Origin of the sequence: Moraxella cuniculi DSM 21768, assembly GCF_900156515.1 — a bacterium.
GTDB classification, from domain to species: Bacteria; Pseudomonadota; Gammaproteobacteria; order Pseudomonadales; family Moraxellaceae; genus Moraxella; species Moraxella cuniculi.
This window is the reverse complement of record NZ_FTNU01000008.1, coordinates 1-57,671: the sequence shown is the minus strand read 5'-3', so window position 1 is coordinate 57,671 and position 57,671 is coordinate 1. Positions and strand designations below refer to the sequence as shown.

The 57,671-nt window shown below is 44.3% G+C and carries 50 protein-coding genes and 1 tRNA gene (1 of these 51 running past the window's edge); 30 read left to right on the top strand and 21 right to left on the bottom strand.

The window, feature by feature from the left end:
- The 3 genes in view from BW928_RS05955 to cysG are tightly spaced (at most 35 nt apart) and all read left to right on the top strand, a layout consistent with a single transcriptional unit that may run on beyond the window.
- A protein-coding gene (locus tag BW928_RS05955) for a nitrite/sulfite reductase (RefSeq protein WP_076555325.1) crosses the window boundary here: on the top strand, positions 1-140 show its 3' end. 1,537 nt of this gene lie to the left of the window's left edge; only the last 140 of its 1,677 coding nucleotides appear in the window; its start codon lies beyond the left edge, outside the window; the stop codon is at positions 138-140.
- Positions 141-155: 15 nt separating this feature from the next.
- Positions 156-536 (top strand): DUF934 domain-containing protein, encoded by a 381-nt coding sequence (locus tag BW928_RS05950; protein WP_076555324.1) that lies wholly within the window; start codon positions 156-158, stop codon positions 534-536.
- A gap of 35 nt (positions 537-571) precedes the next feature.
- Complete coding sequence (cysG, locus tag BW928_RS05945) at positions 572-1,930, top strand: siroheme synthase CysG (protein WP_076555323.1); 1,359 nt, start codon at positions 572-574, stop codon at positions 1,928-1,930.
- A 339-nt stretch (positions 1,931-2,269) separates the two neighbouring features.
- Here the strand turns inward: cysG and BW928_RS05940 are convergent, their stop codons facing one another.
- The gene (locus tag BW928_RS05940) at positions 2,270-3,346 is read right to left on the bottom strand and encodes a DUF475 domain-containing protein (RefSeq protein ID WP_076555322.1); all 1,077 of its coding nucleotides are present in this window, start codon (positions 3,344-3,346) and stop codon (positions 2,270-2,272) included.
- A 217-nt stretch (positions 3,347-3,563) separates the two neighbouring features.
- On the opposite strand from BW928_RS05940, the gene BW928_RS05935 reads away from it, so the two are divergent.
- A tRNA-Leu gene (locus BW928_RS05935) sits at positions 3,564-3,648 on the top strand.
- 83 nt (positions 3,649-3,731) lie between these two features.
- On the opposite strand, the gene BW928_RS05930 is transcribed toward BW928_RS05935, so the two are convergent.
- The 7 genes from BW928_RS05930 to glnE all read right to left on the bottom strand — a co-directional run bounded on the left by BW928_RS05930 (position 3,732) and on the right by glnE (position 10,682).
- Complete coding sequence (locus tag BW928_RS05930; protein WP_076555358.1) at positions 3,732-3,914, bottom strand: oxidoreductase-like domain-containing protein; 183 nt, start codon at positions 3,912-3,914, stop codon at positions 3,732-3,734.
- Between the two features lie 85 nt (positions 3,915-3,999).
- A complete protein-coding gene (locus BW928_RS05925; protein ID WP_076555321.1) occupies positions 4,000-4,932 on the bottom strand; it encodes a branched-chain amino acid transaminase in 933 nt (310 codons plus the stop codon).
- A gap of 212 nt (positions 4,933-5,144) precedes the next feature.
- Positions 5,145-5,807, bottom strand: a complete 663-nt coding sequence (locus tag BW928_RS05920; protein ID WP_076555320.1) for a C39 family peptidase — start codon at positions 5,805-5,807, stop codon at positions 5,145-5,147.
- Complete coding sequence (locus BW928_RS05915) at positions 5,807-6,736, bottom strand: outer membrane beta-barrel protein (protein ID WP_076555319.1); 930 nt, start codon at positions 6,734-6,736, stop codon at positions 5,807-5,809. Before BW928_RS05915 ends, BW928_RS05920 begins: the two co-directional genes overlap by 1 nt.
- A gap of 359 nt (positions 6,737-7,095) precedes the next feature.
- On the bottom strand, positions 7,096-7,230 hold the full coding sequence (locus BW928_RS12090; protein WP_259741473.1) for a hypothetical protein: 135 nt from the start codon (positions 7,228-7,230) through the stop codon (positions 7,096-7,098).
- 189 nt (positions 7,231-7,419) lie between these two features.
- Positions 7,420-7,686: a hypothetical protein gene (locus BW928_RS05905; RefSeq protein WP_076555317.1), complete on the bottom strand. Its 267-nt coding sequence runs from the start codon at positions 7,684-7,686 to the stop codon at positions 7,420-7,422.
- Positions 7,687-7,859: 173 nt separating this feature from the next.
- Entirely contained in the window at positions 7,860-10,682 is a 2,823-nt protein-coding gene (gene glnE / locus BW928_RS05900; protein ID WP_076555316.1) for a bifunctional [glutamate--ammonia ligase]-adenylyl-L-tyrosine phosphorylase/[glutamate--ammonia-ligase] adenylyltransferase, read from the bottom strand.
- Between the two features lie 161 nt (positions 10,683-10,843).
- On the opposite strand from glnE, the gene BW928_RS05895 reads away from it, so the two are divergent.
- Genes BW928_RS05895 through BW928_RS05880 form a run of 4 tightly spaced genes read left to right on the top strand, consistent with a single transcriptional unit; the run spans position 10,844 to position 13,308 of the window.
- Entirely contained in the window at positions 10,844-11,230 is a 387-nt protein-coding gene (locus BW928_RS05895) for a DsrE family protein (RefSeq protein ID WP_076555315.1), read from the top strand.
- 22 nt (positions 11,231-11,252) lie between these two features.
- The gene (locus tag BW928_RS05890) at positions 11,253-11,558 is read left to right on the top strand and encodes a hypothetical protein (RefSeq protein ID WP_076555314.1); all 306 of its coding nucleotides are present in this window, start codon (positions 11,253-11,255) and stop codon (positions 11,556-11,558) included.
- A gap of 10 nt (positions 11,559-11,568) precedes the next feature.
- Positions 11,569-11,901 (top strand): TusE/DsrC/DsvC family sulfur relay protein, encoded by a 333-nt coding sequence (locus tag BW928_RS05885; RefSeq protein ID WP_076555313.1) that lies wholly within the window; start codon positions 11,569-11,571, stop codon positions 11,899-11,901.
- Positions 11,902-11,922: 21 nt separating this feature from the next.
- A complete protein-coding gene (locus tag BW928_RS05880) occupies positions 11,923-13,308 on the top strand; it encodes a GTPase/DUF3482 domain-containing protein (RefSeq protein WP_076555312.1) in 1,386 nt (461 codons plus the stop codon).
- Positions 13,309-13,506: 198 nt separating this feature from the next.
- Here BW928_RS05880 and BW928_RS05875 read toward each other — a convergent pair whose 3' ends face one another.
- The 5 genes from BW928_RS05875 to BW928_RS05855 all read right to left on the bottom strand — a co-directional run bounded on the left by BW928_RS05875 (position 13,507) and on the right by BW928_RS05855 (position 20,013).
- Positions 13,507-14,811 carry an ABC1 kinase family protein gene (locus BW928_RS05875; RefSeq protein WP_076555311.1) on the bottom strand — a complete coding sequence of 435 codons (1,305 nt, stop codon included), beginning with the start codon at positions 14,809-14,811 and terminating at the stop codon, positions 13,507-13,509.
- A 175-nt stretch (positions 14,812-14,986) separates the two neighbouring features.
- Positions 14,987-16,009: a mechanosensitive ion channel family protein gene (locus BW928_RS05870; RefSeq protein WP_311195267.1), complete on the bottom strand. Its 1,023-nt coding sequence runs from the start codon at positions 16,007-16,009 to the stop codon at positions 14,987-14,989.
- Positions 16,010-16,083: 74 nt separating this feature from the next.
- Positions 16,084-16,938 carry an SDR family oxidoreductase gene (locus tag BW928_RS05865; protein WP_076555309.1) on the bottom strand — a complete coding sequence of 285 codons (855 nt, stop codon included), beginning with the start codon at positions 16,936-16,938 and terminating at the stop codon, positions 16,084-16,086.
- Between the two features lie 76 nt (positions 16,939-17,014).
- Positions 17,015-17,986 (bottom strand): protease SohB, encoded by a 972-nt coding sequence (gene sohB / locus BW928_RS05860; protein ID WP_076555308.1) that lies wholly within the window; start codon positions 17,984-17,986, stop codon positions 17,015-17,017.
- A 149-nt stretch (positions 17,987-18,135) separates the two neighbouring features.
- Complete coding sequence (locus tag BW928_RS05855) at positions 18,136-20,013, bottom strand: potassium/proton antiporter (RefSeq protein WP_076555307.1); 1,878 nt, start codon at positions 20,011-20,013, stop codon at positions 18,136-18,138.
- A 445-nt stretch (positions 20,014-20,458) separates the two neighbouring features.
- On the opposite strand from BW928_RS05855, the gene aspS reads away from it, so the two are divergent.
- From aspS to msbA, 4 genes are read left to right on the top strand one after another with little or no spacing between them, the layout of a single operon-like run.
- Positions 20,459-22,255: an aspartate--tRNA ligase gene (gene aspS, locus BW928_RS05850; protein ID WP_076555306.1), complete on the top strand. Its 1,797-nt coding sequence runs from the start codon at positions 20,459-20,461 to the stop codon at positions 22,253-22,255.
- Between the two features lie 5 nt (positions 22,256-22,260).
- A complete protein-coding gene (locus tag BW928_RS05845) occupies positions 22,261-23,202 on the top strand; it encodes a lysophospholipid acyltransferase family protein (protein ID WP_076555305.1) in 942 nt (313 codons plus the stop codon).
- Positions 23,189-23,938: a glycosyltransferase gene (locus BW928_RS05840; RefSeq protein ID WP_076555304.1), complete on the top strand. Its 750-nt coding sequence runs from the start codon at positions 23,189-23,191 to the stop codon at positions 23,936-23,938. Before BW928_RS05845 ends, BW928_RS05840 begins: the two co-directional genes overlap by 14 nt.
- A 33-nt stretch (positions 23,939-23,971) precedes the next feature.
- Positions 23,972-25,822, top strand: coding sequence for a lipid A export permease/ATP-binding protein MsbA (gene msbA / locus BW928_RS05835; protein WP_076555303.1), 1,851 nt, complete (start codon positions 23,972-23,974; stop codon positions 25,820-25,822).
- 79 nt (positions 25,823-25,901) lie between these two features.
- Here the strand turns inward: msbA and BW928_RS05830 are convergent, their stop codons facing one another.
- On the bottom strand, positions 25,902-26,108 hold the full coding sequence (locus tag BW928_RS05830) for a cold-shock protein (RefSeq protein ID WP_076555302.1): 207 nt from the start codon (positions 26,106-26,108) through the stop codon (positions 25,902-25,904).
- Between the two features lie 357 nt (positions 26,109-26,465).
- Here BW928_RS05830 and aroQ point away from each other — a divergent pair, with 357 nt between their 5' ends.
- Complete coding sequence (gene aroQ, locus BW928_RS05825; RefSeq protein WP_076555357.1) at positions 26,466-26,924, top strand: type II 3-dehydroquinate dehydratase; 459 nt, start codon at positions 26,466-26,468, stop codon at positions 26,922-26,924.
- Between the two features lie 84 nt (positions 26,925-27,008).
- Positions 27,009-28,199 carry an ornithine--oxo-acid transaminase gene (locus BW928_RS05820; RefSeq protein ID WP_076555301.1) on the top strand — a complete coding sequence of 397 codons (1,191 nt, stop codon included), beginning with the start codon at positions 27,009-27,011 and terminating at the stop codon, positions 28,197-28,199.
- A gap of 62 nt (positions 28,200-28,261) precedes the next feature.
- Here the strand turns inward: BW928_RS05820 and ttcA are convergent, their stop codons facing one another.
- From ttcA to ppsA, 4 genes are all read right to left on the bottom strand, one after another.
- The gene (gene ttcA, locus BW928_RS05815; protein WP_076555300.1) at positions 28,262-29,362 is read right to left on the bottom strand and encodes a tRNA 2-thiocytidine(32) synthetase TtcA; all 1,101 of its coding nucleotides are present in this window, start codon (positions 29,360-29,362) and stop codon (positions 28,262-28,264) included.
- Positions 29,359-32,043, bottom strand: coding sequence for a bifunctional 23S rRNA (guanine(2069)-N(7))-methyltransferase RlmK/23S rRNA (guanine(2445)-N(2))-methyltransferase RlmL (gene rlmKL / locus BW928_RS05810; RefSeq protein WP_078310455.1), 2,685 nt, complete (start codon positions 32,041-32,043; stop codon positions 29,359-29,361). Before rlmKL ends, ttcA begins: the two co-directional genes overlap by 4 nt.
- Positions 32,044-32,167: 124 nt before the next feature.
- Complete coding sequence (locus BW928_RS05805; protein WP_076555299.1) at positions 32,168-33,292, bottom strand: mechanosensitive ion channel family protein; 1,125 nt, start codon at positions 33,290-33,292, stop codon at positions 32,168-32,170.
- Positions 33,293-33,401: 109 nt separating this feature from the next.
- A complete protein-coding gene (ppsA, locus tag BW928_RS05800) occupies positions 33,402-35,780 on the bottom strand; it encodes a phosphoenolpyruvate synthase (protein WP_076555298.1) in 2,379 nt (792 codons plus the stop codon).
- Between the two features lie 423 nt (positions 35,781-36,203).
- On the opposite strand from ppsA, the gene ppsR reads away from it, so the two are divergent.
- The gene (gene ppsR, locus BW928_RS05795) at positions 36,204-37,058 is read left to right on the top strand and encodes a posphoenolpyruvate synthetase regulatory kinase/phosphorylase PpsR (RefSeq protein WP_076555297.1); all 855 of its coding nucleotides are present in this window, start codon (positions 36,204-36,206) and stop codon (positions 37,056-37,058) included.
- Positions 37,059-37,140: 82 nt separating this feature from the next.
- A complete protein-coding gene (sthA, locus tag BW928_RS05790) occupies positions 37,141-38,694 on the top strand; it encodes a Si-specific NAD(P)(+) transhydrogenase (RefSeq protein WP_078310458.1) in 1,554 nt (517 codons plus the stop codon).
- A 107-nt stretch (positions 38,695-38,801) separates the two neighbouring features.
- On the opposite strand, the gene BW928_RS05785 is transcribed toward sthA, so the two are convergent.
- The gene (locus BW928_RS05785; protein ID WP_076555296.1) at positions 38,802-41,420 is read right to left on the bottom strand and encodes a heavy metal translocating P-type ATPase; all 2,619 of its coding nucleotides are present in this window, start codon (positions 41,418-41,420) and stop codon (positions 38,802-38,804) included.
- 142 nt (positions 41,421-41,562) lie between these two features.
- Between BW928_RS05785 and mrcB the strand changes: the two genes are divergently transcribed.
- From mrcB to purH, 4 genes are all read left to right on the top strand, one after another.
- A complete protein-coding gene (mrcB, locus tag BW928_RS05780; RefSeq protein WP_078310460.1) occupies positions 41,563-43,986 on the top strand; it encodes a penicillin-binding protein 1B in 2,424 nt (807 codons plus the stop codon).
- Between the two features lie 120 nt (positions 43,987-44,106).
- Positions 44,107-45,030 (top strand): 50S ribosomal protein L11 methyltransferase, encoded by a 924-nt coding sequence (prmA, locus tag BW928_RS05775; RefSeq protein WP_076555295.1) that lies wholly within the window; start codon positions 44,107-44,109, stop codon positions 45,028-45,030.
- A 171-nt stretch (positions 45,031-45,201) separates the two neighbouring features.
- On the top strand, positions 45,202-45,450 hold the full coding sequence (locus BW928_RS05770) for a helix-turn-helix domain-containing protein (protein ID WP_076555294.1): 249 nt from the start codon (positions 45,202-45,204) through the stop codon (positions 45,448-45,450).
- Between the two features lie 317 nt (positions 45,451-45,767).
- The gene (gene purH / locus BW928_RS05765) at positions 45,768-47,369 is read left to right on the top strand and encodes a bifunctional phosphoribosylaminoimidazolecarboxamide formyltransferase/IMP cyclohydrolase (RefSeq protein ID WP_076555293.1); all 1,602 of its coding nucleotides are present in this window, start codon (positions 45,768-45,770) and stop codon (positions 47,367-47,369) included.
- 154 nt (positions 47,370-47,523) lie between these two features.
- Here the strand turns inward: purH and BW928_RS05760 are convergent, their stop codons facing one another.
- Complete coding sequence (locus tag BW928_RS05760; RefSeq protein WP_076555292.1) at positions 47,524-49,389, bottom strand: SurA N-terminal domain-containing protein; 1,866 nt, start codon at positions 49,387-49,389, stop codon at positions 47,524-47,526.
- A gap of 180 nt (positions 49,390-49,569) precedes the next feature.
- Positions 49,570-49,842: a non-specific DNA-binding protein Hbs gene (gene hbs / locus BW928_RS05755; protein ID WP_076555291.1), complete on the bottom strand. Its 273-nt coding sequence runs from the start codon at positions 49,840-49,842 to the stop codon at positions 49,570-49,572.
- Positions 49,843-50,094: 252 nt separating this feature from the next.
- Between hbs and BW928_RS05750 the strand changes: the two genes are divergently transcribed.
- From BW928_RS05750 to BW928_RS05705, 10 genes are all read left to right on the top strand, one after another.
- Complete coding sequence (locus BW928_RS05750) at positions 50,095-50,361, top strand: hypothetical protein (protein WP_143821546.1); 267 nt, start codon at positions 50,095-50,097, stop codon at positions 50,359-50,361.
- Between the two features lie 24 nt (positions 50,362-50,385).
- Positions 50,386-51,087 carry a hypothetical protein gene (locus BW928_RS05745; RefSeq protein WP_227516559.1) on the top strand — a complete coding sequence of 234 codons (702 nt, stop codon included), beginning with the start codon at positions 50,386-50,388 and terminating at the stop codon, positions 51,085-51,087.
- Positions 51,088-51,285: 198 nt separating this feature from the next.
- On the top strand, positions 51,286-51,792 hold the full coding sequence (locus BW928_RS05740; protein WP_076555289.1) for an Rrf2 family transcriptional regulator: 507 nt from the start codon (positions 51,286-51,288) through the stop codon (positions 51,790-51,792).
- On the top strand, positions 51,789-53,012 hold the full coding sequence (locus BW928_RS05735) for an IscS subfamily cysteine desulfurase (protein ID WP_076555288.1): 1,224 nt from the start codon (positions 51,789-51,791) through the stop codon (positions 53,010-53,012). Before BW928_RS05740 ends, BW928_RS05735 begins: the two co-directional genes overlap by 4 nt.
- A gap of 336 nt (positions 53,013-53,348) precedes the next feature.
- Positions 53,349-53,732: a Fe-S cluster assembly scaffold IscU gene (gene iscU / locus BW928_RS05730; RefSeq protein WP_076555287.1), complete on the top strand. Its 384-nt coding sequence runs from the start codon at positions 53,349-53,351 to the stop codon at positions 53,730-53,732.
- A gap of 51 nt (positions 53,733-53,783) precedes the next feature.
- Entirely contained in the window at positions 53,784-54,104 is a 321-nt protein-coding gene (iscA, locus tag BW928_RS05725; protein ID WP_076555286.1) for an iron-sulfur cluster assembly protein IscA, read from the top strand.
- 71 nt (positions 54,105-54,175) lie between these two features.
- On the top strand, positions 54,176-54,700 hold the full coding sequence (gene hscB / locus BW928_RS05720) for a Fe-S protein assembly co-chaperone HscB (RefSeq protein ID WP_076555285.1): 525 nt from the start codon (positions 54,176-54,178) through the stop codon (positions 54,698-54,700).
- Positions 54,701-54,736: 36 nt separating this feature from the next.
- Positions 54,737-56,596 (top strand): Fe-S protein assembly chaperone HscA, encoded by a 1,860-nt coding sequence (gene hscA / locus BW928_RS05715; RefSeq protein ID WP_076555284.1) that lies wholly within the window; start codon positions 54,737-54,739, stop codon positions 56,594-56,596.
- A gap of 27 nt (positions 56,597-56,623) precedes the next feature.
- On the top strand, positions 56,624-56,962 hold the full coding sequence (gene fdx, locus BW928_RS05710; protein WP_076555283.1) for an ISC system 2Fe-2S type ferredoxin: 339 nt from the start codon (positions 56,624-56,626) through the stop codon (positions 56,960-56,962).
- A 416-nt stretch (positions 56,963-57,378) separates the two neighbouring features.
- Positions 57,379-57,671, top strand: a 293-nt coding sequence (locus tag BW928_RS05705) for an ESPR domain-containing protein (RefSeq protein ID WP_144295805.1), incomplete at its 3' end; no start/stop codon positions are given.

Here is a 57,671-nt window from a genome sequence, read left to right as displayed (position 1 = left end):
ATGAAGTTGCCAGCACCATCGCCACCATCGTCAATGTCTACAAAAACGAACGCATTGAAAGCGATGATCATATCGAAAGTTTCGCTCAAGCTGTTGAAAGACTGGGCATTGCACCGTTTAAAGCTGCCGTTTATAACTAAACCACAAGGACTATCATGGATCTTATTAAAGTTTATGCCGATGCTCGCACCCAGACTGTCGATGATTATAACAGCGAACACGCCCTAACCGCCGATAATACGCTTGAGGATACTACGGCTGCCATCGGCGAGCAATCGGTGCTGGTTTTTCATGTCAGCAACTTTGCCGATGGGCGAGTATTTAGCCTAATTCGCCATGCCAGACATCAAAGTTTTGCTGGAGAGGTGATTGTTGCAGGGGATTTTGCACTTGATCAGGCAAATTACTTTGTCAAATCAGGAGCAACTGCATTTTTGGTAACTCAAGATAAAGTCGCCACTTTGTGCAAAACCTTGCAGGATTTGGCAACGGGCTATGATGGCGAATCAGTCAGCAGATTGCCATTATTTAGTTAATACTCTGTTAAATTTTTAAAATAATCAAGCCTTGTATGAATACTCTGCCACTGTTTTTTAAGCTAAAAAATAAAACCGTCCTAATTATTGGCGGTGGTGATGTTGCCTATCGCAAGGCATTGCTTATGAATCAGGCTGACGCCAAACTCATCGTTATTGCCAAAAATTTTAATGAAGAGTTTTTAAATTTTTTAAACGAAAAACACCATCAAGCCATCAAAAAATCTTTTGATGATAATGACATCAGCCAGCACAATCCCGCCTTAGTCATCTGTGCCACCGATGATAATGCAGTCAATCAAGCTGTCCATGCCGCCGCCAAGGCTCATGGTGTCGCTATTAATGTTGTTGATACGCCCAAATTGTGCGATTTTATTTTCCCAGCCATCATTGATAGAAATCCTGTGGTCATCGGCATTTCAAGCAATGGCACAGCACCTGTGCTGGCACGGCTGATTCGTGCCAAAATTGAAAGCACCCTACCAAGCTATCTAGGGAAACTTGCCAAAAAAGCAGGTGATTTTCGCGAAACCATCAAAAACACCCTACCAACCATCACCGAGCGGCGTTATTTTTGGGAGTCAATTTTTCAGCGTGGCTTGAATGATGAACACATTGATAGCCTGCCTGACGAGCTAAATCGCTTTATCAATCAAGGCAAAAAATCTGGCGAGGTTTATATTGTTGGTGCAGGTGCAGGCAACCCTGACCTACTCACTTTCAAGGCTCTACGCTTGATGCAGCAGGCAGATATTGTACTGTATGATGCACTGGTTAGCCCAGAGATTTTGGCACTGTGTCGCCGTGATAGCCAAAAAATCTTTGTCGGCAAAAAACGCAAAGACCATGCAAAAACCCAAGAAGAAATCAACAACCTGCTTATCACTTATGCCAAGCGGGGTCACCGCGTCTTGCGGCTAAAAGGTGGCGATCCGCTGATTTTTGGGCGAGGTGGCGAGGAAATGCTTGCCTGCCGTGATGCTGGCATTGACTGCCAAATTGTCAGTGGTATTACCGCAGCCTTGGCGGCTGGTAGCTATGCTGGCATTCCGCTTACCCATCGTGGCGTTGCAACTTCGGTACGATTTTTGACAGGTTGTTACCAGTCCGATGCCAGTTTTGATGGGTTAAAAAGCACCTACCACCCTGACGAAACTTTGGTCTTTTATATGGGTCTGCACGCTCTTGAAAAAATCAGCGAAAGCCTAATTGCCTCAGGTCTGCCAAGCAGCACACCAGTCGCCATCGTCTGCCATGCCAGCCTGCCCACCCAAGAGGTTGTCATCGGCACATTGTCAGATATTGTCGCCAAAAAAGACGCAGCCAAACTAAACGCACCTGCCATCATCATTGTCGGTCAAGTGGTTCGTTTTGCAGCAGCCAGTCTGCACTGATGATGTTGCATTTCGGCGATATTTAAACGATTCAATATTATCATATCTTTTGATCATGCCAAATCATGCAAGATTGACGCCATCACTGACCAAAATGATTTGCTTGGCTACTTTGGCGAAATTTATGCCAAATTTTAAAAATAACAGTTTTCTGATGCCAACAATACCGCCAGCCAGTTACCAACCATCACATTTTTAGCCTGTTAATCTATATTTTTACAATCTGTCTTTATTGTAATTTTAATAAAAGCTGATTATTCATCAAAGCCAAATAAACAACCAGCAAACAAAAACCACACCAAGCTCATAGAGCTGATGTGGTTTTGGGTAATGATTGAGCTACTTATTGGCGTGCCGTTTATTATAAGCAATAGAATTAAACACTGACCAAACAATCAAAGTAACGCCAATTAAGCCTGTGATAATCTCTGGCACCGACACCTTGACCGATAGCAGCATAATCACCGCCAATGCACCGATGGCATAATGTGCCCCATGTTCCAGATAGACAAATTCGCTAAGCGTGCCTTTTTCAACCAAATAAATCGTCATCGAACGCACAAACATCGCACCAATGGCAAGCCCCAGCATGATGATGATAACATCATTGGTGATGGCAAAAGCACCAATCACCCCATCAAAACTAAACGATGCGTCCAATACCTCAAGATACAAAAACCCTGCCACGCCGCCTTTTAGGATAACTGGCGACACACCTGCGGTATTGGTGATGACATTGCCCTTGGTATCATACACCACTTCGTCATCATGGCTCTCGCCTTCTAGCAAAGCCGACAAAACGCTCACGCCCAGATATACCAAAATCCCCCAAATGCCAGCGGTCAAAATCGCAGCCTGTTTTGTTTCTTCGACCAATCCGACTGCCACCATTAATACCGCCAACGCCACAAAAACACTCATGGCATCAACCTTGCTAAATCTAACTAAGCGAGATTCCAGCCAGCCAAACCAATGAATGTCCTTGTCACTAAACATGAACTTCAAAAACACGAGCAACAAAAACATACCGCCAAAAACGGAAATTTCCTCATGATGAGCGTTTAGATGTTCGGCATATTTACTTGGGTTGTTTAATGCCAAATCCACCACCTCAATCATGCCCAGATTTGCCGTTACTGCAACGATGACAATTGGGAAAACCAGTCGCATACCAAAGACTGCAATCAAAATCCCAACCGTCAAAAAGATTTTTTTCCAAAATTCATTCCAGCCTTTTAAAATAGAGGCATTGACCACCGCATTGTCAAATGACAACGACACCTCCATAATTGCCAAAATTGCCGTAATGCCCAACGCCATCAACATGGCAGATACACCGCCCTGACTATAGCCCCACCATGCCGCTATCACAAAGCACACGGCGGTAAAAATAATATCAAATAAAAAATGTCGCATATTTATTCCAAGAAAAAACCCATCAACACCAAGCTGATGGGCATAAATCAACCGAAAATTCCACCATTATACCTCTTTTGGCTCATTTGGGCAATTAATAATCTTGCCAAACCCCACCCTCCAAAGAATCAGCGAACAAAATTAAAAAAATGATAAAATTCACAAAAAACACTTGCCAAATTCCAAAAATACGCTATAATAGCACCCACAAAACACTGGGGACGTGGCGAAATTGGTAGACGCACTGGATTTAGGTTCCAGCGCCGCGAGGTGTGAGAGTTCGAGTCTCTCCGTCCCCACCATATATTAACCTTGTCAGATGACAAGGTTTTTTTATATCGCTACAATCTCAAGCACATCGGATTTTTATACAAGCAATCAGCGATTAAGCATTCATATCACCTTCTGCCAAAAATTTATGCAGGCGTGCCTGCTGCTCGTCATAGGCTTGTTTTTGCTGACGATAAATTTCATACACACAAAATTCACCGCAGCCACTATCACAGCATTCAAACTCTGCTGGATAATCGGGCAGCTTGAGCAATGGCTCGCCAAATTTATCAGTCATCAGCACTTCCTTTGATACAGATTTATTGCCAAATGCACGCATGAAACAAAAGCGTTTAGTTGCCCAAACGCTTTTGCAAAATCAATTACTCATCAACAAAACTTAGCCAATGTTTGTATTTGTCGTTGCGACCTTGCACCACATCAAAATACAAACTTTGTAATTGTTCGGTCAGCTCGCCACGACCACCCTTACCGATAATGCGGTCATCATATTCACGAATCGGTGTAACTTCGGCTGCGGTGCCAGTCATGAATATTTCATCTGCCAAATAAAACTCATCACGAGTAATGCGACGCTCAATCACCTTAATACCCAAATCCTGTGCAAACTCAATGATGGTGCGGCGAGTGATGCCGTCCAATGCCCCTCCTGCCAAATCAGGGGTGTGCAATTCACCATTTTTTACCAAAAATAGGTTCTCGCCAGAGCCTTGGCAGACATAGCCTTGTGGGTCCATCAAGATGGCTTCATCATAGCCATTGCGTGTTACTTCTTGATTGGCAAGGATAGACACGGGATAGTTGCTGGCAGCTTTGGCTTTGCACATGGTAACATTTGGGTGGTGATGGGTGTAGCTTGAGGTTTTGACACGAATGCCGTTTTTGATGCCCTCTTCGCCCAAATACGCTCCCCAATGCCACGCTGCTACCGCTGCATGAATGGTATTGTCTTTGGCAGCGATGCCCAGTTTTTCAGAACCAACCCAAATCAAAGGGCGAATATATGCCGACGCCAACCCATTTAGCCGAACAACATCTTTTTGGGCTTGTACCAGCTCATCAAAGCTGTAGCGAACATTAAGCTGAAAGATTTTTGCTGAATTTAGCAGGCGTTCGGTATGTTCTTGTAGGCGAAAAATTGCCGTGCGACCATCGGGAGTTTGGTAAGCACGCACGCCCTCAAATACCGCCAAACCATAATGCAAACTGTGGGTCAGCACATGAACTTTGGCATCTGGTTGCTCAACCAATGCCCCATCAAGCCACATTTTGCCTTGTTGTGTTGCCATGCTCATAAGTTACTCCATAATTGATAACTAAAAATTGTGATATTGTTGATGATTATAACAGATGGCAATGAAATAATAAATAATTAAGTCAATCATTTGATTTTGTTCCAGCTTGGGCGTTGTTTGTGCATTAGCCCCATTTGACAATCACTAAAGGTTTAACTCAATCAGCATCTTATTTGATAAAGAAAAACGCTGCCGACTTGTTAGTCCGTATATTATAAAAAATTTCTAAATAAATAAGTAGTCTCTTTTAATAAAGATTGGGTTTGGGTAATGGTGGTAAAATTGACATTGCTTAGTTGTTTTTGTTTGTCTGTTGTTGGCAGTATCAGCAGCACTTTGCCTTTGGTGTTGTTGTCTTTGCTGGTGTTATCGGCAGCAAGCCACATTTTTTCAAATTGTTTTTTGGTTAATATTCTATTGCCCATACTTGAATCCGCCAAATAAACATGAGTGCTGTCAATCGCTCGCACCACGCTAAAATGGTCGCTTCTTTTGTGATTAAGATAGACAATGGCAGGGATTTTGATTTGGGAAAGTGTCTCATAATCCATCAAAAGCCCACGCCCAACAAAGCCGTATTTTTCGCTAACCTGTGCCAAATCCAAAAAAGATGACATCATGTTATCCAATGCCATATCTTCCAAAATTTGAGCTTCTGTTGTCGGCTGATTATAAAAGTAAGTTAAAATGGTAGACAAAGAAGATGCCCCACAAGAATAGTCCAAGTCTTGTTTGGTGATGTTGGCATCTCGCCTGTCCTTAAAGGTGGTATGGCTTGAAAAAATTTGGGCGGAATAAGGACTGTTTATTGTACTGGCATAACCAACTTGCCCAAATGCAACAAAAGCCATGCCCAAAATTTGACAATATTTCATTATTTATTTGATTGGCGGTATTTTTCTGACAAAGGCGGTGGCAATGCCCCAAGTTTGGTTGTAATGCCCAGTGATAGCGTGCTATTATTACCACCTGAAATATTGGTGCGTACATTGGCGGTCAAATTACTTCTGGCTGATAAAGCATACGCCATGCCAAGATTTAACGAGGTCTGTGTTTGGTTGTGTGATATTTGCCCCATATCTTCAAAGTTATCGGCTTTTTTGTATTGTATGCCCACGCCACCAGTCAGTGTGATATCAGGATTAACAGCGAAACCAACAACTCCATTTATCGCCAGTACATCGCCCAAATCAACCGCTGTGTTATGCAATGTTTTGCGATTGCCATTGTATTGATAAGAGCCTGTCAAGCTCAATACAATCGGATCATTGATGGTATAAACCGTGCCACCCACCAGAACCGATGAGCCTGATTTTGATCGCAAACCTTGGGTGTTATCATAGGCAGAAATTTCGGCAAATAATAGGCTGTCGGGGAATTTTTTGTTATCCTTAAAGCTGTATTGCATGCCAAGATAAATGTCTTGCAAAAAACGATTGTTGCTCTGATTGGGCTTTTGGTCTATGGTATAACGCTCTGCGGTATGCACAAAATTGCCTCGCACCCCCACCTCCCAAGAATCACTGATGCCATAACGCAAACCTGCACCCACAATCAACATATCGGTATTGCTGTTATTTTCTGCCGCTGGTGCTGGCAAGATAATAACACGCCCATTACCCAAGTCCGCCATGCCATAAGTCTGCGGAGCCAGACTGGTTTGGCTTTGGTTATAATAACTAAGCGATGTATCTAATTTAAAACGGTTTTTGTCCGTTGTTAAATCCTCTACCGTAAGGGGCAGGTCGGCATGGGCAATTGTTGATACTGTCGCAAAGATAGGCATTAGGTATTTTAACTTCATCAGGCTTGCTCTTAAACTATTTTTTGACAATCAAAGGGAATAACAAACAATCTATTTGGTATGAAAATATCTTATAAATCAAGATAAGACATAAAAATCCTAAAGAAATAATGTATAATTTCAAATACAAGCTAATTAATAAGCAAATCAGCAATAATGCTGTCAAACCAATGGAAAAATAAGCAGCAGTCTGAAGTGGCGTTTGACAAACAGGGCATCGTCCTGAAAAACCTATAACATCTATACACTTATCACGGCAGTGTGGGCATATTTTATAAATATATGGCATAAAGGTCTCATATTTGATAATCAAAGGGAATAGCAAATAATGAATTGATAAAAGTCATTATTTATCATGTTTAAAAAACCAATAATGAAATTGAGTTTAAAATTTTATATAAATTTTTAACATTTGCTACTTTGGGTAGAAATTTTAGCCAGCCGATTACCATTTCCGCCATAAATCCCATATAGCCAATAACCATATCAGACATAAAATTTACTCTTAAGACAAATAGTAAAAAACAAATACCAAGCCATCAATATCGGTTGCATCTTTATCAAATTTTAGTTCCTACTGATGGTGTATTTATCATGGCAAACACACCAAAGAATAATATGCCCATATTTAAAAACTTTATTATTTGAAATATTTACAATCACAAAATCCCATTAGTATCATCTTATTGACGGGACAAAAAACCAACCATTTTATAAAAAATAATACTGACAAAAAATAAATAGACAAAATAACAACCCAAATAAGTAAACGCCACCTCATCGCTAAATTCATTGGTAAAATCAACAATAGATGCCGAACACAACGATAGCACAATCGTTGATACCAACAAAAACAGTCGTTCAAGCCATGGTTTTTTGGCAATGGCAGGGATATTTTTTATCCAACATATAAACAGCCCAAGTGTAGCAATTATATATATTGTTATCATAAAAGACGCCCAAAAAGCATTACCAACAAATCCCAACAATGCTTTTTCTTTATTGTTAATTAATGAATTTTAAGTATTTTCCAGTAATTACAGCAGCAAATAAATTAAACCCTCCAGCCTAAAACCGCCTGAAAAACACTAAAAATATAACAAGCCTAAGTTATAAAGACCGCTTACTGTGCCTCATCACCAAGCTGTTCAAGCCACATTGTACGCACAAACTGCCGCAGCTGCCCAAACTGATCATCACTCACCACAGCTGGCTGTTCGGACAATGCCATCTCATGCGTTTTTTTGCGTAATTGCAGATACGCATCGGTAAGCTGTTTACAATCTTCGCTTGCCAAGATGCCTGTCGTCTGAGCCGCCTCAAAGATACGCACATTATCCGACCATCTGGCAAGCTCGGCATAATCACGGGCATATCGCAGCACCAAGTATTGTGCCAAAAACTCAATATCCACCAATCCGCCAGAATCCTGCTTTAGGTGAAACTGGTGCTTGCCATCTGTATGATTGCCAGACTTAGAACCTAGGTGCGTCTGCATTTTTTGCCGCATTTGGATAACATCAAGGCGAATTTGGGCAACATCTCGCCTCGTTGTCAATACCTGCTTGCGAATGCGATCAAACTCCGCAAGCACACTGTCATCACCAACCAAGCCTCTGGCACGCACGAGAGCTTGATGCTCCCACGACCATGCTTTTTGGGTTTGGTACATTTCAAATGCCCAAGTTGAAATCACCGCCACGCCTGCATTGCCAGATGGTCTTAGGCGAGTGTCAATTTCATAAGCACGGCCATCGCGGGTCTGTGTGGCAAGATAGGTGATGATTTTTTGGATAAGTCGTGCGGCAAATTTCATGCCACTGATTGGCTTTTCGCCATCGGTTTCGCCCAGCTCATCAATGCGATGCAAAAATACCAAATCCAAATCTGACGCATAGCTCATCTCAAGCCCGCCCAGCTTGCCATAGCCAATGATGGCAAAACCGCAATTATCCACTGTGGCTCGCTCGCCGTTTTGTAGCAATGGCAATCCGTGCTTTTTGGACAGCTCATCATAAGCACGATACAACGCCGAATGCAGCACCACCTCGGCAATAAAAGTCAAGCTGTCCGAGACTTTCATAATGTGTCGCAAGCCCAAAATATCCGCCGTCGCCACCGCCAATACCTGGGTTTTTTTAAAAAAGCGAATGGCATTTAGATAACTTTCATCATCAAACGGCTCAACACGCAGCAGACTTTGTCGCAAAATATTCCCAAGCTCCGCCCTATCAGGCAGGTGCAGATACCGCTTTTGCAAAAAAGTATCAAGCAGCACAGGATAATGTGCCAGCTCACGGGCAATCCACGAACTTTGTCCCAGCATTGGAATCAGTCGCATGGTTGCGTTGGGATTTTCGCTTAGCATCACCAAATAAATCGAACGCCGACAAATCCCCTCAAGCAAATCAATCAATCGTGGCAATGCCTGCATCACCGCTGACACGCCCTGCCTTTTGGCATGAAGCAAAACAGCGTGCAGGATAATCGGATATGCCTGATTTAGCCGCTCTTTGGATACCTCATCAAGTGTGGCAACCAACTTTGAGTTCATAAAATCTGCCAAAATCGCATTCGCCTCATCACCCAAAGTATCCTGAAGCGACTCATAAATCTGTGCAATGTCTAGACTTTCTTGCTTGGGGGATTGTCTGTCTGTTACCATACGCCCAAACGGTCGGCTGACATTTTGCCGATGGGCATCAAGCACCGAACGAAATGCAGCCACCGACTCAAAACCCAAGCAAGTTGCAATCGCGGCAAGCTCATCAGCACCACTTGGCAACTGCTGGGTTTGTTGGTCGTGGCGTGCTTGGATAGCATGCTCTAAGCGACGCAAAAAACGATATGCCGCCGCCAGCTGCTCGCCCTCTTGCTCCTCAATATAGCCAAGCTCAATCAATTTTGCCAAGCAAGGCAAGCAGGCAGAATTCTCCGCAAGAGCAACATGATGTCCGCCATAAATCAAAGCAAATGCCTGCACAATGAACTCAATATCACGAATGCCACCCACGCCCAGCTTGACATTGTCCAAATCCTGCCTTTGGGTCTGCTGATTGACAATCATCGCCTTCATTTCACGCAAAGCACTAAATGCACTATAATCTATATAATACCGATGGACAAAATTTTTGATAATCTGTTGTAAATTATACGAAAAATCTGCACCAATCTCATTGACCACCCTTGCTTTTAACCATGCAAACCGCTCCCATGTCCGCCCATGTTGGTTAAAATACTTGGCAAGTGCTGTCGTGTGCAGCACCAGCGGCGAGCCATCTCCCCACGGTCTTAGCCGCATATCCACCCGAAATACAAAGCCATGCTCGGTGTTTTCGCCAAGCAGTTTAATCACCCCTCGTCCAAGGTCTTTCATGAATTTGTGCGTGTCAATGCTCTTGGTACCATCGGTCTCACCATTGGCAATATGCACAAATACCAAATCAATATCGCTCGACAAATTCAGCTCGCCTGCCCCCAATTTGCCCATGGCGATAATGGCAAATTCATCAGCGATGGTTTTGTTTTTTTGTTTAATTTGTGGCGTGCCGTAGCGTTTTGTTAATTTATTATAAACAAAATCTTTCGAAAATTGAATGCAAGCATCGGCAAAATCTGACAGCTCCTGCATGAGTCTATCAAGCTCAATCAATGATAATGCGTCCTGCCAAATCCATTTGAGCATCAACAGCTGCCGAAGTTGCCGCAGCCCTGCCATCACCATCGGCTCATCAATGCTGTTCAGATAATAAGTCGTCCCCAAGCCCACAAAACGACGCACCAAAGCATCAAAGTCAGACCGCACAAGCGGCAGGGATAAATCATACTCAGCCAAAAATCTCTGGGCGACAGTTGTTTGCTTTTGATAAATTTGCCATGCAAAGGGGCTGGCAAGTTTTAGCCCATCAAGCTGTCTTTGATTTGGCACAAATGCACTCAACGCCATAAATCCTCGCAAAATCACCCAAAGTTAGATAATTGATATTATTTAAAAACAAGTCCAGATTTGCCAAACCAGCAATCATAACCCAAAGAAATTTTTAACAATGGGCTTATTTTACCCTATCTTTTGGGCTATAATAAGTCTTTATTTAAAAAAGTATCACCATGAGCCACAAGACCCTTTTGTTGATTACTTGCTCGCCGCACAGCAAGCAGGCAAATCTCGCCCTAACAGACGCCACCCAAAGACTTAAGCGTGGCGAGTGCGTTTTGGTATTTTTTTATGGTGATGGTGCTTATGTTGCCAATCGCTTGGCGTGGCAGACTGCCGATGTACCAAGCATTGCACAGGGCTGGATAGCTCTTGCCAAATCGCACACGCTCACACTGCCTGTATGTGTCAGCACCGCTTTGGCTCGTGGCATCACCGACAAAAATAATGCCACACGTCATCAGCTCGATGGTGATAATTTACTTAGTCCATTTTATTTAACTGGGCTGTCTGAGCTTGTATTGATGATTGATGATGACACCACTGTGATTCAGTATTAAGTTAATTAGCCCACAGATAACCATGCAAAAATTTTTGATTCATATCAATACCGACAGTGAACTCATCGCCTATGAAGCCATCTCGTTGGGACTGACTTTGGCAACTTTTGACCATCTGGTGCAATTTGTGCTTGGTGAGCAATCATTGACCTTGCTAACTGATGCCACCACGCGGATTTATGGCATGATTCAGTCGCTTGAGCTGTATGACATAGCACCTGCCCTGCACCAGTTTGCTGATGATATTATCATTGATGAGCCAGTCCGCCAAGCACTTAAGTTTGGCACGGCAAATGCTCAAGATTATGATATATGCCTTAATTTTTAGTTTATTATTTATGAATAAATTACCCCACGATACCCCACGCCTTGACCATGATGGACATCTACAAAACCATCTGGACTGGACCCCTGCCATCGCTCAACAATTGGCAAACACGCTGGATTTGCAACTAAGCGATGAGCATTATCAAATTTTGCAGCAAGTACGCCACTTTTTTGAGACTTATCATCATAGCCCTGCCACGCGAGCCTTAATCAAGCATTTGACCGCAACCCTGCCTGAGTTGCAACTTAGCAACCAAAAACTACAGCAGCTATTTAACACAGGTTTGGTTGCTCGTCATATCAATCGCATCGCAGGTCTGCCAAAACCCCCCAACTGCCTCTAGTACACATTTCTAGGTTAAGCCATGTCTGTTCATCACACAACCACCCAGTCAAGCAAAATTTGCGTCATCGGACACACCAATGTCGGCAAAACCTCGCTCATGCGAACCTTGTTGCGAGACAGTGATTTTGGCGAAGTAAAAAACAGCTCTGCCACCACACGCCATGTCAGTGCGGTGCAGATACTTGGCAACCACCAAGAGCCACTGGTTGTGTTGTATGACACGCCTGGGCTTGAGGATGCAGCAGGCGTGATGGATTTTTTGCAGCTGTATACCGATGGGCGAGCTGATGGCGTTGAACGACTGATGGCGTTTTTGGCAGCGGTGGATAATCAAGATGATAGGCTGCAAGCGGATTATAGCCAAGAAGCCAAAGTCATCAGAAGTTTATTATCCTCTGATGTTGCCCTATATGTCATCGATGCCAGAGAGCCTGTCTTGAGCAAATATAAAGATGAGCTGGCTATTTTGGCAAACTCTGGCGTGCCTATTTTGCCAGTATTTAACTTCACCAGTGCTGCCAATCAACCAAACGCATGGCGTGAAATGCTTGGCAGGCGAGCCTTGCATATCAGCAGCAGCTTTGATACTGTGGCGTTTGATTTTGACAACGAAATGGCACTATGGTCAAACCTTAGCCTACTGCTACAGCATGATGTCAATATTACCACACTCAAACAACAGCGGCATGACAATTGGCAAGAATTGCTGGAGCAAGGCAGTCTGCTCATTGCGGATTTTTTGATTAATGTTGCTGCTTTTAGCAAAAAAATTGACGAACGCAGCGACCCAAAACCTGTGCTTAGTGCCATGCAAAATGCCGTACGACAAGCAGAACAAATCCTACAACAACAGCTGCTGGCATTGTACCGATTTTATCAAGATACGCTCAATGATGACAGCCCTGCCATCACAGGCGAGGTGCAGGATATTTTTGACAGTCAATTATTGGCTCAGTATGGCATACGCACCGCAGGTGGCAGTCTGGCAGGCATGATTATCGGTGCTGGCATTGATGTGGCGACGCTGGGGACAAGTCTTGGGCTGGGTACTGCCATTGGCGGCGTGCTTGGTGGTTTGTTGCCAAACAGCAATACCTTAAAAGACAAAGCCCTAGGCATTCAGACGCTCAATATCGATGATGCCACTTTGACCCTGCTGGCAGCTCGTAGCCAAAGCCTGCACTATGTACTTAGGCATCGCGGACACGCCAGCATAGATGCCATCGACAACAAGCAACATGCCCTGCCTTGGCAAAGTAACGCACTGCCTGCCAGCCTAAAAAAAGCCCGCACACAGCCAAATTACAGCAGTCTTCATGATAATTATCACGACAAAGCACCGCTGCGTCGTGATTTGGCAGACGATCTTGCCGAAGTGCTGCTGGATCATTATCAAAAATTATAAATATTATCTAATTAATAAAATTATCATACTTGAAAAATTTACCACCTTATCAAGCACATCAGCCAGATGGTTAAGTTTCACCATCTGGTGTTTTTTATTGAACAATATCAACATAGCGATTGTCAGCAAATCAAGCCTTCATCGGTGCAGCAATCTCTTTGATTACTTATGTGGTTATTACAAGCTACAGTTGGCAGTTTAGTTAATCTTAATAAAATCCAGCCGCTCGCCCTCAAACAACTCCATATCAGGTGCCAAAGTCAGCATAAAGCGATCAAAATACAACAACTGCTTAATCAGCAGAGCAAAATCTCGAGGGAAATGAATGCCATGCCGCTTGCCAATTTCCACCATCTCAAGCATCATGACATTTAGTCCCTCTTCGGCATGGGCGGCGTTTGTCGCTCCATGAATTTTGCCAAGCATTTTTTGCAAATCCATCGCCAATAGCTGCATATCCATCTGCTCAGGCTTCTTGGTCATGCCGATAGCCACCATCGCCTGTGCCATGCCATGATAATCATTCATCTGCAAGCTCTGCACAAGTGCAAAACACGCCTGCAGGCTCGCTGGCTCAATCTTACCCATCAAACCAAAGTCCAAAAAGGCAATACGACCATCATCAAGCAACATCAAATTACCAGCGTGCAAATCAGCATGAAACTCGCCAGTCATCATCAGCGACAAAAACCAAGTATCCAGCACATCGCTCATGATTTGCTTGCTGTCTTTGCCCGCCGTACCGTCCCAAATCAAGCTATCATCAATGAGTGATTTGCCAACCAACAAATCCATCACCAGCACTTTTTTGGTAGACAGCTGATGATGCACATTCGGGGCGATGACTTTTTGATTGCCTGTTTTGGCAAGATAATCCATAAACTTTTCAATGTGCCGAGCCTCTGCCAAAAAGTCGGTTTCGGCAATCATTCTGGTGCGTATCTCATCAACAATCGGAGCCAAAGACACTGCTTTTAGATTGGGAATTGCACGCTCCAATACCCAAAATACACTGTGCAACACGCCCAAATCTGTCTGCATGACCGCCTTGACATGAGGTTTTTGTACCTTAAGTGCCACCTGACGACCATCAGACAGCACCGCCCTATGCACTTGTGCAATAGAAGCCGATGCCAGAGGTTTTGGATCAATATATGCAAAAATATCGCCCAAGCCACGCCGCTCATCTGCCAGCTCGTCATCAAGCACTTGGCGAATTTTGTCAAATCCAACAGGCGTTGTCTGATCCAAACAGCCCTGAAACGCCAGCACATATTCTCGTGGAAAAATTGACGGCGTACTGGCAATAAACTGACCAAGTTTGATATAAGTTACGCCCAATTGCTCAAAGGCATCTTTTAGCAAATAAGCGTCCATCTTATCGCCTGCTGCCACTCGCAATGCCGACAAACCTGCCACGCTTGCGGTCTTTTGGATACGCCCAAGCACCTGCACGCCCTGTGTTAGGTGCTTTTTGGCAAAAGAAAATGGATTTTTTGGCATAATTAATTCACTTATTTTTGATACAGTGTTTATATTTTATTATCCTGCATGGCACTACTGCATGATGGACGATTAACAGGGAATTTTACTACAATGCAACAAATATTCTCATCATAACAAACGGGCATTTTAGCAACCCCTCACCACAAGCCAATTCACCAGGCAGCTTAGGCTGTCAAGCATCGTCTTTTTGTTGTTGTAGCAATTTGCTCAGTGTCTGCATATCAAACCCCTCAATCTGCACCGTACGGTTGGGAAATGGGATATTGATGCCATGTTCATCAAAGGCATACTTAACCTGCTCAAGCAAATCTGCTTGCACCGTCAGCCAATGCTCATTTTCCACCCAAACACGCAATGACAAATCCACCGAGCTGTCCGCCAGTGCAGTTACCAGCACCACAGGCTCTGGCGTTGCCAGCACATTGGGGTGATTTTTTGCCAAATCAAGCATGACCGCTCTGGCACTGCGAATGTCCGCATCATACCCAATGCCCACCTCAACATCAACACGGCGGGTCGGCAATGACGAAAAATTCACACTGGCAGTGGTCATGATGTCGCCATTTGGGATAATAATTTCATGATTATTGGCTGTGCGGATACGCGTATTCACCAGCGTAATCTCAAGCACGGTACCAGTCTTGCCGCCAATTTCTACCACATCGCCACGCCCAAAGGGACGAAAAATCACAATCAGCACACCAGCAGCCAGATTTGATAACTGGTCTTTTAGCGAAACACCAATCGCCACACCTGCCGCACCCAAAATCGCAACAAATGAGTTGGTATTAACGCCAAGTTTATTTAACGCCGCCAAAATAACCGCAACCAGCATCACACCATAGAGCAAATTGCCCAAAAAATTGGCAGCGGTATTATCCAGACGACTGCGAGCCATTACCAGCTTGGCAAGCCGAACCAATCGCTTACCCACCCATTTGCCCACAAAGAAAATCAATAATGCCAAAGCCAATCTGCCTGACATATCAATGGCCATTTGGGTTAATGTAGTAATATCAATCGGCACACCCAAAAAATCCAAGGTGTTGTTTGCACCAGATTCAATGGTGTCTTTGGTGATTTTGGCAGCGTCTGCCGCCACTTCTTTGGCAACCTCAGCAGCTTGTTTGGCTTCGGTGGCAGCCTCCATCATCACCTCAGTGCTTTTTTGTGTTGGGTTTTGGCTGTTATTCAATTTGGCAATCTCCTTTTTGACAATCGCTCAAAATCGCAAAGGCTTGCAACAACAAGCCTTTTGATAACAAAACATCAGATAAATTTGGTGATTAGCTTTAGCGGCAGATACTTCATACCCAGTCCAATCGGCAACCATGGCCATGCAGGCACATAAGCCTCATCAACACCCGCCTCAATTGCCTTGATAATCACATCAGCCCCTTCGTCCTCTTCCACCTCAAAAGGTAAGTATTTGGCACCGATATTTAAATCAGTACGCACATAACCTGGATAGATAGTTGATACGGTAATCGGCAATTTTTCTTTGATCATATCAGCACGAATGCCTTCGGCAAGCCTTGCCAAACCAGCCTTGGCGGCAGCATAGGTTGTCAGATGTCGCGGCAAGCCACGCACCGCCGACATACTGGAGATGACCACCAGCTGACCACTGTTTTGGTTGCGAAAAATCTGCATCGCTGCCTCGCACTGAGCAATCGCTGCGATAAAATTGGTCTCGGCGGTTGCACGGTTGATATTAAATCTGCCATGCCCAATCACTCGGCTATCACCAACACCTGCATTGACAATGATTTTATCAAGCCTGCCCGCCTTGGCGACAAATTTGTCAAATACCGTAAAAATTTGCTCATAATCCATGACATCCAGATGCTCAATATGCACCGTAATGCCAAATGCGTGCTCAAGCTCTGTTTTTAATGCCTCAAGTCGCTCCACTCGCCTTGCACAGATTGCCAAATCATAGCCCAAAAATGCAAATTTGCGTGCCATCATCGCACCCAAGCCACTGCTGGCACCTGTGATTAGTACCGTCTTGCCTGCACCAATGCCACGAATGTCGTTCAAGTCCTTGATTTTACTAAAGCGATTGGCAACAACACGACCAAATTTATCAGCTTTATTAAATAGTTCTTCTAATTTTTTCATCAAAATATCCAAAATTATCAAAATCCATATTGTAACGCAAATTGGCAAAAATTCCCAGTAACTTGACAGTCATGCTCTAAAACTTGGCACGATTAAACTTGTGTAGCCACTGCCCAATCGCCGCAGATGCTGCATCAGCCACCTGTGCCACGCTTGTTGAGACTTGGTCGGCAAGACCTAGTTTTTCGGCCAAAGTTGGCTTGGTGCGTGAGTGCAGTGCATAGACCTGCTGTGTGTCAAGTTTATCAAGCAAATAAGCGTCCGATGTGCCAATCTCATCAACCAAACCAAGCGTTTTGGCATCACTACCAAACCAAATCTCACCTGTGGCGATTTTTTCTACATCAAGCGATGGGCGATGTTTTTTGACAAAATCCTTAAACAATTGATGAATGCGTTCCAAATCCTCTTGGTGCTTGGCACGATCTTCGTCGGTATTTTCGCCAAACATCGTTACCGTTCGCTTGTACTCGCCTGCGGTGAATTGCTCAAATTGCACATCGTGCTTTTTTAAGAATTCATGAAAATTCGGCAACTGGCTCACCACGCCCACCGAGCCGATGATGGCAAAATCGCTGGCGATGATTTTGTCGGCAGTACACGCCATCATATAGCCACCGCTGGCTGCCACTTCATCAACACAAATCGTCAAATCCAGACCCGCTTGCTTAATCCGTGCCAATTGTGCCGCAGCCAAACCATAGGAATGAACCTGACCGCCGCCACTTTTTAAGCGTAATACCACCTCATCACCCTTGGCTGCTGCACTGATGATGGTGCTGATTTCTTCACGCAATTGTGCAACCGCACTGGCTTTGATATCGCCGTCAAAATCAAGCACATATACAGCTTGTTCCTGCTCATTATTATCAATGTTTTCTTGATTTTGTTTTTGATTTTTCTTAATTTTTTGGCATAATTTTGCCAACATTTGACACGACAAATCGCTGTCTTTTTTGGCATTTTCAAGCTGCTTGATGGCATCTTGTTGAGATTTGTTTAGGTGAATGATTTGCAGCTCAACGAGTTTTTTGGGAAAATGTAACATAACTATCCTTTAACAAATTTAACTTTAAAATTTATTCATGTTTAAAGCACAAATAACATAACCACAGGCTTAAATCAGGGCAGATGCTGTTTGTTTAAAGCAATATACAAAAAATATTACAAAAAACCGACAAATCGCCAATCTTGCAATCAATCAGTGGATTTTGTCGTGGGGTTTTTGCTCTTATTTTTTAGACCAACGCCACGCAACCTGCCTTTATTATCAACATCACGCACAATCAGCGACCAAGTATCATTAAGATGCACCTCGTCGCCCTTGACTGGCTCGGTCTTAAAATGCTCCATCATATATTCTTCAACCGTTTGGTTTTTGGCGGCGGTTAATTTGGCAACCAAATATTCGTCCACCCCTGTCAAACTACTAACATCAGGTGGCACGGTAAATACATCAAAAGCACTGGCAACAGGTCGCGCCAAACGCCGCTGCTGAGCGGTTGCCAATGAGCGAGTCGCCAGATTATAAAATGGCAAATCAGCAATGCGAGCGTGTGGCGACAACAACCAATCGCCATAAAACTCGCTGTTTTTTTGGTATTGCGTTGCTGAATTATTGAAAATTTTTGCCACACTGCCAGCAATATCAGTACGCAAGGCATACCACACCACATCACCCATTTTTAAGATGGTATCCTCATTGACAGTCAATAATTTGCCCTGCCTAACCACAGCAAACATCGACATCTCATCAGCCTGAAACTTGCTAGAAATACTCTGCGGATGGCGACCGATGGCAAATGCTCCTTGTTTGACCTCAAATTCATACAAAGTGATATTTGCCTGATCACCCACCCAAATCTCATGCCAAGCCTTTGGTTCGTTATTGGTCGGCACCCACACACGAAACAGCCTTGACATCATCGGAATGCTCGCACCTTGCACCAGCAAAGACAAAATCACCACTCCAAAGGTGATATTAAACGCCAAATCCGCCCCTGCAACCTGCATAGTAACAGGGATAATCGCCAAAGTAATCGGCACAGCACCACGCAGACCAACCCACGAAATAAAGCCAATTTCGCGAAATCCAAAGCGAAATGGCAACAGCGAACTAACAACGGCAAAGGGTCTTGCGACAAATAACAAAAAAATAAAAATCAATAACGAATAATGCCAAACCTCAAATATGCTCGATGGTTGTACAAGTAGTCCCAGCACCACAAAAAGTACCGCTTGGGACAGCCATGCAAAACTATCCATCACTCGCAGCACATGCTCGGTCGCACGCACTTTGGTATTGCCAATCACCACGCCTGCCAAATACACCGCCAAAAACCCCGAACCGCCAAGCAAGTTTGTCAAACCAAATACCACCATGCCTGCCGACAGGATTAAGATGGCATACATACCATCTGCCAGATGCACCTTTGGCAGCAACCGAGACAACGCCCAACCAGCAAGCAACCCCGACACCAAACCGATCACAATCTGACTGATAAGCATCAGGATAATATCAACCACCCCTTGACTGCTTGGGTCAAGATTTAGGGCAATCATCGCAGTAACCAACAAAATCGCCAAAGGGTCGTTCGCCCCTGATTCGATCTCAAGCGTTGCCTGCACACGGTCGTTGAGCTTTACGCCGCCATTTCTTAATAAACTAAAAACCGCCGCCGCATCGGTACTGCCAACAATGGCAGCCATCAATACCCCCAGCCGCCAATCAACGCCCAAAAGCCAAGTGGCGAATAAACCCAGCACAGCAACCGTTGCCAGCACCCCCCAGCTTGCCAAAGTGATTGCAGGTCTTAGCCCGACACGGAACGAGTTAAATGAAGTCCGCAAACCACCATCAAGCAAAATGCACGCCAATGCTGCCTGCCCGATGAAATTTGCCAAATTATATTCTGCAAACTCAATGCCCAAAACCCCTTCTTCGCCAGCCAGCATGCCCACGCCCAAAAAAAACAACAACAAAGGCACGCCCAAGCGAGCCGACAGCGTAGTCGTCATGATGCTGACAAAAATCAGCAATGAGGCGATAACATACAAAAGATTTAAGGTATCCATGAAAACATCATTCCAGCTTTTTTGGCAAATTGTGCAAAAACAAAATCAGCGTTACTAATTTATTAGTTTTATTTATAAATATTTTAACAAAAACACTTATAAATCATACAGATAAATATTGTTAATGCTACCACAGCCAACGCCATTGTGCCACAACAAATCACCAAAAATTAATATTTTTAATCAAGTATTGGCAAAATGAACAAATATTAAGCAATGTGGTTAATTGTCAAGCAGCCTAAGTGGCTGATATTTTTCATGGTTTTTATTTTTTGCATACAGTCTTCATTAATTGTCATGAATTTTTTTGCCAACACTTGCACGAAAATCAATAAACAGGCATAATGTAGCAATTGAAATATTTATTGCTTATAAAAACTCACTTGCAGGTTGCTTGTGTGGCTTTTGTTATTTCACATAATTAATAATTTAAGGTAAACTGTATATGCGTAGCATTTATTGCGGTCTTGTAACCGAAGAGCTGATTGACCAAACCATCACTGTTGTTGGATGGGTGCATCGTCGTCGTGATCACGGCGGGGTGATTTTTTTGGATATGCGTGATCGCGAAGGCTTGTTGCAGGTCGTTATTGACCCTGATACGCCAGAGGCCTTTGCAACCGCCGATGCTGCTCGCTCTGAATATGTGCTACAAATCACTGGTCGTGTCCGTGCACGCTATCAAGGCACCGAAAACAAAAACATGAAAAGCGGCAATGTTGAACTGCTTGCCAAAGAAATCCAAACCCTTGCCAAGGCAGAAACACCGCCATTTCCACTAAATGATGACACCATTACCGTATCTGAAGAGCTACGCCTAAAATACCGCTTCTTGGATATGCGTCGCCCAGAAATGCAAGAGCGTATGATGTTCCGTGCCAAAGCCACTTCGGCGATTCGCCGTTATTTGGACGAGCAAGGGTTTTTGGATGTTGAGACGCCAATCTTGACCCGTGCCACGCCAGAGGGTGCTCGTGATTATCTGGTGCCAAGCCGTGTATCTAACGGTGAGTTTTATGCCCTACCACAATCACCACAGCTATTTAAACAACTGCTAATGGTTGCAGGTTTTGATCGTTATTATCAAATTGCCAAATGCTTCCGTGATGAGGATTTGCGTGCTGACCGTCAGCCTGAGTTTACCCAAGTGGATATCGAAACCTCATTTTTGGACGATGAAGAGATTATGAACATCTCCGAAGGGCTTGCCAAAGAACTCTTCAAAACCATGCTGGGTGTAGAATTTGACACTTTCCCACGCATGACTTATGCTGATGCAATGCGTGATTATGCCTCCGATAAGCCCGATTTGCGTATCCCACTTAAGCTGATTGATGTCGCCGATATCATGCAGTCAGTGGAATTTAAGGTATTCTCAGGCCCTGCCAACGATCCAAAAGGTCGTGTTGTTGCTCTGCGTATTCCAAATGGTGCTGACATCAGCCGTAAGCAAATTGATGACTATACCAAATTTGTCGGCATCTATGGTGCCAAAGGTTTGGCATACATTAAGGTCAATGACATCAGCAATATCAACAATGGCGTTGATAAAGAATCAGGGCTGCAATCACCCATCATCAAAAACATGACCGATGAGGTATTGGTTGAGCTGATTCGCCGCACCAATGCCCAAAATGGCGATTTGATATTCTTCGGTGCTGACAAAGCCAAAGTTGTCAATGATGCCATGGGAGCGTTGCGTGTCAAAATTGGCTTGGATCTAAACCTACTTACCTGCCAATGGGCACCGCTATGGGTGGTTGATTTCCCAATGTTTGAAGAAACCGATGATGGCAAATGGACTTCTGTACACCACCCATTTACCCGTCCAAAAGGCACGGTTGAAGAAATGAAAAACAGCCCAGAAACCGCCCTATCCATCGCTTATGACATGGTGCTAAACGGCACAGAAATTGGTGGTGGCAGTCTGCGTATCAACACACTTGAGATGCAAACGGCAGTTTTTGAGGCTCTGGGCATTGGCGAAGAAGAAGCCAACGAAAAATTCAGTTTCTTGCTTAACGCCCTAAAATATGGTGCACCACCACATGGTGGCTTGGCACTGGGTCTTGACCGCTTGATTATGCTCATGGTTGGTGCAAGCTCCATCCGTGATGTCATCGCTTTCCCAAAAACCAAGACTGCCGAATGCCCTTTGACAGACGCACCTGCCGAAGTCGACGCCAAGCAATTGCGTGAACTGGGTCTGCGTGTTCGTGAAAAAAGCAAAGACAGCAACTGATTATCATGAATAATCCCTATCAGCTATTTAGCCATCTGCCATTATCCCTACTGCGGATAATGGCTCGTATGGTTGCTTGGTTGATATTGCTCATGCCTTCACTAAGCATCAATCGCTCAGTGCATCGCAATCTGCAACTTGCCTATCCAGAATTAAATGCACAAGAACGGCGACAACTGCACCGACAAACCGTGCTTAACCAATGCCTAACCAGCGTTGAATCGGTCAAATCATGGGCAATGCCACCTGATTGGTCAATTAAGCAAATTCATACAATTCACAATCAAGATATTCTAACCAATGCCCTTACCAATCCCAATGGTATGCTTGCCATTGTGCCACATCTTGGCACATGGGAGATGATGAACGCATGGCTCAATCAATTCGGCTCGCCAACCATCATGTACAAGCCCATCAAAGGCAAAATTAGCAATGATTTTGTACTACAAGGTCGGCAACGACTCAACGCCACGCTTGTGCCTACTGATGCCACAGGAGTGAAGGCGATTTTTAAGACCTTAAAATCTGGTGGATTTAGCATCATTTTGCCAGACCATGTGCCAGACCCTTCAGGGGGTGTGGTGGTACCATTTTTTAATATTCCCACCCTCTCTAGCACACTTACCCCAAAACTTGCCAATAAGACAGCTTGTGCATTAGTAGGGCTTGCTTGCATTCGCCGAGATGACAATCAAGGCTTTGATATTTTTTGTTATCAATTGGACGACGCTAATCTGTATCACCCAGATGCCACCATTGCCACCTCTGCACTAAACCTAACAATGCAAGCCATGATAAATGAGCATAAAGCACATTATATGTGGGGTTATCGCAGATTTAAATATGTGCCAAATATTAATAATATCTATCAACTAAGTGATGATGAACTACAAAAAATAGCCAAACATTATCACAGTACACAGGATATTTCCCATGAATCAAGATAACCGCTATGTCATCTGCATGAAATGGGGTAGCAAATACCCTGCCGAATATGTCAATCGCCTGTATAACATGGTCAAACGCCATCTAACGCTTGATTTTCAGATGGTTTGCCTGACCGACGACACCACAGGCATCAACCCAGATATCAAGTGCTATCCTATCCCTGAGCTTAACCTGCCTGCCAATCTACCCGAGCGTGGCTGGAAAAAACTCACCACCTTTAAGCCTGAGTTATACGATCTAAAAGGCACGGCATTGTTTTTGGATATTGATATTGTTATTGTAGATAATATTGATTGTTTTTTTACTTATAATGCCAAGCATGAGGACAGCGTGGTGATTATCCGTGATTGGAAAAAACCATGGCGTATGGTTGGTAACAGCTCAGTATATCGCTTTAAAATTGGTCAAAATACCTATCCAAAATTATTAACATATTTTGAACAAAATTTTGAAAAAATACGCCAAGAAGTTCGCCATGAGCAGGCATTTTTGTCCAATTATCTCAGAGAGCATCACCATCTGGAGTATTGGGACAGTTCGTGGTGTGTCAGCTTTAAATATCACTGCTTGCAAAAAATTCCATTGGCATATTTTATCCCGCCAAAAAAACCCAGTGGTGCAAAAATCATTGTTTTTCATGGTGAGATTAATCCGCCCGATGCCATCACAGGCGGTGGTGGTAAGTGGTATCGTCATGTACTCCCAAGTGAATGGATTAAAGCTGCTTGGCAGTAACCTTCCCAACTTTTTAGTCAGCAATTATTTGTTATGATTCATAAGCTCACCTTTGGTTTGTTCAGCAAAAAAGATGCCGAAAGTTTTATGCGGCTGATGGGCTATGTCAAACCATACAAAGCACGCATTTTTCTTGCCCTGCTGGCAATCATTGGCGTCGCCTTTACCGAAAGCTATCTGGCAGCATTTATCGCACCGTTGGTCAATCAGGGCTTTGCCATACCTGACACTCGCGAAACTCCCCTGCCTGCTTTTGATGGCATTGCTGCAACTTTAAAATATTACAAAGATGTCATGCAGCACGCCATTTGGGGTACCGAGAACAAAGTATGGATTGTACCGTTGTTTTTTATGGGCTTGGTGATTTTTCGTGGCATTTGCCGTTTTATTAGTCAGTACATGATGAGCTGGGTATCCATTGTTGCCATCAGTCATCTACGCCGTGATATGTTTGACAAAATGCTTGATTTGCCCTCAAGCTACTATCAAAACACCTCTTCAGGTCATGTGCTAATGAACATGGTGCAGATGGCAGACAGCTCAATCAATAACGGCAGCGAAGTTTTTATTGTCCTGACCCGTGATACTTTAATTGTTCTTGGGCTGACTTTTGTGCTGTTTTATCTTAACTGGCAGCTGACTCTGATTGTGCTGATTATGTTTCCGATACTGTCTTGGTTGTCTCGATATTATAGAGATAAACTAAAAGATATTATTAATAATGCACAATTATCCATCGGCTCTCTGAACAATACCGTCAATGAGACACACCAAGGGCATCGTGTGGTGAAGTTATTTGGCGGTCAGGCTCAAGCCGCCAAACGCTTCGGTCAAGTCAATGACACCATTGTTCGCTTGAGTAAAAAAATCACCCAAGCCAGTGCCACTCGCTCTCCTGTCAGTGAAATCATTGGCTCATCAGCCCTTGCGGTGGTGATTTTTATCGCCCTGTGGCAAAGCCAACAAGGATTAACCACCATCGGTGAGTTTATGGCATTTATCGTGGCGATGATGCAAATGTTTGGTCCTATTAAAAACCTTGCCAATATCAGCATTCCAATGCAGACGATGTTTTTGGCTGCTGATTCTGTGTGTCAATTTTTGGACGAGAAAAACGAAGAAAATCGTGGCACAATTCGCCTAAACCAAGTGGTTGGCAATTTGCACTTTGAAAATATCGATGTGCAATATGCCAGCGAATCCAAAAAAGCACTGGATAATTTTAACCTAAGCATTCAAGCAGGCGAAAAAATCGCTTTGGTTGGTCGCTCAGGCTCTGGCAAAACCACCGCTGTCAATCTGCTGCCACGCTTTGTGCAACCAACTGCGGGCAAAATCACCATCGATGGCGTGGATATTAATGACATTGAGATTGGCAATTTACGCACACAATTTGCCCTTGTTTCTCAAGACACTTTTTTGTTTGATGACACTTTGTTTGAAAATGTGCGTTATTCCTCCCCGCAGGCAAGCGAAGAGCAAGTCAGACAAGCCCTACACGCCGCCAATCTATCCACGCTTATTGAACAGCACCCCTTGGGACTACACCAACCAATCGGTGCCAATGGCAGCCAGCTATCAGGTGGTCAGCGTCAGCGTGTTTCTATCGCCAGAGCCATTTTAAAAGACGCACCCATCTTACTGCTTGATGAGGCAACCAGTGCTTTGGACAATGAATCAGAAAAACTGGTGCAACAAGCACTCGAACGGCTGATGGCTGGTCGCACCAGTATCATCGTTGCCCATCGCCTTAGCACCATTGAACAAGCCGATCGTATTATTGTGATGGACGAAGGCAAAATCATTGAGGAAGGTTCGCATCAACAACTGCTGGCAAAAAATGGCTATTATGCCAGACTGCAAAGCCTTGATATGAGCAAATAATTTGACAAGTTTACAAAACCATGCCCAGAAAAGACTTTGGCACAAAAAAAAACAGCAGTAAAAACTGCTGTTTTTGGCATTATAGTTTGCTGACTTCTTCAGCTTGCAGGCCTTTTTCGCCTTCGCTGACGATAAACTCCACCGCCTGACCTTCTTTTAGTGAGCGATAACCCTCACCGACAATCGCACGAAAATGCACAAATACATCTTCACCTGTAGCACGCTGAATAAAACCGAAGCCCTTGGCATCGTTAAACCATTTTACTGTACCTTGTTCTTTTGACATGGTGATTTCCTTAAAAAATTACACAACCTGATATCTGCCTCGACAAATTAATCTCGATAATTGGCAAAAACAAAATCCACCAATCTTACAGATATCTTGCACGATTATCTTACCATTATTTCTGATAATTACAAATACTTACATAGGAAAAATTACAAATACCCAATATTTTTTTATAAAATACCAAAAAAATTGCTATACATTCCATACAATTAGCCAATGTTAATTATCAGTTAATAGCCTGTCGCTAATGGCGAGATTACACCCAAGCCACAGAAAATTAACAAAATCCACAACAAATATTTGCCAAAACTTGGCAAATTCGCTACAATGAATTTTTGGTTTTGGATCAAGTTTATGTCTATTGCCACCTCAAAAAAACTTGCTTTGATTAATGGTGCTAATCTGCATTTGCTCGGCAAACGAGAACCACATCTGTACGGCACAACCACCCTGCATGACATCGAGCAGCGATTGCAGGCACAAGCAGCACAACACGCCATTGAACTGATTGCTTTTCAGTCAAATCACGAAGGAGCGATTGTTGATTTTATTGGCGAGATTGGTCTTTTGGCAGCACGCCCTGTTGATGGCATCATCATCAACCCTGCCGCCTTCACCCACAGCTCCATCGCCATTCGTGATGCCCTATCAGCACTAAACAAGCCTTTTATCGAAGTGCATTTATCCAATGTTCATGCCAGAGAGCCTTTTCGCAGCCATTCTTATTTTTCGGACAAGGCGGTTGGGGTGATTTGTGGGCTTGGTGATATTGGTTATGATATGGCGTTGCAATGGTTTATTAAAAATTTATAAATCATTAATCATTATTAACCTTAACTGACAATTATAACCAGTGTCAAGATTCATCATTTTGGAGTTTAACTTTAAGGAGTGTTTATGACTACTAAAACCGAACAGCTCATCGTACAAAACGATCGTTATGGCACAAAAAACTATTTGCCACTGCCTATCGTCATCAGCAAAGCCGCTGGAATCTGGGTAGAAGATCCAGAAGGCAAACGCTATATGGATATGCTCAGTGCGTATTCGGCGGTCAATCAGGGTCATTGCCACCCACGCATCATTGACACACTCAAGGCACAAGCGGACAAGGTTACGCTGACCAGCCGTGCATTTCATAACGACCAACTTGCCCCATGGAGTGAAAAAATCTGCAAACTGGCAGGCAAAAGCCGAGTATTGCCGATGAATACAGGTGCTGAAGCGGTCGAAACCGCCATCAAAACTGCACGACGCTGGGCTTATGATGTCAAAGGCGTGGCGGACAATCAAGCCGAAATCATTGCCTGCATCGGCAATTTTCATGGCCGTACGATGGGTGCGGTATCGCTGTCATCAGACCCTGATTATAAGCGTGGTTTTGGCCCAATGCTTGGCGGTATCAAACTTGTGCCTTATGGTGATATTGAAGCCCTGCAAGCAGCAATCACGCCAAACACCGCTGCATTTTTGATTGAGCCGATTCAGGGCGAGGCAGGTATTAATATCCCGCCAGCAGGCTACATGAAAAAAGCGTTTGATGTCTGCAAACAGCACAATGTATTATTTATTGCTGACGAAATTCAAGCAGGTCTGGGTCGCACAGGTAAGCTATTCGCCTGCGAGCATGAAGGAGTTGTGCCTGATATGTACATTCTGGGCAAGGCATTGGGCGGTGGCGTGTTCCCCATCTCTTGCGTGCTGGCAGATGATGATATTTTGGGAGTGTTTGAACCAGGTTCGCACGGCTCAACCTTTGGTGGCAACCCTATGGCGTGTGCCGTCTCAATGACTGCCCTTGATGTTTTGCTTGATGAAAATTTGGTTGAGAATTCTGCCGAACTGGGTGCGTATTTTTTGGCTCAATTACAAAAAATTGACAATCCCATCATCAAACAGGTGCGTGGTCGTGGACTGTTTATCGGCATGGAACTTAACACATCGGCACGCCCTTATTGCGAAAAGCTCAAGGAATTGGGGCTGTTGTGCAAAGAAACTCATGATACCGTTATTCGCTTTGCCCCACCTCTTATCATCAGCAAAGCCGAAATTGATGAAGCTTTGGAAAAAATTCGCCAAGTGCTATAAGTCCAAAACCAAAAACCTAGCATCGTGCTAGGTTTTTTGTTGGTGGGATTTTGGTGATACGCCTAAATCAATGGATTAATCACAGGGATTTTATACGGTTTGTCCGAATCCTGCGTATCGTCTGCCTGCTTGGGTGTGTCAGTAAACTTTGGATTAAAATTTTGCACCAAAGGATTAATCGGCAAGCCCATCTTGTCAAGCTCTTCTGTCAACCCTGCTTGAATTTTTTCACCTTCAAACAGTCGCTCATTATCATCTCGAGCAAGCGTCAGATTCTCAAAATCAAACAAATTGCGATCAGCCAATTGGCTTGGAGCGACATTTTGCAGTGCCTTAAACATACTGGCAAGTCGCTTTGGGTGAGCATTATCCCACTCTCGCAACATCTCATTAATCATTGCTCGTTGCAAGTTTTCTTGTGAGCCGCACAGGTTGCAAGGAATGATGGGGAATTTTTTGTAATTGGCGTATTTAATAATGTCTTTTTCGGCAACATACGCCAAAGGTCGAATCAAGACATTTTGCTTATCATCGCTTAATAATTTTGGCGGCATGGCTTTTAGGCTGCCACCATGGAACAAGTTCAAGAAAAAAGTTGCCAAAATATCATCACGATGATGCCCAAGTGCCACTTTGGTTGCACCGATTTGCTTGGCAAAACCGTATAACGAGCCACGACGCAGACGAGAACACGCCGAACAATAGGTCTTGCCTTCTGGTACGACAGATTTTACGATGCTATAAGTGTCTTTTTCAAGAATGTAGTAAGGAATACCCTGCTCTGACAGATAGCGTGGCAGCACTTCTTCAGGAAAGCCGGGCTGCTTTTGGTCAAGATTAACCGCAACCACCTCAAATTGAATCGGTGCAATTTTCTTTAAAAATAGCAAGATATCCAGCAAAGTAAAGCTGTCTTTGCCACCAGAGATGCAGACCATCACCACATCGCCATCTTCAATCATCTTAAAATCGCGAATCGCCCACGACACTTCTTTGCGTAGCTTTTTTTGTAATTTTTTAAAGCGAGTTGATTGGATGCCATCATCAAAGTCATGGCGATCATCGTCTGCCTGCTCATCATCGATTGTATGGGTGGTGTCATCACGATCCAAAAGCACCTCAGTCAGTTCTTGTTGCTCGTCATCGGTTTGAAATTGATTCATGACTGTTTATCCGTTGTATTTGTCTTTGCTTTGATACTGTAGCGTTTTTCGCTTAGGTTTTGTGTATCTATATTTAATTTATCATTTAATTTTTTTGCCAAATTCGCACCGTCTGCCGCCTTAGGGTTGATATACACTCGCTTCGTACCAGATTGGCTGGGCTGCTGCTTACTTTGTGTTTTATTGGCTTGGCGTGGATAAGTTGGGCGATTTTTTGACCTAGATTCCTTCACTTGTGGCAACCGCTTAGCACCCTGCCTTTGTTTACTGTCTTGCTGCTTGCTGTCTTGATAAGTCATCAACTCTTGGCGTGTGGTTTTATCAAGCACCCTTTCATCAACAAAATCACGCACTGGGGCATTTTTGTGGCGGATTTCATAGCTTTGATGAATTGGTTTTTTGCTATTAAAATCAAAACCAATGGTCTTGTGGGTAATCTGCACAATTTCATAGCGAGCCATCAATGCCTCATCAAGCTCAAACTTGCTGAAATTATTGCTAAAATACAACACGCCATCAGCACTCAAGCGATTCATCGCACGATTGATAAGGGCTGCATGATCTCGCTGCACATCAAAAGTACCCTTAAACTTCTTGGAATTGGAAAAAGTTGGCGGGTCAATAAAAATCACCTCAAACTGCTCGGTATTGTGCTTAATCCACTCAAACACATCGGCAGCGATGAACTGATATTTCGGCAGATATTCGCCCTTATCTTCGATAATGGCATCAAGCAACAAGCCATTTAAGGCAAAATTCTGCTTACCCCAGTCCAAATAATTGGCAGACAAATCAACGCTGGTTACTTGCTTTGCTCCAGCCAGTGCCGCATGGACGCTTGCCGAACAAGTATAAGCAAATAAATTCAGCACTCGCTTACCACGACTGGCCGATTTGACAAGCCCACGCATGGTGCGATGGTCAATAAACAAGCCCGTATCCAGATAATCGGTAAAATTCACATAAAAATACGCACCATCTTCTCGTGCCAGCCACAACTTACGACGCTTGCCATGCTCAGTTTTGGTGTATTGCTCATTGCCTGATTGCTTGGCTCGGGTTTTGATAAAAATCGTCTCACGAGACACGCCAAAAACCTCTCGCACCATCTGTAGCACCAGATTAAATCGCATCTTGGCAACATCGGCAGGAATTTGCTTGGGCGGTGCGTATTCTTGCACATGGATTTTGTCGCCATAAACATCAATGGCAACATTAAAATTCGGCAAATCAGCATCATAAACCCGCAAGTTGCTCACTGCATATTTATTGGCTTTATTTTTTAGATTTGATAAATTTTTTTGTAATCTATTGACAAATTCTTGTGCCTCTTCATGGACAATATGTTGTTTTTGCCAATCGCCAATCAGACTCGGCAGTTTTGCCAAATTCAACTCGCCATGGCGAAAATACACCGTCAAAGCACCATTATGGCAACGCAAAGTATGTGGGCTTAGTATCGGCAAAGTATCGGCTTGCTCAACCTGACTTGCCAATACCGCCATATATGCCTGTTGCACCCCTGCTTGTCGCAACGCCTCTGCACTGATCAAACCCAAACCCTGATACAAAGGCTTGATAAAATCCAGCTCACCAAGTCGCTCTCCATAAGGCGGATTGGTGATAATCAAAGGATTTTTGGCTGCAAGCTCAGGCAGGGCGGCCAAAGTACGCGGCAGATGGTGCAATGCTTGTTGCTGCAAGGTAATGCTCGGCAATAGACAGCCCAAGCCTGCCGCCAATAAATTCTTATGACAGGCTCGGATTGCTTGAGCATCGGCATCCAAGGCAACGATTGTTAAGTTTTGTTGTTGTAGCTTGGCAAGGCGTGCATGAAAATCATCATTTGCCGCTGCCACCATATCCAACCACAGCGATTCATTGTGGTGCTGCCAAGCATAAAAACCAAACTCACGACTTGCCTTGTCAATCCCCACAGGATAGCCTGCACGCATGAGCAATGCTTCACTGATAAAAGTCCCAGAGCCGCACATTGGATCAATGATGGCATCAAACTCTCCAGTATGCCAGTTGCACTCATACAATAGTGCCGCTGCCAAATTTTCTTTTAAAGGGGCTGCGGTATTTGCCACTCGATAGCCACGACGGTGCAAGCTGGTTCCTGACAAATCCAAAAAAAGCTCGGCAACTTTTTGATTGGCGGTTGCAAAAATCTGAAAATCAGGCGATTTGGCATCAACATCAGGGCGTGCAGCAAACGCATGGTTAAAAGTGTCAGCGATGGCATCTTTGATACGCAAGGTGGCAAATTGCTGATTAACTGTCAATCGCTTATCGGTACTTAGACGCACCGCAAATCGATGCTCCAGCCCAAACAATGCCGTCCAGTCAATTCTTCTTGCAAATTGGTACAATGCCTGCGGAATGTCTTCATCAGGCACTTCTGTATTATCAGTTATTTTTTGTTTAAAATGATACTCGCCCAGTGGTAGCAAGACACGGCTTGCCACGCGGCTATACAGACAGATGTGATAAAGCTTTGTCAAATCAATACGCACCAGCACACGCCCTGCACGCAAGATTTGTGGTGCAAGCTCAAAACTTTCAAGCTCGATACATAACGCTGCCTCCAATCCGTCTGCACAAGTGATGATGATATAAAAATCATCAGCACAAAATTGGGTTAAATTGGCAAAATATGCAGGGATTGCTAGGCTCATAAAATTCCAAAATTTTTATTTAAACCAAATATTATAGCACAAAACTGTCAGATTTTCTCACACTCTGTCATTTGCTTAGTTCGGCATAAATTTGTTATACGCCCAAATGATTGCCAAAACTTCGCTACTGCTCACTACCCAGCTTGGGATTGTCTAGCAGTAATTTCATATGAGGAAATGGCACTTCAACACCTGCCTCGTCCAAGGCGCGCTTGATTTTTTCATTGATGTTTTCTTTAATCACAGGAATGCGTGCAACCGACAGTGGAGCTACCCAAAAACGCACCACCAAACGAATGCCAGATTCGCCAATTTCGGCAACTGTTGCCAGCGGTGCTGGGTGCTTTAACACAACCTCATCTTTTTGCAAGGTTTTGATGATGGCACTGCGTGCTGTGGTAATGTCAGCGTGCAAGCCAATACGAGTTGTTACCTCAAAGCGAATCATTTTTTTGGAAGTAAGATTCACCACCTCCGATGAGGCAACTGAGGAATTTGGTATGATGATAATGATATTATCACGGTCAAGAATTTGGGTGGCACGCAGTGAAATTTTGACCACTCGCCCTTCTTTATCACCCAAGCGAATCCAATCACCGACCTGAAACGACTGCTCAACCAAAATCACAATGCCTGCAATGAAGTTTGCCAGCGTGCTTTGCGATGCCCAGCCCACCGCCAAACCTGCAATACCCAAACCTGCCACGATAGAGATGACATCAAAGCCAAATTTTGCCATCACGGTTGCAAATGCCAATGCCAAAATCAGCACCAACAGCAAATTTTTGAGCAGCTGCTCAATAGAGGCATTTAGCTCATAATGCTTTAACACACGGCTTACCATCTGCCCACTGGCTGCCCATAGAGCATAATAAAACCCTGCCCAAGTCGCCGCCTTTGCTGTGGCTTTGACCGTATCAGCCTGCAAACCAATCTGCGACATAAATGCAAGCAAGCTGGTCATAAACCACAAATAACGCAAAATTGCTCGGGCAATGCGTGCATAACGGTGCGACAAGCCAAACAACTTACGCAGCGTCTTCACCACATACACCAACAGCCAATATATAAAGCCAATCAGCACAAGCAAGATGACAATTTTGATACTGGTACGCAATACAGACAGCCCAATATTTGCCAAACTTAGGGTCTGATCGTCAAGTGAACCACCAAGCAACTGGTAGATATTTTGGTATAGTTCTGTTAAGATTTTCTTAAAAAAATTGGCAACTGTGGTCGCGGCGGTCATGATAAAAACAGCTAAAGATTGTCAATAATCATAAATAACATGATGGACAAAATAACCATCAAAGAATAAAAGCCACAGCCCTTAAGTAAAATCTTAAGAGCTGATTTTATTATTTGGACTGATTGTTTTTGTCAGCCAAAAAGAACCAAGTTTTTAGCACAGTATCGGGGTTTAGGGATACCGAGTTAATGCCCTGCTCCATCAACCAATACGCCAAATCTGGGTGGTCAGATGGCCCTTGACCACAGATGCCGACATATTTATTTGCCTTACGGCAGGCATGAATAGCCATTGCAAGTAACTTTTTGACCGCTGGGTCTCGCTCATCAAACAAGCGAGAAACGATACCACTATCACGATCAAGCCCAAGTGTTAATTGCGTCAAGTCATTTGAGCCGATAGAGAAGCCGTCAAAATATTGCAAAAATTCATCGGCAAGCAACGCATTGGTTGGCAATTCACACATCATGATAACTTCAAGTGAATTTTCGCCACGCTTTAAGCCATTTTTTTCAAGCAATTCAATAACTTGCTTTGCTTCATCAGTAGTACGCACAAATGGAATCATAATCTTGACATTACTAAGTCCCATATCATCACGCACATATTTTAAGGCACGGCATTCAAGCTCAAAGCAATCACGGAAATTCTCTGACACATAGCGAGACGCTCCACGGAAACCAAGCATTGGGTTTTCCTCGCTTGGCTCATACAGCTTGCCACCGATGAGATTGGCGTATTCATTGGACTTAAAATCACTCATACGCACAATCACAGGCTTATCACGAAACGCCACCGCAAGCGTTGCAATGCCTTCAATCAATTTATTGATATAAAACTCCACAGGAGAATTATATCCTGCGATTTTTTCGTTTATCGCCTGCACGGTTTCTTGTGGCAGGCTGTCAATATTCAGCAGAGCTTTTGGGTGAATGCCAATCATGTTGCTGATGATAAATTCCAAGCGAGCCAATCCCACGCCTTGATTTGGCGTTTGGGCAAAATCAAAAGCACGATCAGGATTACCAACATTCATCATCACCTTAAAGTCAAGCTCAGGCATGCTGCTGATGGAGTTGCGATGGACTTCATAGTTTAGCAAACCTTCATAAACAAAGCCAGTATCGCCCTCGGCACATGACACTGTAACCTCTTGACCATCAAGCAGCACTTCGGTGGCGTTGCCTGAACCGACAATCGCAGGCACGCCAAGCTCTCGGGCGATGATGGCTGCATGGCAAGTGCGACCGCCACGGTTGGTGATGATGGCTGATGCTCGCTTCATCACAGGTTCCCAATCAGGATCTGTCATATCCGATACCAGCACATCGCCCGCTTGCACTTTACTCATCTGGCTAAGATCGCTGACAATACGCACCGTACCGCTGCCGACACGCTGACCGATTGAGCGGCCTTCTGTCAGCACTTTTGCTCCTTTTGAGTTGATGGCATAACGCTCCATGTAGCTTTTATCTTGGCGAGATTTGACCGTCTCTGGGCGTGCTTGCACAATGAAAATCTCACCACTGTCGCCATCTTTTGCCCATTCGATATCCATCGGACAGCCATAGTGCTTTTCGATAATCATCGCCTGCTTGCCAAGTTTGGTTAATTCATCACTACTTAGGGCAAACTGCAAGCGTTCCGCCTTGTCCACTTCGACAATTTTGGTGGATTTTTTGGTATTGCCTTCATCGCCATAGATCATTTTGACTTGCTTGGCACCCAAATTACGGCGTACAACCGCTGGGCGATTTTGCTCCAGCAGCACTTTTGACAGATAAAATTCATCAGGGTTTACCGCACCTTGTACCACCATCTCACCCAATCCATAGCTGGCGGTGATAAACACCACTTCATCAAAGCCAGACTCAGTGTCAATGGTAAACATCACGCCGCTTGTGCCAGTCTCTGAACGCACCATACGCTGCACGCCTGCCGACAATGCCACGCCAGCATGCTCAAAACCCTTATGAACACGATAAGCGATTGCACGGTCATTATATAGGCTGGCAAAGACTTCCTTGATGGCAATCAACACATTATCAATGCCACGAATATTCAAAAATGTCTCTTGCTGCCCTGCAAATGACGCATCAGGCAAATCCTCCGCCGTTGCTGACGATCGCACCGCCACGGCAATGTCTTCGCCAGCAGACAATTCGGCAAACGCCTCGCGAATCTCATCTTCCAAATCCTTTGGTAGTGGCTGCTCAATCACCCAGCGACGCACCTTCGCCCCTGTCTGGGCAAGCTGCTCAACATCATCAACATTTAAAGTTGCCAGCTCATTGTTGATTTTTTCAAGCAAACCCGTCTCGCTCAAAAAGCGGTTAAACGCCGCCGCTGTTGTTGCAAAACCATTTGGCACATTTACGCCCAACGCACCCAAATGACTAATCATCTCGCCCAATGATGCGTTTTTGCCACCAACAATCTCCACATCATCTTTGCCAAGCTGACTAAAAGCAATGACTTGCTTGCTCATATCTTACTCCCATAAAATGTACAATCAATCAGACCTTTGGCTTGTGAATTTATTCGCAAAAATTGATTTTTTAAATAGATTATTTACAAATTGCAAGAGAATCCTTTGTGGCAAGCTGTTAAACCATCACGATTTTCTCGCCTTGCAACAAGCTTAAGGCAAAACCAAGCATTGCAAAAAATCTATAAAATCAATTCACCCAAACAAGGTCAAAATTGTTGCCTAATTTGATATTCTTGCGGTGATTATAGCGACAAATTTGCCAATACTCAATCAATTTATCAATTTATTCAAAATAAAAATATAGCCATAAAATACAAAAATATCAAAAAATCCAGTGGCAACAAACAAACTTATTAGCAACTGTGCTATAATGAAGTAGATTATGAAAATTTTCCCAACATTAAGCAAAAAGAACACGACATGTATGTCCACACACCCACACCGCCCCCACCTGCCATTCGCAGTGCGTTTTTTATTTCAGATGGTACTGCAATTACCGCTGAAACTTTAGGCAAGTCATTGCTCAGTCAGTTTAGCGATGTTGAGTTTGACATTCAGGTAATTCCCTATGTTGATACCATTGAGCTTGCCAAACAAGCCGTAGAGCGGATCAACCGTGCCTTTGAGACAAGCAAATTACGCCCCTTGGTATTTGACACCATTGTCAGTGATGAAATTCGTGAAATCATCAATTCTGCCAATGCTTATAATTTGGATATTTACGAAGGCTTAATCAATCGTATCGCCACCGAAATCAACCACGAACCCAACCCTCATGCTGGCATGGCACACAGCCATGTCGATTCTGACGACTATAAGGCTCGTATTGATGCGGTGCATTTTGCCCTAGATAATGATGATGGTGCTCGCACGACACATTATGACGGTGCTGATATTATCTTGATTGGATTGTCTCGCTCGGGCAAAACCCCAACCTCATTGTACTTGGCACTACAATATGGCATTCGTGCTGCCAATTATCCCTTGACCGAAGAAGACCTTGACACCAGCCAGCTGCCAGCTGCCTTAAAGCCTTATCACAACAAGCTATTCGGGCTGACCATTGATACCGAACGGTTGGTACGCATTCGTCAGGAACGCCGAGCAGGCAGTCGTTATGCCAGCCTTGCTCAGTGTCAAGAGGAGCAGCGAGCCATTCAGGCAATTTATAGCAGCCAAAAAATCCCAAACTTAAATGTCTCGGAAATGTCAGTTGAAGAAATTGCCACACGCATTTTACAAATCACGGGGCTAAAAAGACGCATCGGCGTCTAGCGATGGATTTTGTTATCAAAAACAAAACCATAAGAAATGCCAATCCAAACTTATGCACTTGGCAACAACAAAAGGAAATATCATGCCAAAAAAACAAAAAGCCACAGCCACCAAAGCTGCCAGCAATACCAAAGAAACCGTGCTACAGACTTTTGAGCATATTGACCACGATCATACGCACCCAAACCTCATCAGCCCGCTTGACGGTCATCGCATCGGTTTGGCTCGCCATCAGCAAAATCGCACCAAGCATAACTATGAGTACGATGCTATTGTGCTGGGTGCAGGTCCAGCAGGCGAAGCTGCTGCAATGAAACTTGCCAAATCAGGACAACGGGTCGCTGTCATCGATCCCCGCGATCAGGTTGGTGGCAACTCTACCCATGTAGGAACTATCCCAAGCAAAGCACTGCGTCAATCGGTATTTAATATCATTAACTTTCGCCGCGATCCCTTGTTTCAGCAAACCAAAGATGGCTATCAAGTTCCATTAAGCAAAGTATTAAGCAGAGCTAGAGAAGTTATCCGTCATCAGGTAAATACGCACAAGCTATTCTATGAACGCAACCAGATTCATATCATTCGTGGCTGGGGCAAGTTCATTGATGAGCATACATTGGAAATTTGCACCAACGATCAAGAACCCACCAAAACCATCACCTTCAACCAAGCGGTTATTGCTGTTGGTTCACGCCCTTATCGCCCTGATATTTTGGACTTTAATCATCCTCGTGTATTTGACTCCGATAAGATTTTGCAAATGGATTATGTTGCACGCAAAATCATCATCTACGGTGCTGGAGTCATCGGTTGCGAATATGCCTCGATTTTTACAGGCTTAGGCTATGTTGTTGATTTGATTAATAATAAAGAACAACTGCTTAGCTATTTGGACGAAGAAATCTCGGACGCACTGAGCCACGATTTTCGCCAATTCGGTGTACGCATTCGCAACAACGAGGAAATTGAACGCCTAGAAACGCACGATGATTGTGTCATTTTGCACCTAAAAAGTGGCAAAAAAATCAAATCGGATGCAATTTTATGGTGCAATGGTCGCACAGGCAACACAGACAGCCTGAATCTAGAAGCCATTGGTTTGGCTACCAACAGCCGTGGTCAGCTGGAGGTTGATCATAGCTACCGCACCAGCGTGCCGCACATTTATGCCGTTGGTGATGTGATCGGCTGGCCGTCTTTGGCATCAGCTGCTTATGATCAAGGACGCAATGCCGCCGCCTTTATGGTGGGTGATGAAGACGCTGAATTTATTAACAGCGTTCCAACAGGCATCTACACCATTCCTGAAATTTCTAGCATTGGCAAGACCGAAGCTGAGCTGACCGCCGAACAAATCCCCTATGAAGTCGGTCAAGCATTCTTTAAGCACTTGGCACGCTCACAAATCATCGGTGAACGCTCTGGTGTCTTAAAGATACTATTTCACCGTGAAACGCTGGAAATTCTCGGCATTCATTGTTATGGCAATCACGCCTCTGAGATTATCCATATCGGACAGGCTGTCATGAAATGCGGTCATACGCTTGAGTATTTTGTCAATACAACCTTTAACTATCCGACAATGGCGGAGGCTTATCGTGTTGCTGCACTCAATGGTCTGAATCGGATTTTTTAACCCTCTTTGCCTGATGAGCTGATGGGCAGCTTGTCAGGCAATATCAAAGCACAAACCCCTTCACCATCTGGTGGTCAAGCCTGCCAGTTGCAACAAAATAAACCAATCTAAGCGGCCGCTCGGCGGATTCTCATGGCATTCATCACCACTGCCAAACTTGACAAAGACATACCAATCGCCGCAAGCCAAGGTGGCACATAACCAAGTGCCGCAGGAATCAGCACAGCAGTGTTATAAATCAATGCCCAGCGTAAATTTTGTCGAATAATCGTATGCGTCTTGGACGAAACAGCTATCGCCTGATGAATCACCGCCAACCGTCCACCCAACAAAACACTGTCGCTGGATACCTGTGCCAAATCCGCCGCTCCTGCGATGGCGGTAGAGACATTGGCTGCTGCCAGCACAGGTGCATCATTAATGCCATCACCAACCATCAGCACCTGATGGCCATTTTCCTGCAACTTCTTGATATGATTGACTTTATCCTCAGCAGTCAATCCATAATACACCTCGTCAATGCCCAGTGTTTCTGCCACCTTGAGTGCATTGGGATTGGGGTCGCCTGTCAGCATTAAGGTTTTGATACCACGCTTGTTGAGCGATTGCACCAATGCTCTGGCATCGCTACGGATTGGGTCATTAAAATAAAACCGAGCAATCAATTGCCAACGCCCCTGCCGCCAAACCGATAGTAATACCGAAAGGTTTGCCTGATATTCCTGCAATTGTTCGGCAAATTTGCCAAATACAAAATCTGCCTTTTGCGAATCGCCATCACTGACAAAGCTGGCATGGCCAATGCGATAACGCTGTCCGTTTACCACGCCTTCAATGCCGCCTGCTGCATGATGACTCAAGTCATCAACTTGTGGCAAATGCAAATTGCGTGCCGCCGTCAATAGTGCCTTGGCAACAGGGTGGCGACTGCCAACCTCCAGTGCTGCCGCAATCGCCAGCGATTCATCAGTGGTGGCATCAGTAACCACCGCCAGCAAATTCGCCTGCCCCATGGTCAATGTGCCTGTCTTGTCAAAAGCCACATGACTAACCGCTGCCAAAGTCTGCACCGTATGCCCTCGTGTCGGCAAAAATCCCAAAGCCGATAAGCGATTGGTTGCTACCGTCAAAGCAATCGGTGTTGCCAAAGACAATGCACAAGGACAAGTTGCCACCAGCACCGCCACAGTCGCCCACAGTGCTTGCTTCGGATCAATAAAATACCAAACCGCAAACACCAGCAACGACAGCACCAACACCCGTGCCACGAACCAGCGTGCCATACGATCAGCATCTTGGGCGATTTTTGGTTTTTCGCTCATCGCTCGGTTCATCAAGCGATCAATCAAGGCGATTTGGCTATTATCCACATCTGCCGTAACCAGCATAATCAATGGCTGACTGTCATTTTGCGAACCGCCAACCAGCACATCGCCGCATTGCTTGACAATCAAATCGCTCTCACCAGTCAGCAAACTCTGCGACACCGTCGCCTCCTGCGACAATAAAATACCATCGGCAACAATCTGTGAGCCTGCCTCAATGGCAACCACATCACCAATTTTGACACTTTGAGCCAGCACTTTTTCGTCAAGCGTGCGGTTGATTTGACTGGGCAAATCCACCTCATCAAGCCAGCGACAGATGGTATTTTTGGTAAGATTTTGCTCATTAAGATTTGCAATCAGATTTTCCGCTTGGGTGATTTTTTGTACCAGCAGCGGCTCAATCACCACCAAATCTGACGCCATGTTTGATGCCTTGAGCCGAGCATTTTGTTCAATATATCGCCCAGCCAACAAAAAGAAAATAAACATGGACACCGAGTCAAAATAAGTCTCGCCCACGCCTGTGATGGTGGCATACAAACTGGCAAAAAAAGTCAAAATCAGTGCAATAGATACAGGCACATCCATGTTGATTTGTTTGGCTCGCACAGCATTATACGCTGAGGCAAAAAATGGCACGCCCGAATAAAAAAACACAGGAATGCTGACAAACAATGCCACATAACGCAAAAAATCACGATGCTCATTAAGCATACCACTATAATCGCCAAAATAAATACCGATGGAGAACATCATCGCCTGCATCGCTCCTAGTGCCGCCACGCCCAAGCGAATCAGCATTTGTTTATTTTGTCGTTTTAGCATCGCTTCGTGCGTGTCTTGGCGATAGGGCTTGGCATCATAGCCCACCGAATGCACCGCCTTTAAAATATCGGCGATAGACAGCTCGCCCTCGTCCCAATTGACTCGCATTCGCTGCTGGGTTAGGTTCACCTGACAGGCTTTGACACCATTCATTGACCGCAGCCGCGTTTCTATGAGCCAAGTGCAGGCTGCACATTTTAAGTTGGCAACCGACAATTCTGCCGTACTGCCACCATTTTCATGATAAATAAATTGTTTTTTAATATCATCGTGATTATACGCCTCAAAATTGATGGCATCAGGCAAGCTGGCAGTTGGGCTGATTTCACGGCGATCAAGATAATATTGCGACAATCCCGCCTCAACGATACTTTGGGCGGCCAATTGACACCCCAAGCAACACATCGCTCGCTGGCGAGCAAAAATCAGCGTAAAAAATGGCTCTTTGGGCAAAATCTCACCACAATGAAAACAACTGCCTTCGGCGGGCAATATCAGACTTTGTTCAATTTCATCAAAATCCGTTTCGTGGATTTTTGTAGTAGCCTTAGGGGTGATATCGTCATTGCTCATAAAAACACACTGGTTGCACTTATCTTGTCTATTATAGCACAGCAAAACAAAGTTTATCCCAACAAGTCAACTTTGGTATGGCGGTAATAATTAATAAAAATAAAAAGATAATTTATATAAATAAAAATAATAAAATTTTCGCTTGAAAATTTATGCAATTTGGGTGATAGTATTATTTTTGACTTGGGGATTTATTGTGTCAAACTTTACGCCCTACTCACCCAAACACCGCTCGGGCTTTATTGTCAGCACGCTGGTTATTGTCTTGTTGCTGACACTGGTGGTTTTGGCATTTTATGCAGTTTATCTAAACACCACTGTCATTAAAAAATTTGAAAGTCGCCGATGGGACATTCCTGCCACTTTATATTCTCGCCCTCTGCCACTGTATCAAGGGGCAAGCCTCTCGGCAGATGAGCTTGAATCTTGGCTAAAATTATTAAACTACAGCAAAAGCAGCAGCAACAAAACAGGTCATTATCAAAATACTGGCAACCGTTACCGAATTTATCTGCGTAGCTTTGATTATGGCGATAATGACATTCAAGCAGAGCAATTGGTTGAGCTGGTATTTGAAAACAACACCATCACCAAGCTGCTAAGCAGTGCTGCCAACACGCGTGGCATGGTTCGGCTTGAGCCTGTCAAGATTGGTGGCATTTATCCCAAAAATAACGAAGACCGCAAACTCATTGATAAAAACAGCACACCCCAAGAATTCATCGATGCACTCATCGCCACCGAAGATCGCAACTTTTATAAGCATTATGGCTTATCGCTGCGTGGCATTAGCCGTGCCATGCTTGCCAATCTGCTCGGCAAACCCACACAGGGTGGCTCAACCATCACTCAGCAGCTGATTAAGAATTTTTACCTTAATTCTGATCGCACCCTTAAGCGAAAAATCAACGAAGCAATCATGGCGGTGCTGCTTGAGGCACGCTATGATAAAGATGAGATTTTGCTGGCTTATCTTAACGAAATTAATTTGGGGCAAAATGGCAACCGCTCTGTTAATGGATTTGCAATTGCAGCTGAATTTTATTTTAATAAACCTTTAAGTGAGCTAAGCCTTGAGCAGTACGCCTTGCTTGTTGGTATTGCCAAAGGCCCAAGTTATTATAACCCCAGAAACAACCCCGAGCGAGCTTTGGCACGCAGAAATATCGTGCTAAATAATATGCTTGTTACAGGAAAAATTAACGAGCAACGCTACCAAGAAGCAATAAAACGCCCCCTAGGTGTAGTCAAGACACCAACCATCGCCAGACCAAGATTTCCTGATTTTGTTGATGCAGTGCAACGAGAGCTGAACAGCTATTATCGCCAAGATGATTTGCAAAATCGTGGGCTGCGTATTATTTCAACACTCAACCCACTGGCACAGCAGGCCGCTGACACCGCCATGCAGACACAACTTGACAAATTACGCAAGCACTCTGATGCCACCAAAACCCTGCAAGGAGCCATCGTCAGTGCCAATCCAGCAACAGGCGAGCTGGTTGCTTTGGTTGGTAGCGGCAGTCAGTTTACAGGTTTTAACCGTGCCATTGATGCCAAAAGACAAGTCGGCTCGTTGCTTAAGCCTGCGATTTATCTGACCGCCCTACAGTCTGGCAATTACAACCTAAGCACCCCTGTCAATGACAGCCCAGTCAGTTATAATAACGGCAATCGCCCATGGACACCCAAAAACTATGGCGGCACTTCCTATGGCAGCGTGCCATTGATAACAGCACTGGCAAACTCTTACAACCAAGCAGCGGTAAATACTGGTATGCAATTAGGCTTGGATAATTTTTTGACACAAATGAGCAATCTATCCATCACCAGCCAAATCACCCCCTACCCTTCGGTACTCCTTGGGGCAGTGGATTTATCGCCCATGCAGGTGCTTGGTATGTATCAGATTTTTGCCAACGGTGGTGCTTATACACCGATTCACACCATCAATGCTGTGATTGATGACAAAGGTCGGGTACTGCAACGCACTCAAAATAAGCAGCAATTTCGTGCATCGCCTGAGGCGGTTTATCTGCTCAATTATGGTCTGCAAGAAGTGGTTCGCACTGGCACTGCCAAATCAGCCAATGCCATCAGTGGCAATCTGGGCTTGGCTGGCAAAACAGGCACAACCAATGACAATCGTGATGCTTGGTTTGCTGGTTATAGTGGCAACTATGTCAGTGTCGTCTGGGTTGGTCGTGATGACAACAAACCCATTGGCTTGACAGGCGGTCAAGGAGCTTTGCCAATTTGGACAGATTATATGAACAGATTGACATTGACTGCGGTAAATTTGCCGCTGCCTGCTGGCGTTAGCTGGCGATGGCTTGATGGCAATCTTGGACTGCCCACCCAAGCCAACTGCCCAAACGCCGTTTGGTTGCCTGTCATTGACAGTTATCTACCCTATCAGACAGTCGATTGCACCGATGCCAGTCCGACAACCTCCATGCCAGATGAGATGATAAATGAGGATAATTTTGACGATATGGATGCCGATGATGGCGAGCCAATACTTTGGGAAGAGCAAATCAGCACAGATGAAACGCCTACTTGGTAAGGATTTGGCGATTGTCTGATAATTTTGTTATAATGGTGCAAATTTGGTAAGATTTGCCACCACACAACTTGTTTGTGCCGCAATCATCGCACAATATCGGTTATTTTATTGAGGAAATCTATGTCTTGGCAACAACTTCACCTACAATGCCCACAATCTACTGTTGAGCTTGCTGAGGCATTGTTTTATGAATCAGGTGCCGTCTCCATCTTGCTAGAAGATGCTGGCGATGAACCATTGTTTGAGCCATTGCCTGGCGAAGAGCCACTGTGGTCGCAAGTGATACTGACCGCTATTTTTGATACCAACAGCGATGACAGCTTGGCAGGCATGGATTTTGAAAGCCTAGCAGCCTCCATTGCAGCCGAGGTTCAGGCTTCGAGATTTTGGCTGACACGGCTTGATGATAAAGACTGGACACGCGAATGGATGAGCCATTATAAGCCCATTCAATGTGCAGATAATTTATGGATTGTTCCTGAGTGGCTCAGTCCGCCTGATAAGACAGCAATCAACATTATCCTTGACCCAGGTCTGGCTTTTGGTACTGGCTATCATGCCACCACCCGACTGTGTCTAGACTGGCTTGCCAAGCAAGATTTGGCAGATAAATTGGTGATTGACTATGGTTGTGGCTCGGGGGTTTTGGGCGTGGCAGCCCTATTGCTGGGTGCAAGACAAGTGCTGGCGGTGGACATTGACCCACAGGCAATCCTTGCCACACGCCAAAATGCCGAGCTAAACGGTGTTGCTGACAAGCTCATTGCATTTTTGCCAGAAGAGTTTAACCAGTATCGCAACACACATGACGAGCTTGCCGATACCATCACTGCCAATATTTTGGCAAAGCCGCTGATTCATTTTGCCCCAACTTTTCAGCAATTATTAAAGCCACACGGCTCGATAGTGCTGGCAGGGTTGATTCAATCACAGACTCAAGAGGTTGAAGACGCTTATCGTCCTTATTTTGAGCTTGACGCTCCATTTTGTTATGATAATGACAACGATCATCATTGGCATCGCTTAAGCGGTATCAAAAAATAAATATTTACAAACTTGCTACATATCATAACACAAAAATCATAGCCAAATTGACAATGCTTTGCTAACATTAGTCGCAATTTCTGTCAAAAATGACATAAATGAGTTGCTTTTGTTTTATTTAAATATTTAATTGCATTGATAAATTCTTTGGATAAACTTACGAGTATAACAATGACAACACAAACCGAAAACACCATCCCTCTCCATGTCCATGTTGAAGATGCCGCACAGCGATATTTTGCCGCTTTGGGCGATGCAAAGGCAAACAATCTGTATGAGATTTTTTTGGCAGAATTAGAAAAACCCTTGCTAATTGCCACCTTAAAGCACACTCGCGGCAATCAATCCAAAGCAGCAAAAATTTTGGGGCTAAATCGAGGAACTTTACGCACCAAATTAAAATCATATCGCCTGCTGTAAATCGCATGCCAACTGCCCACATTGGGCAGTTTTTTATTTTCTTTACAGCCGCAGCCATAATCACCAAGATCCAGATTGCATTGACTGGTAATTGCTTGCACTACCAAGGTTGATTTTAGCCAATCAATTTGCTAACAGTATCAGCAATCAAGCCCGCTCATGATGACTGTTTTTGCTAAAAAACACAACAAATCACGGCTTGGCACTTTATAAATTTGGTAATCAATGGTATTATTTTATGCTCAATCATCGATGGTATCACATCGACAGTCAATGCTATTGACAAAAAAATCTCAATAAATTTATTAGGTTGAATTATGAATCAAAAGCGTTTTGCCCTATTGTCCGTATCTGACAAAGCAGGCATTGTTGAATTTGCCCAAGGTCTTATCAAGGCAGGTTTTGATATTTTGTCCACAGGTGGAACTTATAAACTGCTGACGGAGAATGGTATTGATGCCCTTGAAGTTTCGGCACATACAGGCTTTAGCGAAATGATGGACGGCCGTGTCAAAACCTTGCACCCAAAAATTCACGGTGGCATCTTGGGTCGCCGTGGTGTTGATGATGGCGTTATGGCAGAGCATGGCATTGACCGCATTGATATCGTTGCAGTCAATTTGTATCCTTTTGCCGCAACCATCGCCAAGCCCAATGTTAGCATGAGCGATGCCATTGAAAATATTGACATCGGCGGCCCTGCCATGGTGCGTTCTGCTGCCAAAAATCACGCCCATGTCGCCATCATCACCAGCCCAAATGACTACAACCGTGTATTAGATGAACTAAACAATCAAAACGATCTAAGCCATGCGACTCGTTTTGACTTGGCGGTGAAAGCATTTGAACACACGGCTGCTTATGACGGTATGATTGCCAGCTGGCTAGGTGCTCGCCTACCAACAGACACGGCTAATAACAACCCAGATAATGCTGATGCCACAAGCCAGTACCCTCGCACCTTCAACCAGCAATTTATCAAGGCACAAGAATTACGCTATGGCGAGAACCCCCACCAAACGGCAGCATTTTATGTAGAAAATCATGCCAGTGAGGCATCCATCGCCACCGCCAAGCAGTTGCAAGGCAAAGAGCTTTCTTATAATAACATCGCCGATACTGATGCTGCCCTAGAATGTGTCAAATCCTTTGCCAAGCCAGCTTGCGTTATCGTCAAACACGCCAACCCATGCGGTGTTGCGGTGAGCGAACAAGGCATCTTGCAGGCTTATGATTTGGCCTATGCAACCGACCCAGAGTCAGCTTTTGGCGGTATTATTGCCTTCAACCGCCAGCTGGATACCGCCACCGCCCAAGCAATCATCGACCGTCAATTTGTTGAGGTGATTATCGCTCCAACAGTAGCAGACGGTGTGGCTGAGATTGTCGCCAGCAAAAAAAATGTCCGCCTACTCACCTGTGGTGAATTGCCAGACATCAACGCACGCCATGCTCAATTTGACTTTAAGCGTGTTACAGGCGGTCTGTTGGTACAAGAGCAAGATTTGGGCATGATTGATAAGTCTGACTTAACAGTCGTTACCGAAAAAGCACCTACAGATGCCGAGCTTGATGATTTGATTTTTGCATGGAAAGTTGCCAAATATGTCAAATCTAATGCCATTGTCTACGCCAAAAATCGACAAACCATCGGTGTTGGTGCAGGACAAATGAGCCGTGTCAATTCTGCTCGCATTGCCGCGATTAAGGCAGAACACGCAGGCTTAAGCGTTGCAGGTGCCGTCATGGCATCAGATGCCTTCTTTCCATTCCGTGATGGTATAGACAACGCCGCCGCCGCTGGCATCAAATGTATCATTCAACCGGGTGGTTCGGTGCGTGATGATGAAGTGATTGCCGCTGCTAATGAACACGGCATTGCCATGGTCTTTACTGGCATGCGTCATTTTAGACATTAATTACACAAACCAAAAACGGTGTTCATGCACCGTTTTTTTTGATAATTCTTAATTTGACAAATCAATCCACCCTGCCACATCTGCCAAGTATTTGCAGCACGATTATTTGTAATCAAAAAAACCTTAAAGTTTAACTTTAAGGTTTTTGTTAAGATTATCGCTGCTGAGCTTTGAGGGCATCTTCATTGATGACCACTTCGCTACTTTGTCGCAGATAATGCACATAATCTTCCAATTGATCTGCACCGATATTATCACGAATCACCGCAACAACACGCATACGATCTTCGGCAGACAGCGGACTTTCACTACTTTTTTGCACCTTGCCACCGACAATCACGCTTGCTCCTGACTCAGTTTGTACCGCCCAGACATCTTTATCGTTACCGCTTTGGTTCAAGAATAAACTTGCCAGCTCAAGCGAATCAAGCAAGGGATTGATGCGTGTACTCATGCCAATATTAGCACTTGGCGTTGTCAATCTGGCAAGCTCTGCTGGTGATGCTTTTGCCGCCTCTACTGCTTGCTGTGCCGCTGCCATTGCAAGTTTGCTGGCTTTTTGCTGAATTAATCGCTGCTTAATCACAGGTTTTGCTTCATCAAAGCTCAAGGCACGTGCCGGCTGATAATTGCTTGGTTGCAGCCAAATATTTTTCTCACCAATCAAAATATTCGGGCTGACACCTTGATTTTGAATGGTGAAATCATCAAAAGCCGCAGCAATAATCGCAGGCTGGTTCAGTGCTGTGTCATTGTCTGTTTGTGGATAAGCGGCTATTTGGGCAACTGTCAGCCCTGTTTGCTTGGCAATATCTGCTGCACCCATGCCATCGGTCGCCATTGTGTTGATTTTTGCTGACAATTCCTCAAAGGCTTGAGATCGCTTAAATTGCACCGCACGAGCCAGCAATTCATTGCGTGCATTTGCCAAAATCGCCGAATTGTCATTGAGTTTGGTAATTTTAAAAATATGATAGCCAAATCCACTTTTGACAGGCTGACTAACCTGACCCACACCCAATCCAGACAATGCACGCTCGATAGCCACCCCATCATTACCAAAAACATTGGGGTTAAATGTGCCAATATCGCCGCCATTTGCCCCACTTGGGTCATCGGAATATTGCTTGGCAAGTACCTCAAACGATTCGCCTGCATCTAGCTTTGCCCGAATCTGCTTGGCACGCTCTTCGGCATCTGCTCCTGTTAATAAAATTTGAGCCAATTGCGGGCCAGCATTAATGCCGTTTTCTTTTAAATAAGCAGCTTGCTGAGCACGAATCTCCTCCTCGCTTGGCTCATCGACTTTTAATTGGCTGGCATCAAGCTCAATATAGCTCAAATCAACCGTTGCAGACTTGGTGAGCGATTGTTTATTTTGCTCAAAATACGCCTGAATTTCTGCATCGCTGACCGACACCTGATCGGCATAATCCTGCCATTTATAACGATTCACCCACACTTCTCGTGATTCTAGCTGCAAATCAATCAATCTTGAAACTTGACTGTCTGGATAAATAGCCGTCCCCAAAATGCTGGTGATTAACTGACGCAGGCTCAGGCGAAGTCGCTCAATTTGAAACAGCACATCTTTGGTCAGCCCATTTTGTTGCAAATAGCTGGCAAATTTTTCATTAGAAAACTGCCCATTGTCCTGAAAGACAGGAAATTGTTGCAACAGCTGCGTAATCATCTCATCTGACACCGTCATGCCAAGCACCGAAGCCTGATTTTCAAGCAATGCCTTATCGGTCAGACGCTTTAGCACAATCTGTATTAACGCCTGCTCGTCAATCAGGCTGGCATCAACACCCGACTCAATCAACGCATTGCGTTCGGCATTTAATTCTGCCTGAAAAGTGCTAACATCAACCACTCGGTCGCCAACCTTAATCAGCTCATTTGGCTTAATCTTAGAGCCACCAAAAGTCCCAACGCCCAAAAACGCCATCGGCACCAAAGTACCAATCAGCACCAAGCGACCCGGCCAACTGTTTAAGAAATTCCGCATTTTTTCCATAGGATTACACTTTGCTCTTGTCAAGTAGTCAATATAAACCTTACTATAATACGCTAATTTTTGTCATTTCTCAAAATACTTTTTGTAACTTTGCAAAAATATCCAGCCATCATCATCTTGGCAAAATAAAAAGCCACCAAAGGGTAGCTTTTTAGATATATTACAGCTTGATTGCTGGTATTAGTTTACAGCGTCTTTTAGACCTTTGCCTGCTTTGAAGCTTGGTACTTTGCTTGCAGGGATTTCGATGGTTTCAAGCGTTTTTGGGTTACGACCAGTGCGTGCTTGACGCTCCTTAACGCTAAAAGTACCAAAACCAACCAAAGTAACAGAATCACCGCGTTGCAGTGCATCTTGTACACTTTCAGTGAAAGCATTCAATGCTTTGGTGGCTTGATCTTTGGTTAGACCTGCAAGGCTTGCAATATTATCAACCAATTCTGACTTATTCATAACCTATCCTCATGTAATGGATTTAACAATTAAAATATTGCTTAAGTTTCCCAAGCGTATTTAAACACGCATTTTAAAAGTATTGCTAAAGTTTTACAAGTGCCAAAGTACAAAAATTTGCAGAAAATCACAAAAAATTGCATTTTTTGTGAAAATTTGCAGAAATTAAGCCATTTTCCAACAAAAATCAGCAGCACAAACCAGTCATTATCAGCGTGCTGACATGATAATTTTGACAAATTAGCAACCACTGTGATGGATATGGTAACAAAAACAACCAACAATTCTCCAATTTTTATGCAAAAAATTGCAAAAAGTTGCTATTTTTCTCAATCAAGATGCGGTAAGATAATCAAAATAAATAATCAGCTGGCAAAGTTTGGCAAATTTTATGAAATCAGCCAATTTTATCATCAACTCTACCAAGTGCAGCTTGGTGACTGGATAAATCAACAATATTATGATAAATTCTACAAGCAAATAATTCGCCAAACGACAAGCAGCCTTACTTGCTTATAACCAAAAATATATCAGGAACAATCAATGACAACAAATACCCCAAACGCACTACAAACCCAAACGCCACAAAATGACAGCGAACAGCAACCAGCAGGTGGCATCGTTTCTCGCAGTCTGATTGGCGTTGTGCTGATTTTTATTGAATCTGCGATTGCTCTGATGTTGCGACTTGATCCGAAGTTACGCCAGCTTGCCTATCCACTTGCCAAGGCAGGCACGGTGGTCTGCATTCGCTCCTACCTACCCCACACCACCATCTATGCCACTTTTGGCTATCGTGGTGTTTTGCTGGACAGTCAGCTGCCAGCCAATGTCAATGCCGAGATCACGGTAAATGCTTATAGCTTTCAGCTTGTTAATGCACTTATTAACCACAGCCCAAGCCACATTGAGTCGCTACAAATCCGTGGTGAAGCTGTGATGGTTGAGAATTTCAAGGCATTTTTGTTGCGTGTTGGCGTTGGTGGTGCTATCCAAAATCTCATCACCAAATTTACAGGCAATCAAAAACCAAAACCAACCGCCGAAAGCCAAGCCAAACAAAACAGCGATTATCAACAAAAAATTGCCGAGCAAGCCGAACGCATTGACACATTATCTACAGAAAACAAACGCCTATCCATTCAACTGGCCGAGCTTGCCAGCAAACAAAAATCGACTTTTGTTGCCATGATTGTCGCTGCCTTTGCCGCCATTGTCAGCACGGTTTTGCACTTTTTTATCTAGCAACAAACAACCATCGACTGGGCAAATAACCATTAATTGATAAAATCAATCCATGAAATTGAAAAATTTGATGGATTTTTTATTGATTTAATCTTGACCTGTTTACTAGGAATTATTATAATAGGCAACATTAACCACCCAACTTCACAGGCCACTGTGCCAAAGTGGAATTAGGCAATTTTTTTTGGAATTATTATAATGCGTTTGACAACTCGTGGACGGTATGCCGTCACTGCCCTTTTGGATTTGGCTGTCCAAGAGAATCGCCATAAAGGTGCTGTGTCCTTATCCGACATTGCAAAACGCCAATCCATCTCCATATCTTATCTTGAGCAACTATTTTCCAAACTTCGCAAAAAAGGCTTGGTCAATAGCACGCGCGGGGCGGCAGGTGGCTATCACCTTGCCAAACCCCTAAACGAAATTGATGTGATGAGCATTATTATCGCCGTTGATGAAAGCATCAATGCCACCCAATGTGGCGGCAAAGGCGACTGCCAAGATGGCTCTATGTGCCTGACACATGACCTATGGCATGACTTATCCATACATATCGAAAATTATCTAAAAAATGTTACTTTAGCACAGCTTTTAGAAACCAAAAATACCCAAGCCATCGCCGACCGCCAAGAGCATCGACTGTGTGGCAACAAAAAAGACAATTCACAAATCACAACTGTCAATTTGATTGGAAATCCAGCATGAGCCAGAATTCTTTGATTTATTTAGATTATGCCGCCACCACGCCTGTTGCCCATGAGGTTGCTGACAAGATGGCAAAATACCTGACCTTTGATGGCATCTTTGGCAATCCAGCCTCTCGCTCGCACGGCTTTGGTTGGCAAGCCGAAGAGGCGGTCGAAAATGCCCGCTTGCAAATCGCCGAAACCATCGGTGCTGACCCACGCGAGATTGTCTTTACCAGCGGTGCAACCGAATCGGACAACCTTGCCCTAAAAGGCGTGGCACATTTTTATGAAAGCCGTGGCAAGCACATCATCACCAGCCAAATTGAGCACAAAGCCATCTTGGACACTTGCCGTCAATTAGAGACCGAAGGCTTTGAGATTACCTATCTTGAGCCTGAGCAAGGCACTGGGCTGATTCACCCAAGCCAAGTTGCCGATGCCATTCGCCCTGATACCATCTTGGTAAGTCTGATGGCAGTCAATAATGAGCTTGGCACAATTACCGACATTGCCGCCATTGGCGAAATCACCCGTGAAAAAGGAATTATTTTTCATGTTGATGGAGCTCAAAGCGTCGGCAAAATCAAGCTAAACTTGGCAGAGCTAAAAATAGACCTGATGAGCTTTAGCGGTCATAAAATCTACGGCCCCAAAGGCATTGGTGCATTGTATGTCAGCCGCAAACCTCGTGTCCGTATCAAAGCAGAGCAGCACGGTGGTGGTCATGAGCGAGGTATGCGTTCTGGCACATTGCCAACGCACCAAATTGTCGGCATGGGCGAGGCATTTGAACTGTCTGCCAAACGCTTTGATGAAGATCATGCACACATCACAGCCCTACGCGATAAACTATGGCAAGGCTTGCAAGACATTGAAGAGGTTTATCTAAACGGTAGCCTTACCCAAGGTGTGCCAAACATTCTCAATGTCAGCTTCAACTTCGTTGAGGGTGAAAGCCTAATGATGAGCCTAAAAGACTTGGCGGTGTCATCAGGCTCAGCGTGTACCTCAGCCACCCTTGAGCCGTCTTATGTATTGCGTGCCATCGGTCGTCCTGATGAATTGGCACACTCATCAATTCGCTTTAGTTTCGGTCGATACACCACCGAAGAAGACATTGACCGCGTCTTGGCACAAATCCATGAAGCCGTTGATAAACTGCGTGAACTTTCGCCATTGTGGGATATGTTCAAAGAAGGCGTGGATTTTAGCAAAGTTGAATGGCAGGAGCATTAATCCACCGCCTTTTGCAAATTAATCGCTCGGCAGTTGATTGACCGCATGGCTTGGGTAAAACAACAAGTCATAAGACTGCCAGTTTGGCAAAATGCAGTGAAATTTGAACCAAAATCCTGCTTAAACGGACAATTTATCAGCCCATCATAAATGCGAATTTGGTGAATTGTCCGCAGCAAAGCTACAAATGAACAGCGGTTCTTTTGTACAACACAAGCAAGGCGATTGGCAAACGCTGTTGTAAGAAAAAATTAAGAAAATTGTTATTAAAGCTGATTATTTCAACATATTTTCACTAAAACTTTTGACAATAATCACAAACAAAAGAGAGTAATCATGGCATATTCAGACAAAGTTATTGACCATTATGAAAATCCTCGCAATGTAGGCAATCTTGACAAAAACGCCAAAAATGTCGGCACAGGTATGGTAGGAGCCCCTGCCTGTGGTGATGTTATGCGACTACAAATTCAGGTTGGCGACGATGGCATCATCGAAGATGCAAAGTTTAAAACCTATGGTTGTGGCTCGGCAATTGCCTCAAGCTCACTGGTAACAGAATGGCTAAAAGGCAAAACACTCGACCAAGCCGCCGCCATCAAAAACAAAGACATCGCCGAAGAGCTTGCCCTACCCCCTGTAAAAGTGCATTGCTCGGTACTTGCCGAAGATGCCATCAAGGCAGCCATCGCCGATTACCAAACCAAAGCTCAAGCCTAATCGCTTGGGCTTTGGTGGCGATTTGCCATTTTGTCAATCTAAGGAGCAATGATGATCAGTCTAACCAGTCGTGCCGCTCAACATGTTAAAGAGTTTTTGCAAAATCGTGGTAGTGGCGAGGGCATCCGTGTTGGTGTGCGTACAGCAGGCTGTTCTGGGCTTGCCTATGTGCTTGAATTTGTTGATAAACCTGACAGCAGTGATGAGCGTTTTGTCAGCGAAGGCGTCTCGGTATTTGTCGATCCCAAAAGTTTGGTATACCTAAATGGTCTACAGATGGACTATGTTACCGAAGGGCTAAATTCTGGCTTTAAATTCAGCAACCCAAATAAAACGGGTGAATGTGGCTGTGGCGAATCGTTCACCGTCTAAGGATTATCGATAAGCATTGTCTTGACAAGGCTTATTTGATGATGATTTTGCGTTAATTATCGGAACTTATTATGTCTGATGCTCATTTTTTTGCTTTATTTGGTCTGCCTGTTGATTTTAATATTGACAAACAAGCCCTCAAGCAAGCACATTTAGCTTTACAAAAACAGCACCACCCAGACCGCAATACTGCCAATCACGGCAGCAATCAACAGGCATCTCTTATCAACCATGCTTATCAAACTTTGCTGGCTGATGACAGTCGTGCTGATTATTTATTGCAACTATCAGGCGTGGTTGTTGATGCATCAGAATCCATTGCCGATTGGGAGTTTTTGGACAGCATGATGCAGCTGCGTATTGAGCTTGACGATACCTCTGATAACGGTGAACTTGCCCAAATTGCACAGCAGGTTGGTTTAATCAATCAGGCACAGGCACAACGCTTTATTGAGGCTTATGGTAATCAGAATTGGTCGCAAGCAATTGATGCCAGCAAAAAACTGCAATTTACCGCCAGACTGCTTGATGATATTGCCAACAAAACAAGCGAAAACCTAGCCAAAGACAATACTGACGATGAACTGTATGTCTGAATTTATCCAAAATTAACTTAGCATTAAGAAACCATCATGTCTTTATTACAAATCAGCGAACCCAATCAAAGCAAAAACCCACATCAGCACCGCTACGCATTGGGCATCGATTTAGGTACAACACACTCACTGGTTGCAGTTGTGCGTTCGGGGCGTGCCGATGTCCTGCCCTTTGACAACTCACCTCTATTGCCTTCGGTGGTGTATTATGGCAAAAATAGCAACACGCCGCTGATTGGTAATGCAGCATTGGCACACGCCAACGACAGCCAAAACACCATCATCTCTGCCAAACGCTTTATGGGTCGTGCCAAATCAGACATTAAATTTTCACACCCCTATCAACTGGCAGGCAATCATAATACCATGCCTGCATTTGTTACCGCACAAGGTGAAAAATCCCCCGTAGAAACTTCGGCTCATATCCTAAAATACCTAAAAAACCACGCCGAAGCCGCCCTGCCAGCAAACAGCATTCAAGGAGCGGTGATTACCGTGCCTGCCTACTTTGATGATGCACAGCGACAGGCCACCAAAGATGCTGCCACTGCCGCAGGTCTGACCGTACTAAGGCTACTTAATGAACCAACCGCCGCTGCCATCGCCTACGGACTGGACAAAAATACCAACAACGGTAATTATTTGGTTTATGACTTGGGCGGTGGTACTTTTGATGTTTCGCTGCTGAATTTATCCGATGGCGTTTTTGAGGTTTTGGCAACAGGTGGTAATTCTGCTTTGGGTGGTGATGATATTGATCGCTTGATTGCCAATTGGCTTATCAAAGCTGCCAATAAAAATCCCAGCGAGATTAGCAATGACGAAAAAGCCCATTTGGCAAAAGTCAGCAAAAACTACAAGCAGCAGCTTAGCCATCATGATGCTGTTGAGATTGATATTGACATTGCTGGCACCAAATTACAAACCACGCTGGACAATCAGACACTAAGCAGTATCATTGAGCCTGTCATTCGCCGTACGCTGCAAGCCTGTGAGCAAGTTCTGCTTGATGCCAAACTTGACAAAGCAGCTCTTGCCGATATTATTCTGGTCGGTGGCTCAACTCGAATGCCCGTTATCCGAAGAGCGGTCGAGCAGCATTTTGAGCGTGTACCGCTTTGCAATATCAATCCTGACGAAGTGGTCGCAATCGGTGCCAGCATTGCCGCTGACCAACTGGTTAATCAGTCCAATAATGCCTTGCTGCTACTTGATGTAACACCGCTATCGCTCGGCGTTGAGACAATGGGCGGTTTGGTGGAAGTGATTATTCCTCGCAACACCCCCATTCCTGTAACACGCCGACAAACTTTCACCACCCATCAAGATGGTCAGACAGGCATGGTGGTTCATGTCGTGCAAGGCGAGCGAGATACAGTTGCGGATTGTCGCAGTCTGGCACGCTTTGAGCTGCATGGCATACCGCCAATGAAAGCAGGTTTTGCACGCATCGAGATTAGCTATGCCATTGATGCCAATGGTCAGCTGACGGTTTCGGCACGAGAGACCACCACTGATGTCGTGAGCCAAATCCAAGTCAGCCCAAGCTATGGTCTGTCAGAAGAACAGCAAGAACAGTTGCTACAGGCTGGCTTTATCCACGCCCAAGCTGACAAGGCTGCTCGAATGTTAATAGAAACCAAAGTTGAAGCAGAGCGAGAAATTATCGCCCTAACTTCAGCACTTGAAGAGTTTGCCGAGTTGCTAACTGATGAGCAGCACCAAACCCTACTGACGCATATACAAGCCGTCAAACACGCCATCACTACCGATGACAAGGCTCAAATTGACAAGCAAATAACTGCACTCAAGCCACACAGCGATCATTTTGCCAGCGTTATTATGGACAGCAATGTCAAAAATGCCCTTGCAGGCACACACACAAGCGATTGGTAATTCCATAGCCATTTAAAAGAGATTATTATGACCACTGTAACTATTTTACCTCATCATGAAATCTGCCCAGAAGGTGCAACCATTGAAGTTAATTCAGGCGATAATCTATGTGAAGCCATGCTAAATAATGGCATCAAAATTGAACACGCTTGCGATATGTCAAAAGCTTGTACAACTTGTCATGTCATTGTCCGTCAAGGCTTTGACAGTCTTGACGAAATGGACGACATTGAGGGCGATTTGCTTGACCGTGCTTGGGGGCTTGAACCAGACTCTCGCCTATCCTGCCAATGCGTTATCGGCACAGAAGATTTATTGATCGAAATCCCCAAATACACCCTAAATCACGCCAAAGAAGGTCATTGACCGCACATCTAGCCACCACACAGTCAAGTCCTATGTGGTGGTTTGTTAAAAGACTGATTGAACGATATAAAAATTAACTTATTGGTTTATAAAGTATAATTTATCATTATAGCAAGACAATATCACACCATCATGCTTAATCGGATTATCTGTTTAAACCCGTAAAGTATTCATCATCATTGTATTTTTATTATTTAATAAAATTTTATTATTAATGAATATATTTTTAACTTAATAAATCCGCCATATCTAATCATCAAATCAACACCTGAACCAATAAAACTTCTTGCTCCCACTCCATCATAACCCCTGCCCTACCCTGCCGCCTTTGAATTTTAATAACATTTATGATAACATCACATAATTATTAAGATATTATCACATTGCCATAAAATAAATATTCACTGGAGTCTGTCATGAACCGCCTGTGCTACCGAGTTATTTTTAATAAAAACTTAGGTCAGCTTATCGTGGTTTCTGAAAAAACCCGCTCACAAGGCAAATCCAGTCAAACCACCAAAACCAGTCGTTCGCTAGTATTTAGTGTTGCTGCTGGCACTGGCTTTGGCTTAAAAACTCTTTCATTATCACTTCTTCTTAGCCTAGGCTTAGTTGCCCACGCCAACACCCCAACAACCATCTTAGCCGACAAATCCGCCGATAAATCACTACAACCCATTGTTCTACCCACAGCCAGTGGCATCACTTC

Bases quoted from the DNA above. Each gene is read 5' to 3' on its own strand.
- BW928_RS05880 (WP_076555312.1), top strand. From the start codon at position 11,923: ATGTCTGTTCATCACACAACCACCCAGTCAAGCAAAATTTGCGTCATC.
- BW928_RS05895 (WP_076555315.1), top strand. From the start codon at position 10,844: ATGAGCCACAAGACCCTTTTGTTGATTACTTGCTCGCCGCACAGCAAG.
- glnE (WP_076555316.1), bottom strand. From the start codon at position 10,682: ATGGCGTTGAGTGCATTTGTGCCAAATCAAAGACAGCTTGATGGGCTA.
- BW928_RS05845 (WP_076555305.1), top strand. From the start codon at position 22,261: ATGAATAATCCCTATCAGCTATTTAGCCATCTGCCATTATCCCTACTG.
- BW928_RS05830 (WP_076555302.1), bottom strand. From the start codon at position 26,108: ATGTCAAAAGAACAAGGTACAGTAAAATGGTTTAACGATGCCAAGGGC.
- BW928_RS05905 (WP_076555317.1), bottom strand. From the start codon at position 7,686: ATGATAACAATATATATAATTGCTACACTTGGGCTGTTTATATGTTGG.
- purH (WP_076555293.1), top strand. From the start codon at position 45,768: ATGAATCAAAAGCGTTTTGCCCTATTGTCCGTATCTGACAAAGCAGGC.
- ttcA (WP_076555300.1), bottom strand. From the start codon at position 29,362: ATGAATCAATTTCAAACCGATGACGAGCAACAAGAACTGACTGAGGTG.
- ppsA (WP_076555298.1), bottom strand. From the start codon at position 35,780: ATGAGCAAGCAAGTCATTGCTTTTAGTCAGCTTGGCAAAGATGATGTG.
- hscA (WP_076555284.1), top strand. From the start codon at position 54,737: ATGTCTTTATTACAAATCAGCGAACCCAATCAAAGCAAAAACCCACAT.
- ppsR (WP_076555297.1), top strand. From the start codon at position 36,204: ATGTATGTCCACACACCCACACCGCCCCCACCTGCCATTCGCAGTGCG.
- rlmKL (WP_078310455.1), bottom strand. From the start codon at position 32,043: ATGAGCCTAGCAATCCCTGCATATTTTGCCAATTTAACCCAATTTTGT.
- BW928_RS05925 (WP_076555321.1), bottom strand. From the start codon at position 4,932: ATGAGCATGGCAACACAACAAGGCAAAATGTGGCTTGATGGGGCATTG.
- hbs (WP_076555291.1), bottom strand. From the start codon at position 49,842: ATGAATAAGTCAGAATTGGTTGATAATATTGCAAGCCTTGCAGGTCTA.
- BW928_RS05820 (WP_076555301.1), top strand. From the start codon at position 27,009: ATGACTACTAAAACCGAACAGCTCATCGTACAAAACGATCGTTATGGC.
- fdx (WP_076555283.1), top strand. From the start codon at position 56,624: ATGACCACTGTAACTATTTTACCTCATCATGAAATCTGCCCAGAAGGT.
- BW928_RS05855 (WP_076555307.1), bottom strand. From the start codon at position 20,013: ATGGATACCTTAAATCTTTTGTATGTTATCGCCTCATTGCTGATTTTT.
- BW928_RS05840 (WP_076555304.1), top strand. From the start codon at position 23,189: ATGAATCAAGATAACCGCTATGTCATCTGCATGAAATGGGGTAGCAAA.
- BW928_RS05785 (WP_076555296.1), bottom strand. From the start codon at position 41,420: ATGAGCAATGACGATATCACCCCTAAGGCTACTACAAAAATCCACGAA.
- aspS (WP_076555306.1), top strand. From the start codon at position 20,459: ATGCGTAGCATTTATTGCGGTCTTGTAACCGAAGAGCTGATTGACCAA.
- BW928_RS05885 (WP_076555313.1), top strand. From the start codon at position 11,569: ATGAATAAATTACCCCACGATACCCCACGCCTTGACCATGATGGACAT.
- BW928_RS05950 (WP_076555324.1), top strand. From the start codon at position 156: ATGGATCTTATTAAAGTTTATGCCGATGCTCGCACCCAGACTGTCGAT.
- msbA (WP_076555303.1), top strand. From the start codon at position 23,972: ATGATTCATAAGCTCACCTTTGGTTTGTTCAGCAAAAAAGATGCCGAA.
- BW928_RS05865 (WP_076555309.1), bottom strand. From the start codon at position 16,938: ATGAAAAAATTAGAAGAACTATTTAATAAAGCTGATAAATTTGGTCGT.
- BW928_RS05735 (WP_076555288.1), top strand. From the start codon at position 51,789: ATGAGCCAGAATTCTTTGATTTATTTAGATTATGCCGCCACCACGCCT.
- sohB (WP_076555308.1), bottom strand. From the start codon at position 17,986: ATGTTACATTTTCCCAAAAAACTCGTTGAGCTGCAAATCATTCACCTA.
- BW928_RS05745 (WP_227516559.1), top strand. From the start codon at position 50,386: ATGACAACAAATACCCCAAACGCACTACAAACCCAAACGCCACAAAAT.
- BW928_RS12090 (WP_259741473.1), bottom strand. From the start codon at position 7,230: ATGTCTGATATGGTTATTGGCTATATGGGATTTATGGCGGAAATGGTA.
- iscA (WP_076555286.1), top strand. From the start codon at position 53,784: ATGATCAGTCTAACCAGTCGTGCCGCTCAACATGTTAAAGAGTTTTTG.
- BW928_RS05930 (WP_076555358.1), bottom strand. From the start codon at position 3,914: ATGACTGATAAATTTGGCGAGCCATTGCTCAAGCTGCCCGATTATCCA.
- BW928_RS05740 (WP_076555289.1), top strand. From the start codon at position 51,286: ATGCGTTTGACAACTCGTGGACGGTATGCCGTCACTGCCCTTTTGGAT.
- BW928_RS05915 (WP_076555319.1), bottom strand. From the start codon at position 6,736: ATGAAGTTAAAATACCTAATGCCTATCTTTGCGACAGTATCAACAATT.
- BW928_RS05805 (WP_076555299.1), bottom strand. From the start codon at position 33,292: ATGACCGCCGCGACCACAGTTGCCAATTTTTTTAAGAAAATCTTAACA.
- cysG (WP_076555323.1), top strand. From the start codon at position 572: ATGAATACTCTGCCACTGTTTTTTAAGCTAAAAAATAAAACCGTCCTA.
- iscU (WP_076555287.1), top strand. From the start codon at position 53,349: ATGGCATATTCAGACAAAGTTATTGACCATTATGAAAATCCTCGCAAT.
- sthA (WP_078310458.1), top strand. From the start codon at position 37,141: ATGCCAAAAAAACAAAAAGCCACAGCCACCAAAGCTGCCAGCAATACC.
- aroQ (WP_076555357.1), top strand. From the start codon at position 26,466: ATGTCTATTGCCACCTCAAAAAAACTTGCTTTGATTAATGGTGCTAAT.
- prmA (WP_076555295.1), top strand. From the start codon at position 44,107: ATGTCTTGGCAACAACTTCACCTACAATGCCCACAATCTACTGTTGAG.
- hscB (WP_076555285.1), top strand. From the start codon at position 54,176: ATGTCTGATGCTCATTTTTTTGCTTTATTTGGTCTGCCTGTTGATTTT.
- BW928_RS05920 (WP_076555320.1), bottom strand. From the start codon at position 5,807: ATGAAATATTGTCAAATTTTGGGCATGGCTTTTGTTGCATTTGGGCAA.
- BW928_RS05760 (WP_076555292.1), bottom strand. From the start codon at position 49,389: ATGGAAAAAATGCGGAATTTCTTAAACAGTTGGCCGGGTCGCTTGGTG.
- BW928_RS05940 (WP_076555322.1), bottom strand. From the start codon at position 3,346: ATGCGACATTTTTTATTTGATATTATTTTTACCGCCGTGTGCTTTGTG.
- BW928_RS05875 (WP_076555311.1), bottom strand. From the start codon at position 14,811: ATGCCAAAAAATCCATTTTCTTTTGCCAAAAAGCACCTAACACAGGGC.
- BW928_RS05770 (WP_076555294.1), top strand. From the start codon at position 45,202: ATGACAACACAAACCGAAAACACCATCCCTCTCCATGTCCATGTTGAA.
- BW928_RS05890 (WP_076555314.1), top strand. From the start codon at position 11,253: ATGCAAAAATTTTTGATTCATATCAATACCGACAGTGAACTCATCGCC.